Here is a 57,671-nt window from a genome sequence, read left to right as displayed (position 1 = left end):
GTATAACACACCAGATCTGGTAAGGGTCGCGAATGGCTTTGCTAACCTGGAAAAACATATTGAAAACTGTAAGAAATTCGGCCTGAATCCTGTTGTCGCCATTAACCATTTCCCGGCCGACAGCGATGCAGAAGTCAATTTTGTAATTGATAAATGTGCCAGCCTGGGCGTAAAAGCAGTAGTCTCCAGAGGCTTCTCTGAAGGAGGAGCCGGTACAGCCGCATTGGCAGAGGCCGTAGTTGCTTCTATCGAAGAAGGTAAGAATGCATATCGCAAATTGTATGACTGGAACCTGAGCATCGAAGAGAAGATCAATATCATTGCCAAAGAAATATACGGAGCGGCTGAGGTTGTGTTCAGCGCAGAGGCCAAAAACCAGATGAAGACATTCACGAAGTTAGGCTTTGATAAGTTTCCGGTATGTATGGCCAAGACCCAGAAGTCTTTCTCAGATGATGAAAAGAAAGTGGGCCGTCCGGAAGGCTTTGTGATTAACGTACGCACATTTGAAGTGGCTGCCGGCGCAGGTTTCATTATTCCTGTTATTGGCCAGATGATGCGTATGCCAGGCTTGCCTGAAGTGCCGGCATCTGCTGGTATGGATATCGATAACCATGGCATCATTACCGGTTTGTCTTAATATTTATTCATCAGCTCCATGGCTCATGCCATGGAGCTTTATTATAGTCTATGCGTTTTATAATTACGATCATTTTTGCTGCGGTTCTGTTGCAATCCTGTGCGGGTACAGCTACTGACCCGGTCCTGAAGCCTGCCGGTGATTTTCAGCAAGAGCTGAAGGTTTTCTGGGAGCAGGATAGTACCACACCATTGCATCCGGAAGAGAAGGCTGAATTCAAAGGCATTACCTTTTATCCTTTGAGTAAGGACTATATAGTCGATGCACGGTTTACACCAATCGACAGTGGTGCAACATTGGCGATGCCTACTTCTGCAAAGAAGACAAAATATTTTAAGGAATATGGTAAACTGGATTTTACACTGAAAGATACTGCTGTAAGTCTGATTATATACCAGGCCGATCCGCCACATGCACAAGATCCTGGTGGGCTATTTTTGCCGTTTACAGACAAGACCAGCGGACACACCTCCTATGGTGCCGGAAGATATATTGATCTATCGGTAAAAGATATCCGGAATGGTATATTGACTGTGGATTTTAACAAAGCATATAATCCTTATTGTGCATACAGTGCACATTATAATTGCCCTATCCCACCAGCCGCAAACCGTTTGCAGGTGTCTGTTTTAGCCGGCGTAAGTTACACACAGGGACAACACTAGTCCCTGTTTTATTTTGCCTGCTGTAAAGCCTCTTTATAGGTGCTGATGCAGCGCTCCTTTGCCGCTTTATGGTCTACCATGGGCTCCGTATAATTTCCTGTTCCGTATTCCGGCACCCATTTTTTGATATATTGTTTATCGGGATCAAATTTGTTCTGCTGTAACTCTGGATTGAATACCCGGAAATAAGGTGCAGCATCACAGCCGCAACCGGCGGCCCACTGCCAGTTTCCATTATTTGCAGCCAGTTCATAGTCCAGTAGTTTCTCTGCGAAGTATGCTTCGCCCCATCTCCAGTCAATCAACAGATCCTTAACCAGAAAACTGGCCACGATCATGCGTACACGGTTATGCATATGCCCTGTAGCATTTAGTTCACGCATACCTGCATCCACGATAGGGAAACCGGTATTACCCTGACACCATAGTGCAAACTCCTGCTCGTTATTGCGCCAGCGGATATGATCATATTGTGGCTTGAATGATTGATGAATAACCTGTGGGAAATGCCATAAAATAGACTGGAAAAATTCTCTCCAGATCAGTTCATTCAGAAAGGTTTCATTCAGAGGGATAATATGCCGGACCAGTTTGCGGACAGATAATGTTCCGAACCGGAGGTGTATGCCCAGTCGCGTTGTGCCGTTTTCAAGATAGGGTAAATCGCGTGTGAGGCTATATTCCCGGATCTGGGTTGCCTTTATATTTTTACCGGGCAAGGTTATTGATGTTTGCTCAAATCCGAGTGCTTCGAGACTTAAAGATTCCGGCTTTGAGTTCAGCTGAATCAATGATGCATAGTATGTTTCCGTAGGGTAGGAGTGGGTAAAGAAATCATTGAGTTTGGCCTTCCATACCTTGCTGTATGGAGTAAACACCGTGTATGGATGGCCGTCAGATTTGAGCACCTCTCGTGCAGAAAAGATGACCTGGTCTTTATATGCATGAAAGGATATACCGTTTTGTCCACACCATTGAGCAATGGCCTGATCCCGTTTACGGGCATAGGGCTCATAATCTTCATTGCAATAAATAGCTTCAATCTTATATTGCCGTGCCAGTGCAGCAAAAACTTCGGCTGGGCGGCCCTTAAACGTACGCAAGCCGGAACCCTGTGCTGCATATAATTCTCCCAGCTGCTCAACAGATTGGTGTATAAAACTTACCCGGGCATCCGTTTTGTCACCTAATTCGTCCAGTATATCTGTATCGTAAATAAATACCGGCATTACATTCTTTTGTTGCTTTAATGCGTAATACAGCCCTGCATTATCATCTGCTCTAAGGTCTCTCCGATGCCAGAATATACTGATCTGCTCCATATGTTCATTGCTTGAATAACACGAAATTAAGTCAGCATAGGGATAAAGAAAATTAATTCAGTAGTTTTGTTTCGGGCAATGTAAACCCACGATAATCTGATAATATCCAATATGAATAAGATACTACTTCTCCTTTCTGCGGCGGCTTGTACGCTTCTGGCCTGTAAACAGTCGGGCGATAAGGATAAAGGACAGTCACCGGCAGCAGAAGCTGCTTTCGACAATAAAGATTACCATACACAAAGCAATGCCGACAGTGTAAAGGGTACCCATTTGTTCCTGGATATTGAGGTGAGTTTTGATGCAAAAACGATCACGGGAAGTGCCCTCTGGGATATTGAAAATCCGTATAAAAAAGGCCAGATTATTTTTGATACAAAGGACCTGGTTATTGACAGTGTTTTCCTTGATGGTGTAACCAAAGCAGCATACACACTGGGTAAACCAGATTCTGTACTGGGCACTGCATTGAATGTAACCATTAAGCCAGAAAATAAGTCAGTTAAGATTTACTACCATACCACAGATAAAGCGACTGCGTTGCAATGGCTGGCGCCGGAGCAAACTTTCGGCAAGCAGCACCCATTCCTCTACACGCAATCGGAGAGTATACATGCCCGCACCTGGATACCGGTGCAGGATGGTCCTGGTGTACGTTATACCTACGATGCAAAAGTCACTGTTCCAAAGGGTTTAATGGCCCTGATGAGTGCAACCAATCCACAACAGAAAGCGGCAGATGGTGTCTATACATTCCATATGGATAAGCCGATACCAGCTTACCTGATGGCTCTGGCCGTTGGGGATATCGGATTTAAATCTATTGATGATCGTACAGGTATTTATGCCGAGCCGTCCATACTGGCCAAAGCGTATAACGAGTTTACAGATGTGGGTAAGATGGTGCATACAGCTGAAGAATTATATGGACCCTATCGTTGGGGAAGATACGATATACTGGTACTGCCTTCAGGCTTCCCGATCGGAGGGATGGAGAATCCTAAACTAACATTCTGTACCCCTACTATCCTGGCCGGAGATAAATCGCTGGTCAACCTGATTGCACATGAACTGGCACATAACTGGAGTGGTAATCTGGTGACCAATCATACCTGGAATGATTTCTGGCTGAACGAAGGATTTACCATGTATTTCGAGCGTCGTATTACAGAAGCCATGCAAGGTAAATCGTATACTGATATGCAATGGGAGCTGGGCTACCAGGACCTTGTGGCTACTATGGAAGATCTGAAAGATAAACCTGAAGATACACACCTGCGCCTGAACCTGAAAGGACGTAATCCTGATGACGGGCTTACCGACATTGCCTATGAAAAAGGAGCGCATTTGCTGAAGCTTATTGAACTGACCGTTGGCCGTGCAAAAATGGATACTTTCCTAACTCAGTATTTCAACGATAATGCGTTCAAGACAATGAATACAAAAGATTTTATTGAGTATCTGAACAAGCACCTTCTGGATCAGAATCCTGATTGGAAGATGAAGATAAATATCAATGAGTGGGTATATAGTGCTGGTATTCCGAAAAGCTGTCCGAGAGCAGATATGGAACGTTTCGCAAAAGTTGATTCTGTAGCGAAAAAGTTTACTACCGGTACTAAAGCTGCTGCTTTACCGGCTGCACAATGGAGTACTTATGAATGGATGCATTTCCTGCGCCAGATGGTCGCTTCAAACATCAATCTGGAGCAGATGAAAGACCTGGATCAGGTATATCATCTTACACAGACACAGAACAGTGAAAAGGCCGATCTCTGGTATCTCTTGTCTATAAAAACAAAGTATACACCTGCATACCCCGCAATGCGCTCTTTCCTTTATGTAACCGGCAGAGAGAAATTCTTGCAGCCCTTATATAAAGAGATGATGAAGACAGCGGAGGGCAAACAAATGGCTTCAGAAATCTATATCCTTGCCAGACCTAATTACCATCCGCTTACTCAAAAAGTAGTTGATGAGATTGTGAAGTAAATACCTGCTCCTTTTCTGCTATCTGCATCATTTCTTGAATTATATGAGCAGTAGAGCGGTTAAAGGAGTGATCATAAACTGTATCAGGAAGGTCCAGCCATTGGCGGACCTTTTCTGTGAAATGAAGGTCTATTTTACTTAGAGTAGGCACGCCCAGTTTGGCCAGTGCAGCAGCATTACATTGCTGTTCATATTGCCCGCCAATAGGAATAGCCAGTATCTTTTTGTTCAGGGCCATAGCCTCGGCAGGGGTTTCAAAACCGGCATTGGTAATGATTCCCTGGCAATGCGTAAGATTGAGGTTGAACAGTGCTTTATCTACGGGAAAGAAAGTGCAGTTTTGCTTCGTTGTGATGTAGGAAGTTTGCCGGGAGAACACATGGAAACTACAATCCTTTATCTGTGATAAATAGGGGAGCAGCATTTCATCTGAGCAGGAAGGAAGATACACACAGATAAAATCCTGTTTTGTCGGTTGTGCATTCCAGATTTCTGTTTTAATAACTGGTGGCAGAATGTACTGGTCATATGCTGTAAAATGCAGTCCCACTGAAACGGTTCCGCTTGCATAGTACTTTAAGATCGCTTCTCCCATGAAGTTCTTATGCCGGGGTCTTGGCGTCTTGGGCGAGGCAAAACTGGCCTGATGTCCGAAATGAACAGATGGTACGCGCTGCCATTTGCAAGCCAGAGAGGTAATGCTTTCAAAGTCGTTAATGATAAGGTCGTATTGCTTCAGTGGCAGCTCTTTTGCATACTTTAAAACGTGCAATGGATCTATATTCATGGCCGTTTTTAAGAAGTTTATTTTCCCTTTTGAAGTGTAATGTAAGCTAATGCCTTTACTACGCATTACAACAGGTAAATCCGCCTTTAGAGTTGCATTGCTGCCACTCAGAAAAACATCTACTTCTCCATATTGTGATAGTGCCGGAAGCATCTCCATTGCTCTGCTGATGTGTCCGTTGCCAGTGGCCTGTACCGCATAGAAAATCCTCATATTGCCGTCTTTGTGGAATGTATGTATTGGAGGATGTCCATTTCCAGGTTTACCTCGTATTTCTTGTACATTTTTTTTGATTTGGGAATATCTGCAAACTCACATTCTGTATACTGATACAGAGACCATTCATTGTTATTATATTCCAGTGCGGTGAGGTTTTCGATCCAGTCGCCGGAGTTCAGATAGGTAACAGAGCCGTCCTCCTGACTGATATTTTTAATCAAGGGCTGGTGTATATGGCCACAGATCACATAGTCGTACTTCTTTTCAATCGCGAGATCTGCGATGGTCTGTTCGAAATTGTGGATATAGGTAATCGCCTTTTTTACGCCGTTTTTTACCTTTTTGGATAGAGATACTTTGTTCTTGTGCATCAGCTTTAAGCAAAAGTTGATCGCACGGTTTAACAGTATGAGCAGGTCATATCCCTTTCCGCCCAGTTTGGCAATGATTTTAGCAGATCCTTTGGTGGTATTGTCAAATACATCGCCATGAAAGATCCACATCTTTTTGCCATCAATGTTCAATAGAAATTTATCGGTCAGTAAGATATTGCCGATTTCCATATCGGAGTATCTTCTCAGGATTTCATCATGATTACCGGTGATATATACCACACGCGTACCTTCCGAGACCTTTTTAAAGATTTCGTTGATGACTTCAAAGTGGCTTTGGGGAAAGTATCTTTTGCTGAACTGCCATCCGTCAATTATATCGCCGTTGAGGATTAGTATCTGAGGATTAATACTCCTCAGATAATTGAGTAATTCGGTGGCATGACATCCGTACGTACCCAGGTGTACATCACTAATAACCGCTACAGACAAGGATCTTGCCATAAGAATTGGTATAAAGGTTTATGCGAAGTAACCTTAAACCTATTACGGAAATGTTAGATACCTATTACACTATCATTACGCAATTGTTGCGAAATTATTAATGGGTCATTTAGGAGATGGGAAGGAATAATTTCTTTACAAGATTCGGGCGCAGGTATATAAATTCTCCTGGCTGCATACTGCCGATTTCCACGCTGCCTATGCTCTGACGGATCAGCCTTAATGTTGGCAGGCCTACGGCTGCGGTCATTTTGCGGACTTGCCGGTTTTTTCCTTCTGTAATGCTCAGTGCAATCCAGCTAGTAGGAATATTCTTACGGAAACGTATGGGAGGATTGCGTTCCGGAATAGCCTCCGGTTCGGTAATTACAGAAACTTTTGCCGGAGCTGTTTTATGTGGTTTGCCATTTACTGAAATAATTACGCCTTCAGTTAATTGTTGCAGCATCTCTTTCGAGGGGATGCCTTCAACCTGTACGTAGTACGTCTTCTGATGTGCTGCTGCGGGGCTCAGTAATTGCTGATTTATTTTTGTGTCGTTTGTAAGTAAGATCAAGCCTTCACTATCATAGTCGAGACGACCGACCGGATAAATATTTTTTTCAATGTCGCTGAAAAAATTTGCGAGTGTTTTTTTATCGCCCTCTGCAGAAAACTGAGATAAGACCTGAAAGGGTTTATAAAACAAAATGTAGGAAAAAGTTTTCATCATTGAAATGGCTAACCGTTGAAACGCTGTAGGGGCCTTTGTTTGAGCGGGATATAAAAATAAAAAGTTCAGCGTATGCTACACTGAACTTTTTTATAAAATGGGTTAGTAAGAACGAATTCTTGCACAATATTAAAAAGTAATTTTTACGTAGTGAAATTTTTTATTAAAAAATATACACATTTTTAAAAAAATGTGGAAAACCTTTGTCGTAAAGGGATTGGCAATAGATGTCATTTGTTACAATTTCATGCTTTGAAATGGAGATACTTTTCTGTTCAATAATTCGAATAAATTGAATGAAATGAAAGGAATGAGTATCATATAAAATATAGCAATGATGCCGTTCAGATTTGAAAAATTGTCTTATATTTACAAAATAAGCCCTACATTTACAAACCTTATTTTTTAAAAGTTCACGATTTTAAACTCTTTTATGAAGAAGTTGTATTTTATTACCTTGCTTTCGTGTCTTGGCGGTCTTACTGCGCAGGCTCAGGTTGGAGCAGGAGGATTCCCATTGTCCGCTAGTGTTAGAGACTATGTGACGATTGCTAATGAGCATGTAATATTGCAAAAACCGGATTATGAGCGTCTGGCTCTGGAAGATGCACAAGCTGCGAACGCGGTGAAAATGTACAGAGTTGGTACTACAATACCAGCTGATCTGGATTTTCAAAAAACCGGTAGCTGGACTTATCTGGCTGATGGTACCCGTATCTGGAAACTTTCTGTAGAGATTCCGGAAGCACAAGCGATCACTTTATATTACGATCAGTTCCACTTGCCAAAAGGAGTTAGATTGTTTGTAAGCAATGCAAACGGTCGCCAGATTTTGGGTGCATACACTGCAGACCATAATGTTGCTGATGGCAGATTCTCCAATGAACCTGTACAGGGTAGCGTTGTGAATATCGAAATGGATATTGATCCTAACGTAAATGTAAGCGATATTCAATACCGCATTAAAAATGCTGGTGCCTTATACAGAGGTCTGGATAATGATGTAACACAATACAGCAGTACCCAGATTGATCCTGTTAACCCACCGGTAATTGGCCAATCTGCTCAATGTCACGTAAATGCGATCTGTCCTGCTGCAAATGATTATGCTGATGAAAGAACAGGTGTAGCGAGAATCCTGATTTCTCCGGATGCTACATTCTCTGATATTGGTTTCTGTAGTGGTACACTGATCAACAATACACGTAACTACGGTACTACTTGTCGTCCTTTATTTATCACTGCATCACACTGTGATGGTGATAACCAAAGAACAAACGCACACTTCCAGTACTGGCAGTTCCGTTTTAATTTCAAATCAACAAACTGTGATGGTACTGGCTTACCTAATGCTACAACTGCACCTACATTAACCGGTGGTGCGAAATTTGTATCAAGAAGTAACTATCCTTCAATGGCTGGTAGCCCAGATCATCCGTCACTGGTACAGGATTTCCTGTTATTAGAACTGAACGATAACCTGTCTCCTGTTTCTAATGCGCACCTTGCGGGTTGGTCTAGAAAAGCTGGTTATTCTGTTGCAGAAATGGAAGATGAGTATAACTATTTCATAGGTATGCACCATCCTGGTGGTGACCTGATGAAATTATCAGCTGCTCTGGAAGTTGCCGGTAACGGTACCTTCAACCAGACTGCTGTTTCTAATACCCACTGGAACATTAATACATTGACGGGCGGTACTGCAGGAGGATCTTCAGGTTCTGGCTTATTCGATGTGTACGGTAGAATCATTGGTGTATTATCTGGTGGTCCGGACGCTGCGTGTAATTTAGATGGTAAGGACTTTGGTGTTTCTTCTCAGTATTCTAAAATTCCTGTAGGTTGGGAAAATCCTTTTGATCAAACTAACTTCCCTGCCTTTGCTGGTGCACAAAGCCGTCTGAAAGATGCTTTGGATCCAAGTGGCAGTAATGTAATGACTGTGGAAACAGTTCCAGTGAGCAACTGTACCAATGCTGTTGGTATCAGAGGCCTGGATCAAATGGATAATTCTGCTTTCCAGGTATATCCTAATCCAAGTGCTGATGGTAACATCACAATCCAGTTCAACTTTGCTACACCTAAAAATGCATCTATCGTAATTTATGATGTATTAGGAAAGGTGGTGAGCAAAACAAGTGTGAACCAAGTTACTAATAACAGCTACAAAATGGTAATTGACCATGCAGCAAACGGTGTTTACATGGTTAACGTGTTGGTAGACAATAGCCAACTGACTAAAAGAATTGTCATTAATAAGCAATAAGTTTTATAAAAAAAATACAAATTGTATTATTTTTTAGTTAATTTAGCGCAGCATTATTTTAAAGTGTTGTTACATTTTAGATAATGCTGTGTTAATATGTTATAGAAAATAAAAATTTAAATTTTTCAATAATCAAAAAGGGTATGAAGAAAATGCTACTCTCGTTTGCGGTGGTCTCAGCCATCACGCAAACAGCTTTCGCCCAGACGAAAGTAATTACAGGTACCGTTAAGGATAAAGACGGAGAAGCTATATCTGGCGCTGTAATCACAGTTAAAGGGACTGATATCTCAGCACTGAGTGATGATGATGGTAACTACAGTATCACTGCGCCAAACGATGCTAATACTTTAGTCTTTTCATCATTTGGTAATGAAAAGCAAGAAGTTAAAATCAAAGGTAATACTGTAAACTTTACTTTTGATTCCGGTTCTACAGAAACAGAAGAAGTTACAGTATATGGTGCCAAATTAGATTCAAGATCTTATGTAGGTGCGATCAGCACTGTAACTGCAAAAGAAATTGCTAAAAGACCGGTTACCAGTGTAGCTGCGGCTTTAGATGGTGCTGCTCCTGGTGTATTAGTTACCAGTGGTGGTGGCCAGCCTGGCTCTAACCCGGATATCATGGTACGTGGTATGGGTTCCCTGAGTGCGAGCAGTGCTCCGTTAATCGTATTGGATGGTGCTCCTTATTCCGGCGCATTAAATACAATTAACCCTGCAGATATTAAAGATATCGTTATCCTTAAAGATGCGACTACTAAAGCAGTATATGGTGCACGTGCGGCGAATGGTGTAATCCTGGTTACAACTAAACGTGGTGAAAAATCTGAGCGTCCAAGAATTAACTTTGATGCTTCTGTAGGTGCGTTACAACGTTTTATTCCTGCTTATAAAACTTTAGGCGTTAAGGATTATTATGAAACAGCCTGGAAAGGTTACTTAGATCAAGCAACTACTACTACAAGTTCTGAAGATTTCGTAGATTTCCTGGGTGGTTATAATGCATACAATGTTCCTAACAGCCAGCTGATGATTGACGGTAAAGTTAATCCTAATGCTAGCTTATTATGGACAGATAACTGGGAAAATGAACTGAAGCGTATCGGTGTTCGTCAGAACTATAACTTATCTGTTTCTAACGGAGATAACAAAAGTGATTATTACTTCTCTTTAGGTTATACAAGAGATCAGGGTATCGTTAAAAATTCTGATTATAGCCGTATTACAGCCTTATTGAATGTGAACTCAAGAATCAACAGCTGGTTGAAAACTGGTTTCAAAATTCAGACTGCTTACGAAGATCAGTTGTTCCACTTAGGTAGCGGTACTGCATATTCTAACCCGTTCTACGGTGCAATGACTATGGCTCCGATTTATCCTGTATATCGTTACGATGCTAATGGTAACAGAATGTATCAGGCAGATGGTACGCCTGTTTATGACTTCGGTTATAACACTACCGGTACAGCTCATGGCAATATTGAACAAAGACCATTTGGTTTAAATACCAATACTGTTGCCGCTTTAACGTATAATAAACCAAATACCCTTGCATTAAATGGTAATGGTGTAGGATACCTGGAGGCAAAAATCTACAGAGATCTGACTGCAAAAACGCAGTTCTCTGTAAACTATTATTCAGGTGATGAGTTAAACTATTATAACTCTGAATATGGTGATGCAGCAAATGTACTGGGTAGATCTATCAGACAGACTACAACAAACATTAACTACACATTCAACCAATTCTTAACCTGGAGACCACAGGCTAATAATTTAAACCAAAACGATTCTTCTGCTAACAGATTTTCATTAACTGTTGGTCACGAAGCGTATAACTGGAAAAACTCTTTCACGCAAATGCGTAGAACTGGTTTCTTTGCTCCAGGATTTACAGAAGGTGCTGCTGCTGCAGTAGGTGAAGGTTCTACTTCTCAAATCGATCGTCTGAGAATTGAAACATATTTCGCTCAGGCTGAGTATAGCTACAAAGGAAAATATTTCTTTAACGGTTCTGCAAGTAGAAATGGATCTTCTCGTTTCAGTCCTCAGTCTCGTTGGGGTAACTTCGGTGCTGCCGGTTTAGGCTGGATGATCTCTGATGAGTCATTTATGAGCGGCATGAAGGACAAACTGGATATGTTGAAACTTCGCTTTAGCTATGGTGTTACCGGTAACGATGCGATCAATGGATACTATGCATGGTTAGATCGTTTCGGTGCTTATCCGAATGCAGGTAACCCAGGTTTAATCTTTGCTAACTATGGTAATGATAAACTGAAATGGGAAGGCCAGGTTGAAATGGACTTAGGTATTGACCTCGCTACAAAACAAAACAGATTTACAGCTTCCCTGGATTTCTATAACAAAGGTTCTAACAACCTGTTATATGTTCAGCCATTAGCGCCATCTGTAGGTACATCTGGCTATTATGCGAACGTTGGTTCTATGAGAAACCGTGGTGTGGAACTGCAGGTATCTTATGACTGGGTACGTTCTAAGAAATTCAGCTGGAATACAAGATTAAACCTTGCGCATAACAGAAATACGATTACTCAGATCCAGGGTGAAGACTCTTTAATCGGTGGAATCGATATCTTAGCAAAAGGTCTGCCTGTAGGTTCTTATTTTACATATGAATATGCTGGTGTAAGTTCTACTGGTGTATCTCAATGGTACAAAGCAGATGGTTCAATTACTACTGATTATAATAGCCTGACTACTGCTGACAGAAAATTATTCAAATCTCCTTTCAGAGATTTAGAAGGTTCTATGTCTAACCAGATTGCTTACAAAAACTTTGATTTATCTTTCACATTTACATTCGGTCTGGGTGGTCAGAACTATGATGGTACTTATGCATCCCTGATGAGTGGTGGTGCTGAAGCTCGTGGTAATGCAATCCATGCAGATATGTTAAATGCCTGGAACAAAGCTGGTGATGAAAATAATGCAGATGTAGTTCCTAAATTCTCTTATGGTTCTGCAGGTACTAACGCTGCTTCTGCTTCAAGCCGCTTCCTGGTAACTAACAGTTTCCTGAAATTAAGAAATGTTAACCTGGGTTACACGTTCTCTCCGAAAATGTTGAATAATTCTTCTTTCAAGAGCGTGAGAATTTACTATGCGATGGATAATGTATTGAACTTCTCTGCTAGACGTGGTCTTGATGTACAATCTTCTTTCTTCGGAGCTACTAACTTTACATATTTCCCGTACAGAACTTATGTGATTGGCGTAAATGTTGGACTGTAATTCACTCAAATAATTTAATTTAAAATGAAAATCAATAAAATATTCGGGTTTGCGGGTTTATCTCTGGCATTAGCTTTAGGCGCAACCTCATGTAAGAAATCCTTCCTGGATACCAAACCTACCAACCAGGCGATCACACAAGATGTGTTCAAAAATGTTAGTGGTGCCCGTTCGGTAATTAATGGTATGACCAGAAGACTGTTTGATGCTGATGATCATGATCAGTTCAGCTTGCCTTCAATCAACATGACTTACGAGTTAATGTGTGAAGATATGGGCCTGTCTAATTACGGTTCAAACTGGTTCATCACTTCAGCTGTGCGTTGGAACGATGCTCGTGGTGGTAGTTCTTATCAATGGAGCATTTACTATGCTGTTATCAATAATGCTAACTTTATTCTGCAAAATATTGATGCTGCAACAGGTGAAGAAGAAGAGAAAAATGAAATCAAAGCACAAGCGTATGCATTTCGTGGCTGGGCTTACCTGCAGTTGATTCAATGTTACCAGTTCCCTTATCGCAGCATTGATGGTCAGTATGTTATAGCTAATGGTTCTTCAAGAACTGGTACTATAGGTGCTGCAACTCCTGCTCAGGCGTTAGGTGTGCCTATTTATACAGCTCCTACTAAAGTGGGTAATCCACGCGCTAGTATGAAAGATGTGATTGATCAGATCAATCGTGACATGGATTCTTCTATCGCAAACTTTGAGAAGCCAGGAACACCAGCTCGTCGTGATAAATCTCAGATCAATATCAATGTAGCTAAAGGTATCTATGCAAGAGCTGCATTATATCAACAAGACTGGACTAAAGCAGCTACTATGGCTCATGACGCACGTCAGACCTGGACACTGATGTCTGGTGCTGAATTGCTGAATGGTTTCAACCAGGTTTCGAACAGAGAATGGATCTGGGGTTTAGTGATCAATGCTGAGCAAAATGGTGTTTATGCGTCATTTATGTCTCATATGGATCCAGATCTGAAAGCTTATGCAACAGGTTCTCAAAAAATCGTTGGTAACTCCATATTTAATGGTGGTGGTACTATCGATACTTTCCTGAAAAGAATTCCGGATACAGATATCAGAAGACAATGGTGGTTATCTAATCCATCTGGTATCTATGCTCGTAGAACGCAGAAGAAATTCTATGCAAATTCTAAAACTAGCTTCATTGCGGATTATCCGATGATGAGAACTGCGGAAATGTACCTGATCGAAGCAGAAGCTATAGCACAACAGGGAGGTAATCTGGATAATGCTAAGGCTTTATTAGCTGAGTTTGTGGTTACTCGTGACCCTTCTTATGCAACTACTAACCTGGTAACTAAAAACTCTGTAGTACAGGAAATCTGGCGTCAAAGACGTATCGAGTTATGGGGTGAAGGCTTCAGATATTTCGATGCTAAGCGTCAAATGGCTAAGTTTGATGGTGGTGTGACTTCTTTAGCTGCTATCAACAGAGGTTCTTCTGGGTTTGTAGCTTCTATTATCGGTTCAGATAACATGGTAATTAACGCTACTGATGTTAAGATTAACTGGAGAATTCCTGGATCTGAATTAAATCAGAACCTGGGAGTTTATCAAAATCCATAATAAACTATTATACTTTAATAAAAAGGGCGCCGATACATCGGCGCCCTTTTTATTAAAGTATAATGAACGTTTAATTGGTGGAGAAGAGTTAATTGTGCTCATTTTAAGAGGATTAATGCATGCTTAGTCTTCTACCTTGTCTATACGGTTTCAAGGCTCCTAAATGTGCCAATTTGGCCTTTTTATGATACACGACAGAGGGTATGGCATCCGCATCAAATGTTTATAAGTGTATTTAAGTATCATACAGCATTTATCAGGCTTATAGTGCTGGCTTATTGCTATCAGGTTTACTGTTCTGTTTATGGCCGGACCAGAGTAAGGAAGTATAACACCCTCTTTAGCATTTAGGACTTGATTTTGACTACAAGGGGATCGCTTGCTATTCGTAGAATGCTATATATTGAGGCAAAGACTGTTCTATACTGAAGAAATAGGTGCTAGCTGGATTAATGTACGGCAAAAATGAGAATCATTCATAACTGACTACTAGATACAGAGCGTATCAAATAGCTATTAATAACACACATCGCAGACATTCCTTAATACTTTCTTTTAGACAGAAAAAGGGCGCTATTCTCAAAGAATAGCGCCCTTTTATATTAGCTTTTAATCAGCTTATTTGATAACGATTTTGCTAACAGCGTTTGTTTCGCCAGTAACGAACTCAACTGTATAAGTACCAGCAGCTAAACCAGAAATATCATATTTGAAGTTTCTTGCACCAGCAGTCTGACGACCGTAGTTGTTTGCGCGAACTGTTTTACCAGTGATATCTCTGATAGTTAATACAGCAGTAGTATTTACTTTGAAGTTATAATCAAAAGAGATTTCGCTTGTAGCTGGGTTAGGATATACTACTAAGTTTTCACGCTTAGTTTTAGCCAGCATATCTTTCAGACCTACACCACCGTTCCAGATTACTTTCTGAACGTACAGGTTGTTTTTAGGAACTGCATCGATGTTAGTTGGGTTATTTGCATCACCTAAGCCATAAATTCTCATGAAGAAACCATAAGCTTTACCAGTTACATAAGTATCGTGTGGTCTGCCTTTCAGAGACATTTTACCACTGTCAACCCACATATCCCAATCCATTAACATACCAATGCTGTCAACTGGTAAGTAAGAGAAACGACCAACAATGTTTGGAGATTCTACTGCAGCACTTAAAGTTAATTGGTTTAACCAGAAATACTTGTCAGCAAATGGTACGCCTTCTGCAGCAGCCTCGTCTTCTCTCAGGAAGCGGCTACCAGAATAAACGAAAATAACTTGGTCACCACTACCTAATGCATCTGGACCATTAGTGAACATACCATAAGTACCATAGATACTGTCAGCAGTTGCTCCGTTTGGTGCAGCATAGTCACCGTTACCAGTGAAAGTTTGACCAGCATTGATGCTGATGTTAGTTGTGTTTGTACGGTCAGCCGTATCGGTTAACGGGTTACCGGTTGTGTCGATGAATACGAATGCCTGCAAGTCGATGTCCTGCGCATAAGAACTGAAAGCGCTGATAGTCGCTAACGCTAGAGTAGATAATATTTTTTTCATGCTCTTAAAAAGTTTTTATTGAAGTTAAACAATTTTAATCCAAAGATAAAAAAAAATTAATAGAATGATATAATTTCAACAAAATATTTTCAATGTATTTTTTAAGGTTTACTTTTGCTTAAATTTTAATAATCATGAGTTTAGAAGCAAAAGTAATGGAAGAACTCAAAGCGGCTATGCGTGCTAAAGACGAAGTGGCTTTGCGTACCCTTAGAGCAATAAAGGCGGCAATATTGGTTGAACAAACAGCCAGTGGAGCGAAAGAATCTTTGAGCGAGGCAGATGAATTAAAGTTATTAACTAAAATGTCGAAACAGCGCAAGGATTCTCTGGATATTTTTACACAGCAAAACAGAACTGACCTTGCACAAAAGGAGCAGGAAGAGATTGAAATCATCAATAAGTTTCTGCCGGCGCAATTAAGTAACGAAGAGCTGGAAGCTGAGGTTAAAGCAATCATTGCTGAAGTAGGTGCAACCAGTGCTGCCGACTTAGGTAAAGTGATGGGAGCTGCCTCCAAAAAACTTGCTGGCCGTGCTGATGGCAAATTGATCTCCGAAACAGTAAAAAGACTTTTAGCGTAATATAATAATATATATAGCTCAGAAAGGATATAAAGATTCAAACCATCATTGGTTTGAATCTTTTGTTTTGTGGAACCCTTGTTTTCGTACTTTTGAATCTTTAAAATACCTGCATATTTATGCCCATTGATTTTATATACCTTGTACTTTTGGTATGGTTTATGATGAAAGGATATCGGAAAGGGCTGGTCTTTGCTGCCTTTTCGCTGGCCGCAGTCATCATTGCCATGCTGGGTGCCTTGAAATTTTCTCATAAATTATCCGCTTATTTATTTAATGAGCAATCGTCCTTAAGTCCATGGATACCGATGCTGTCTTATTTAGTCGTATTTATTGCAATAGTATTTATCATTAATATGATCGCACGAACGATAGATAAGGGCCTGAAAACAGTAAAGCTGGGCTGGGCCAATAAAATGGCCGGAGCCCTCGTGTATGGCATTATAGTGACCTTTGTCTGGAGCAGCGTATTGTGGCTGGCCGATAAAGTAAGCCTGATCAAACCGGAAACCAAAGCCGGATCGAAGACTTACGCCATAGTAGAACCCTTTGCTGCTAAAGGTTTTGATATCATTGGTAAAGTATTACCTTTTGTAAAAGAGAGCTATACCGAACTGGGCAGCATGTTTGATAAGGTAAATAATCATCTGCCGTAAATGTGGTTACTGATTGATAATTACGATTCTTTCTCGGATATCCTGGCGGATTATCTGAAGCAGGTGCATCAGAATGTGTGCATGATCCGTAATGATGAGTTGAGTTTGAGTGAAATCATTAAGCTGAACCCGGAGCGTATTATTTTATCACCTGGCCCCAAAGATCCGGAGCATGCAGGGATGACCATGTCTGTGATTGATTATTTTCATGATAAAATCCCTATCCTGGGCGTATGTCTCGGTCATCAGGCGCTGGCACAATATTTCGGCTGCAAGGTCACCAAAGCGCCTTTTCCAGTGCATGGGAAGACGAGTCAGATAAAACATAATGGACAGCATATATTTTCCGGACTATCAAACCCCTTAAAGGTGATGCGTTACCACTCTTTACAGGCAACAGGGATGGAAGACAATCCAGACCTGCAAATCCTTGCCACAACTGATGAGGGCGTTATTATGGCCTTCCGTCATAAGAAGTACTCCTGTACCGGTGTACAGTTTCATCCGGAGTCGGTTCTGACCGAGTCGGGATTAAATATATTGAAGAACTGGGCAAATACTTAAATATAAAGCCGCCACAATTAGTTAAATTTGCCATCATATTTTAATAAAATCAGTGAAGTCGTCATATGAGTGAAATGCAAAGCAACTACGATGAGAGTAGTATTAAATCCCTTGACTGGAAAGAACACATACGCCTCCGCCCCGGTATGTATATCGGTAAGCTTGGTGATGGTAGCAGTATGGATGACGGGATCTACATTCTGCTGAAAGAAGTTGTAGATAACTGTATTGATGAGTATACCATGGGATTTGGTAAGCAAGTCAATATCACTATCCAGGAAGGAGTGATTACCGTAAGAGACTTTGGTCGCGGTATCCCTTTGGGCAAGCTGGTAGATGTAGTGAGTAAGATCAATACCGGTGCAAAATACGATAGCAAGGCCTTCCAGAAATCGGTGGGTCTGAATGGTGTGGGTACCAAAGCCGTGAATGCGTTGAGTTCTTCCTTTTCTGTTACCGCTTATCGTGAGGGAAAATGCAAAACAGCCACGTTTGCAAAAGGAGAATTGCTGGAAGAAGGTAAAGAAACAAAAACGGAAGAAGCGAATGGTACTGAAGTGACATTTACACCGGACAATACGGTGTTTAAGAACTATCACTTCATTATGGATTATGTACAGAACCAGATATGGAATTATTGTTACCTGAACGCCGGTTTAGCAATATACCTGAATGGGAAAAAATACGTTTCCAAAAATGGTCTGCTGGATCTGTTACAGAATAAGACTAATGAAGATGATCTGCGCTATCCGATCGTTCACCTGAAAGGAGAAGATATTGAAGTTGCTATATCACATACCGGAAGTTATGGAGAAGACATCGTTTCCTTTGTAAACGGGCAGCATACAACCCAGGGTGGTACCCATCAGCAGGCATTCAGAGAGGCTTATGTAAAGACCGTAAGAGACTTCTTCAAAAAGGACTATGATGCTTCTGATGTACGCCAGACGATCTGTGCTGCAGTTGCGGTAAAGGTGCAGGAACCGGTATTTGAAAGTCAGACCAAAACGAAACTGGGCTCCCTTACTATAGCGCCCGATGGTCCGTCCATGAAGAGCTTTGTACTGGACTTTCTCTCTAAAGCACTGGATGATTATCTGCATAAAAATGTGGCTGTAGCAGATGCACTGAAGAAAAGAATCGAACAGAGTGAGCGCGAGCGTAAAGAACTTTCAGGTATCCGTAAGATCGCGAATGAGAGAGCGAAAAAAGCCAATCTGCACAATAAGAAATTAAGAGATTGCCGCGTGCACCTTAATGAAGAGGTGAGTGGAAAGAATAAAGAAGCATTGCAGGAAAAGCAACTGACATCTACTATTTTCATTACCGAGGGAGACTCTGCGAGCGGATCTATCACCAAAAGCCGTGATGTAGAATCTCAGGCCGTATTCAGTTTGAGAGGTAAGCCGCTGAACAGTTTTGGCCTTACCAAAAAAGTGGTATATGAGAATGAAGAATTCAACCTGCTGCAACATGCACTGAATATTGAAGACGGTATGGATGGCCTGCGATACAACAACATTGTAATTGCAACCGATGCCGATGTCGATGGGATGCACATTCGTTTGCTGATCATGACATTCTTCCTGCAGTTCTTCCCCGACCTGGTACGTAATGGTCACATCTACATACTGGAGACACCATTATTCCGTGTGCGCAATAAGAAAGAAACCATCTATTGCTACTCAGAAGAAGAGAAGCAGAAAGCAGTGTATAAACTGGGAGGGAAACCAGAGATTACCCGATTCAAAGGATTGGGAGAGATCTCTCCGGACGAGTTCGGTAATTTTATCGGGGACGATATGCGTAAAGATCCCGTATTGATCTCCAAAGATGCACCGATACAGAAACTGCTGGAATACTATATGGGTAATAACACACCACAGCGTCAGAAATTTATTATTGACAACCTGGTTGTAGAAAAAGAAATGATAATGGGTGAAGAAGAGACTGTTAAGGAAGAAGAGATTGCCTAACTAATTAAGATAAAGTAAAAACATAAAGAGGGGATGTTTTCAGACATCCCCTCTTGCATTATGAATTGATGGGTAGTAAATTAATGTTTCATGATTTTGTGATGCAGTTGCAATCCTTCACCATTGATATGGAGCAAGTAAATGCCAGCAGGAATATATGGCACCGGAATGCGTAGCTGATGTCCACTGATGATGCCTTTATACACAATATTACCAAGAACATCGGTCAGGGTAACATTCAAGGGAGCTCCGGTTTGGCTCAGGTCTATGATCAACTCATGTTGCACCGGATTAGGATAAATACGCAAACCGAATTTTGCCATTATATCCTGAACACTATTAGTAGACTGGTTTGTAATCATGATCTCTACAGAATCTTTCAGTGCTGCATTGATTACCGATACCGCCCTTGCATATACCGTACCATTACCCTGAGCGGTGACCAGGCCTGTAGCGGATATGGCAGCAGAGCCGGTTCCCGGAACAATGCTCCAGGTCACATCCTGGTTACTGGTATTAACCGGAGCAAAAGCAACAACAGCCTGTAAAGTGCCAGCAAGCGTATTTATAGTAGCTGGAGCATTATTTGCTATAGATACCTGTAATCCTGTTGGACTGATCAGTTGATTACTGATATTGATTTCAATAGAATCTTTAATGCCGTTATTCGCTGAAGATACCGCTTTCGCATACACGGTGCCATTCGTCTGAGCAGTAACCAAACCGGTAGCAGATATAGTGGCCGTACCGGTACCTGGTACAATGCTCCAGCTTACATTCTGATTAGTCGTGTTGGCAGGAGTGATTGTTGCAATAGCCTGTAATGTGCCCGCATTTGTGTTGATGATCGCCGGTACATTGTTCTGTGTACTTACCGCCAATCCGGTAATATTAACCGTCTGGTTCGTAATATTGATCAGTAAAGAATCCATTTTAGCAGGATCTGCTACAGATACCGCTTTCGCATATACCATACCGTTTGATTGGGCAGTAACCAGTCCCGTTGTACTAATGGTAGCCGCACCATTCACGGGTACTATACTCCAGTTTACAGCCTGATTTATGCTGGATTGGTATACCATAGCAGTTGTCTGCAAAGTGCCGGCATTAGTGCTGATGCTTGCTGCAACACCGTTTTGAGTAGTTACCACTACACTGTCTACAGAAGCACCTGGACTATATTTCTTAACCGTTACCAGGCCGCCATTTACACCGGTACTTTCACAGAAAGCTACAACGGGTGTGCCATTGTCCAGGATCAGGGAATTGTAATTGCCCAATGTTGCAGAAGCTGCTCCCAGAGACACCCATGTGTTGTTGTTCAGCGTATACACCAGCGTTTTATCAGTAGGATTATTCTCCCGGAAAGCTACCGTTGGTACGCCAGCTGCAGTTACTGCAATAGATATATGCTCTACAGCATTAGCAGAAAATAATTGGTTACCTAAGCTGGTCCAGTTGCCTGCGGTATACTTGTACACCGCAATTTTACTGGCATCAGTAGATAATGCGCGATAAGCCATATACAGATTGTTGCTGCCATCTATCGCCAGTGATACCGTAAACTGATTAGAGCTTCCGCCAGAAGTAAAACTGCTGTTGCCGACCAGCTGCCAGGCATCGGAACTGCTCGCGTTAATATGGTTTTTGTATACAGAGTATGCAGTACCGATCTGCACGGCAACATAAACCGTATCATTACTGCCAACCACCATAGCGTGGTTTACCTGATTGCCGGTTACAATAGGGGATGCTCCTACATCTGTCCAGGTACTGCCATTGTATTTCCTGGCCCGCATACCGGAAGCATTATAAGTCACTACAGGATAGTTTGTGGACGGAATGATTTTAAGATTCTGATAGTTGACAACAGCACCGGAAATGGCAACACCTGCATCTGTCCAGGTATTGGTGACAGGACTGAATTTCTTAACAGACATGTTACTACTGTTTGATCCATCCTGAAAACTGTAATAGACTTCTCCGTTGGCATTTACACCAAGTGCATTATATGTGGCAAAACCAGGTGTAACGCCCTGTCCGCCCAGAAAGCTCCAGGAAGTACCATTATACTTCTGAACGGAACCCTGGCTTACACCACCGGCATAATATGATACATAATAGTTGCCGGCATTATCTTTTACAAGATTGGTATAAGATCCGTTTACAGTAGTTAGTGTAGCGCCGCCTACCATATTCCATTGTTGTGCAGTGGCCGGTATAGCCAGGCTTGCTAATGCAGCTCCTGTAAGTAAGATCTGTTTTTTTAGTGATGAATTAAGCGTAAATTTTCTGAACATAAATGATTGTTTGTGGATAAACTTTTAATACGGTTACTCCCCGAACGGGAACGAAATTTCGCCGCAAAGTTATCTTCACCATACTTGCTTCATGTTTGAAAAACGGAATTTTAAAGTGTCATTTTAGAAATATTTATAATGACAATACATTTGATATACAGTAAGTTATAGGTCGTTTATGGCTATCAATAAACAGGTCCGCGATGCTATGCATCGCGGACCTGTTTATATGCAGATAAAATCAACGTTGTATTACAAGCTTCCTGTTCTGCCACCATCCACAGGGATGCTTACCCCTGTAAGATATGCAGCAGCCGGAGAACATAAATAAGCTGCAAGTGAAGCAATCTCTTCCGGTTGACCGAAGCGCTTCATCGGTATCTCTTCAATCATTTCCTGTGCCGCCGCATCCTTATCTATGCCGGTTTTGCTGGCTTTATTATCGATAATGTTGCTCAGGCGTGCAGTTGCAGTTGCACCCGGTAATACGTTGTTTACGGTAATACCAAACGGAGCCAGTTCATTGCTCATTGTTTTAGCCCAGGAAGCTACAGCACCACGAATCGTATTGGATACACCCAGGTTTTTCAAAGGTATTTTTACAGAAGTAGAAATCACATTTACAATACGGCCGTATCCGTCTTTTTTCATCGAAGGAATCACAGCCTGAGTCAGTAACTGATTACAGATAAGATGTTGCTGAAAAGTGTCCAGGAAGGCCTCTGGCTGCGCATCTACAATCGGTCCGGCAGCAGGTCCGCCACTATTATTGATCAGGATATGCACAGGCTTTCCGGCCACATATTCCTGAGCAGTAGCCGCTACTTTCCGGAAATCGCTATAGTCCGCAACAAGGTATTCATGTACCTGTCCTTTACTTGTATCTAATGTCGCAACAGCTGTTTTAAGGCTGTCTTCATTACGGGCAATAAGGGTACAACTCGCACCCAGTAAAGATAATTCTTTCGCAATGGCTAATCCTATGCCTTGGGTACTGCCGCCAACAAGCGCTCTTTTATTTGTCAGATCTAAATTCATGATAATTGTTTTTTATCCCTGAGGGTATAATAATGCGTTTAATTTACCGACCAGTTCTTTTAATAATTCACTGTCGTCTTTGTTTGAGATATTGATGCCTACTGCTTTTAAAGCAAATTCATTCAGCAGGGCAATGAATTTATGTATTGTCGTAACGGAAAACATCCGGGAGTATGAACGGTAATAATACAATGCACGACTCTCCGGGTTATTATAATCATCGGGCACAGAATAGCAGCGATAGGTGCGGTCTGCAAATGTATAGAATGTCGCCATCAACGCAGGCAGAGGGGCACTTTTGGGATTAGCCACAAAATAAGTAAGCATACGGCTTATGCGTACTTTGTCATTAGTGAAAATCATTTTGGGCAGATCCATATAATTATACTCCCGGCTGATGCCCACATAGCGCTCTATCATTTCTGCGGTAAGCTCGGCCATATTCGGCTCATTGATCTTTACCTTCTCCAGTTCATTCGTTATTTTCTGCAGGTCATTGCCCAGGTATCCGGCCAGCATTTCTGCCAGTTCCGCAGATACCTTATATTGTTGCATGGCACCGTATTGCTGTATCCATGCAGGTATATCATCTTCGGCCAGCCTGTTGCTTTTGAAAATAACGGCTTTCTCCTTCAGTGGCTTTACCCATTTGTCTTTACTGTTTGTCTCCTTACCGCGATAATCGATTACCAGTATAGTACTGGCAGACGGTTGCTCGAAATAGGGAATCAGTTGATCGGGCTGGCGCAGCTGGGCAGCCTCCCTTAAGATCACTATAGTATGTTCTGCAAACATCGGGAAGCGGCTACAGGCATTGACTACCTCACTCCATTCGCTGTCCTTACCATACAGGGTAATCAGGTTAAAATCTTTCTGATCTGCATCCAGGATCTGGTTATCAAAATAATCCAGCAGCAGATCTATATAATACGGCTCTTCTCCTTCCAGTAAATAAATATTCTTGTATTGACGAGATTTCAATACCGCCATCAGCCGGTTGAATTCTCCTAAAGTATCTACTTTCTCTTTCGTTGCCTTAGCCATTTTGTTATAACTGTTTGATCATTTTTACATGTGGAATGCCAACTTCTGTAAACTGTGCTCCTATTGCTTCGTAGCCCAGTTTTTCATAAAACGGAAGGGCAGATATACGGGCATGTAATTCGAATGTTTTGTACTGTTTGCTTCTGGCAAATTCTTCTGCAAACCGAATCAGTGCTGCACCTATTCCTTTGCCTTGCTCATCTTCTGAAACCGCCATCTGGCGCAACTTGCCTTTCTGAACCGCAACCGGTGCCAGTAGCAGGCAACCTTTTATGGCTTCATTTTCTTTATAGATAAATATATGCTCATCTATTTCGCGGCTCAGGTCTTCATCATAAAGATTCATGCCCAGCGGTGCACGCAATACTTTTTGTCTTAATACCAGTACTTTTAAATAATCAGGATGCTGACTCCTGATGACGTGCAGTGCTGCAGGATTCATACTTCTAATAATTGTTTTTGGGTAATGACTCCAGGATATTCAGATAGCTTTCATAACGGGAAATGCTGATATCGGCTCCCAAAGACTCTTTCACCGCACAGTCCGGCTCGTTTATATGCAGACAGTTGTTGAACCTGCAATCCGGCATCTTGGCCCTCATCTCAGGAAAGTACTGTGCCAGTTCGTATTGGTCAATATCCACAATCCCGAATTCTTTTACGCCCGGTGTGTCGATAATTTTACCCCCGTTGCTCAGCTCAAACATTTCTGCAAAAGTAGTTGTGTGCTGTCCCTTACCACTCCAGTCAGAAACCTCCTGAACCCTTAAGTCCAGATTAGGCAGGAGCGCATTGATAAGCGTACTCTTACCCACACCGGAGTGGCCGCTGATCAGAGTGGTCTTGCTTGCAAGGTGATCTTTCAGCGTTTGCACACTTGTGGGGTCAGTAGCCTGAATGGTAAATGTAGGATAACCGATCGCTTCGTATAATTGTTTTCTTTCCTCCCATTCGGCAACATATTCTCCCTCTATCAGATCGGCTTTATTAAACACGATGGTAGCGGGAATATGATATGCTTCTGCCGTAATCAGGAAGCGGTCCAGGAAACCGTTAGAGGTGCGCGGGCTATGAATCGTAGCCACTACAATAGCTTCGTCTATATTCGACGCAACAATATGTTTATGGTGGCGGTTATGCGGCGAAGTGCGGACCATATAATTGTGCCGCTGACCGATTTTTGTAATGATTGCGGTACTATCCTGCTCGCTTTCCGGTTGCAGGGTAACCTGGTCACCCACAGCAATCGGATTGGTAGATTTGATGCTTTTATCTATTTTGAATTTACCCCGGGCGCGTGCAATCCACACCTTTCCCGTATCATCTATGGCGGTATAAAAACTTCCTGTCGACTTATATATGATCGCTTCCAATAAGATTAGTTGAGTTTTTTACGCTTTAATGAAAATAAGGTCAGCTGCCAGAATACAGCAGTTATACTCAGGAAATAGATTACATCTTTAGTATTGATTACGCCGCGGTTGATCGAATTGTAATGTGCATCCATGCCCACCAGCTGAATATAATAATCTGCACCGCCGGAGAATACCGGCAGACGGCTTATGGCTTCAAATCCACTATAGAGCAGCCAGCACAGAATCAGTGCCAGCAGGAAACCCACGATCTGGTTATCTGTAAGTGTAGAACAGAATATACCTATAGAAACAAATGAGGCAATCAGCAGTAATAAACCGATATAAGCTCCGGTAATTGCGCCGAAATCCAGCGTAGCATTTTCGATAGCTAACCAGTTAATCGCAAATACATAGATCAGCGTTGGAATCAGGGCAATAACCACAAGGGTAAACGATGCCCAGAACTTACCACCCACAATCTGGTGTAAGGTTAGCGGCTTGGTCGAAAGCCATTCAATAGTGCCCCCTTTAAATTCATCTGCAAACGAGCGCATGGTTATGGCCGGTATCAGGAATAACATTAACCAGGGTGTAATAGTAAAGAATTGCTCCATACTGGCATAGCCGTAATCCAGGAAATTGCTGTCGGGTAGCACCCATAAAAATAAACCCAGCACCACCAGGAATACCAGTAAGACCACATAACCCACCACGGAGCTGAGAAAAGAGCTCAGCTCTTTAAAATAAATACTTTTCATGCATTGAATATCTGTCACAAAAATATAAAAACAAAAGGGGATTACCATCCGGTAATCCCCATAGTTTCATTGATATGTATTTTTTTAGAATCTGAAACCGATATGGAAGCTGAATTGTCCCATTACATTCAGACCGTGATTGTACATTACGTTATTGGTAACATCCTTCTCCTGATCGATGTAGGCAGGTCCCACACCCAGTTCCAGCCCGATGTTTACTTTCGGAGACAGGTTAAATTGGAGGTAGTTGTTCACCATAATACCTGCTTGCAGCGTATTGGCATTTACATACTGATAGCTTTGGTTTATATCATATCGATAGCCATTGTTTGTGCCGAACGACGTAAAAACAGAAGCACCCAGTGCATAAGTTACCTTGCGCTGACCGCCCGGATAGAATTTAATACCAGGGTTGAACATGAAAGTAGTGTTCATGTCGTTGTTATAGTCGCCATTATTATTAAAGCCCAGGGAGAACGGTATATTCAATCCTATTTTGCCATCTTTATCCAGGATACGCTCATAAGACGCTCCCAGACCCACGCCTCCGTTAAAAGCGGTAAGCGGCATAATGCGGATAATATTAGGACCATAACTGTTTTGCTGAGCAGTAGCTGCCCCGGTTGCCATAACCAGTACGAGCAGTGCTGTAAGTAATTTCTTGAACATTGTTTTTAGTATTTATAATTAAATTAGAAACGGAAACCCATATGGAAGCCGAACTGTGCGCTAAAACCGATACCCTCATTATTAGTGTAATTAGCGGTTTTGTACTGATTGATGTAGCTTGGGCCTACACCTAACTCCAGGCCCAGGTTAAATTTCGGCGTAATGTTGAAGTGAACATAGTTATTAATCATGATGCCGGCTTTAAGATAATCTGCTTTATCTGCAGGACCGCCATAATAATAATCGTCTTCACCCATCATAGTAAATAAAGATGCACCCAGGGCATAAGTTACTCTTCTCTGCCCGGCAGGATAGAATTTAACACCAGGGTTCAAGAACATGGAATAATTGGTATTGTTGTTATAGCCAGGTCCGTTGTAATAACCGCTGTTCGTATTTATGCCTAAGTATATAGGGATATTGACGCTTATTTTACCATCCTTGTCCAGGATGCGCTCATAGGCAAAACCAATGCCTACAGAATTATCAAAAACCGTTACTGGCGTGAAGCGTACAATATTCGGGCCATACAGTGGTCTGGCAGAGGCTTGTTGCACAGGTGGTCTGGCAGACAGGGAGGTGGTGCTACATAAGGCAACAGCACTCAATAGTGTAAGGGCGATTTTTTTAGACATAGATAGCTCGTTTAACGGTGAAAAAATACTTAAATCTGGAATATGCAATTATAGCTCTTTTTGTATAGACGTAAAAAACAAGGTACGTCTTAGGGCAAAGATAGAAATAATGATACGGATCAGAAACGAAAGCCTACCTGGAAACCTAATTTAATAAAAGAAGCAGTCTCCAGTGATTGTTCCTGCTGGAAGGCAACTCTGCGTTTATTAATCGGGCTGATACCGATGGCCAGCTCCATCCCAATATTGAATAAAGGCGTGCAATTGAAATGAAGATAATTGTTGATCATCATTCCGAACTTCCTGTAGGTAGCGATCTCTGTACGACCCATACCCATGTACGTGCTGGCATCGCCATAGGCGGCAAAAACAGACGGTCCCAGCGCATAGTTCAGTCTTGTCTGGCCAAAAGGGTAAAATTTTACACCAGGGTTCCATAGGTATGAATAGTTATTAATAATAATGCCATTAGATCCGAATTCATCTGTTTGTACATTCAGTCCGTAATAGAATGGTATGCAGATTCCGATGCGTTGTTGCCTGCCCAGGATATACTCATAAGACATACCTATGGACCAGTGTCCGTTGTATTCATTAAACGTCTGACCAAATCCTGATAGCGGTGTCAGGCGTATAATATTGGAGCCGTAACTGGTTTGCTGTGCTGTCGCAGATGTAGAGAGAACGCAGAGCAGGATTGATAAGATCTTACTATTCATGTCGCTGATTTTTGCAAAGATCAAAAAATGAAATCCGATATGAAATACTACATAGTTGTAAAGGTCAATTCATGTATATTGTATTTATTTCCTAAATATAAGACGTAAAAAAAGCAAAATCCAGTATAGTACAGGGAAAAATATTTTTCTGCTGTACTATACTGGACTGAACATCCAGCTGTTTTGCTGATTTAATATGCGCCCAGGCAGCGCTTATACATGGCTACCGTATTCTGTAAGCCCAGATACAAAGCATCGCTCACCAGTGCATGGCCGATTGATACTTCCAGCAGGCCGGGAATATGCTGTGCAAAATAAGTAAGGTTATGCAGGTCCAGGTCATGGCCGGCATTCAGGCCCAGTGATACTTCCTGCGCGGCTTTTGCAGCAGCTATATAAGCTGCTATGGCCGATTCTTTATCTTTAGGAAAATAGGCTGCATAAGCCTCTGTATACAGTTCTATACGATCTGTACCACAATCTTTTGCCGCCTTTACCATATCCACCACCGGGTCTACAAATACCGATACGCGGATGCCTTGCTGCTTAAATACCGGTATGATCTCCTGTAAAAAAGCCTGTTCCTTAATAGTATCCCAGCCGTGATTTGAGGTAAGCTGGTTAGTCGCATCTGGCACTAGGGTTACCTGTGCCGGTTTATTGTCCAGTACCAGCTGCACAAATTTATCTTCCTTAGGATTGCCTTCAATGTTAAACTCCGTGCTGATCGCCTGCTTCAACTCATACACATCTGCATAGCGGATATGACGCTCATCCGGGCGCGGATGTACTGTAATGCCATCTGCTCCAAAACGCTCACAATCCAGGGCTACCTGCAACAGGTTAGGATTACTGCCACCTCGGCTGTTACGCAGGGTGGCAATTTTATTTACGTTTACCGATAATTTGGTCTGGTTCATAGTCTAGAAGAAGTTGGTCATGTATGGGTAACGGATGCTGTACAGTTCTTTTACCTTGTGTAATAAAGTCTCCCGAAGGCGTTCGATATTAGACAGTTCTGTAGCAGAAATAAACAAAGCATTACCATGCGTCAGGTTATCCCAGCGGCGGTACAATTGTTTCAGCAAGTCCTCTTTTACCTCTTCTGTCAGGAATTCATCAAAGGTTTCTCTGATGTACTGGTCCATTTTATTAAAGATCAGTACGATCGGTTTATCAAATGCACCAATTTCCTGCAGGGTTTTGTCCACAACACCAATCTGGTCTTCATATTTAGGATGTGATACATCCACCACATGTAACAGGATATCCGCCTCTCTAACCTCATCCAGTGTAGATTTAAAACTTTCTACCAGATGGTGCGGCAGCTTACGGATAAATCCAACCGTATCGCTCAGCAGGAAAGGAGTCTGTTCAAACACCACCTTACGGGTAGTGGTTTCCAGTGTGGCAAACAGTTTATTTTCGGCAAATACATCCGATTTGCTCAATACCGTCATCAGCGTACTCTTACCCACATTAGTATATCCAACCAGCGCTACGCGGATAAAGGTTCCTCTTTGCTGGCGCTGGGTCTGAGATTGTTTGTCAATCTCCTGAAGGCGTTTGCGCAGTAAGTTGATCTTATCCTTTACCAGACGGCGGTCAGTCTCGATCTCCGTTTCACCGGGACCACGGGAACCGATACCCCCTCCCTGGCGTTCCAGGTGACTCCACATCCCTCTCAGGCGTGGCAGGATGTATTGGTACTGCGCCAGTTCCACCTGTGTTTTGGCCTGTGCCGTTTTGGCTCTGCGGGCAAAAATATCCAGGATCAGATCCGAGCGGTCAATTACCTTAACCCCTACTTCTTTCTGTACATTACTGATTTGTGAGCCGGTCAGTTCATCATCGAATATAACCAGGCCGATATTTTTCATTTTTACATAAGCCGCAACTTCTTCCAGCTTACCTTTCCCGATAAACGTGCGGCTATCAGGGTGTGGCAATTTCTGTACAAATTTCCTCATGGTCTTTGCACCGGCAGTCTCTGCCAGGAAAGCCAGCTCATCCAGGTATTCCATTACCTGTCGCTCATTCTGATCCTTTTGGATCAATCCCACCAGTACAGCGTCCACTTCCTGGTCCAGGATATTCTTATTCTCTATCAAATCCTAATCGTTTTTAATATATAGCAAAATTAGCGCTTATTCCCTAAGCGCTCAAAAAAACTCTTTATTGTGTATTATGAGAGGTGTTGTGCAGATCTGTATTCTCTGCGTACGATGGCCAGTATCACCACAGCAGTCACACATATGGTGCTGAGCATAGCCGTTATGGGTCTGACAAAAGGGATCAAACCTTCATACAGACCATAGACCAGCAGCCCATAAAAGAGAAACTTCATCAGCAAATTGGTTATTGGTACAATCCTGTGTATGGGTTGTTGTAAAATGCGGGTCATTTTATATAGGTAAAAACCGGCTTGTATGTAAGTGCCCAATACAAAGCTTAGCGCAATACCTGGAAGGCCCATAAAGAGGTATAAAGGATAGACCAGTGCCAGTGTAGCACCTATATCCAGCAGTACACCTGTATTAATAATATCTCCCCGTTCATGTTTCTGGAAAATAATCGTGTAATTGAACATCCTCAACGGAATGACGAAAAGTGAAGCCAGGAATATGGGGATCGACGGAATGTATTTATTCGAAAAATAAGTGACGATAAACTCATACCTGAAAAACACAAAAAAGAAAAAAATCGGGAAGGCAAAGTTGGACAATATCCTGGCCAGGTTGCGCATAATGCTTGTTTGCATTACGGTATCTCCTTTATCATATTTCGAAAACTGCATCAGTGAAGCACTCGATACTGCTGAGAAAATAATGGGTAATAGAGGGATGGGCGTAGACCCGTTATTATAAATAGCAGCTGTAGACTCGTTCAGCAAAATAGAAACCACAAACTTATCTATATAGACCATCAGTATCTGCGTCATGTCGAATAGGTACAGGTGCAGCCATAATTTCTGGTAATTAGTTTCGGCAGGCACCTCTTCTGCTTGTGGTGCAGCATTACGCTCGTACAGGAAAAACCCACTGACCAGCAACTTTACGGCAAACAGGATGCAGAGGCTGCTGAATAAACTGGCAGCATCAAATGAGGGAGCGTGCAGCTGGCGGTAATGTAACCATAGAAAGGCAAGCAGGTACAATAAATTAATCCAGAATATCTGCCGGAATTTCCGGAATATGATCAATGCAGATTCTGTGATGATACACAGTGTATTCAACAGCATAAATGCTATTGATATAAGGGCAGGATATCCCGATCGGGCCTGCACACCGGCAAAGGCGATGCTGGCTACCAGCATAAATAAGGCCAGTGCAATATATTGACCTCTTTTGATCCGCCGCAAGAGCAGGATCAGTTTGTCTTTGGAATAAGTAAAGATAAAAGCCGCAATACCCAGCCCTGCAAAAGCATTAAAGGCGTAGAAGCGGTTCCAGTAATTGGTATAGCGCCCGTAATCTGTAGTAGACAGGCTGTGCGAGAAAGCATAAGCGATCATTATCATCGCCAGGGTGCTGAGCAGCCTTATGGAAAAGATGATAAAGGAATCTTTGTAAATGATCTTATTTAGGGTTTTCTCTTGCAAATGCTAAACACTTTTCTTTGTCGAGGGACTTGATTATACGGGCAGGATTACCCGCAATGACACAATAGCCTTCAGTAAAACTTTTGGTGACAACAGCTCCTGCACCTACGATTGTAAATTCGCCAAGTTGTACACCAGGCAATACAACAACCTGACTGCCGATCCAGCTGTATGCACCTATCCTGATCGGCTCTGCCGGTATAGAAACACTATTATCAACAGCATCATGGTTGGCAGAGATCAGACTTACATTCGGCCCCAGATTGGTATAGCTGCCTATTTCTATACCATTGGCCGCATTGATATAATTATTCGGAGAGTCTCCTGGATAAGTATCCTTACCCACCGTAATGCGCTCTCCGTTATGAATAGTACTGGTAAAGTGCACCGGCCATCGGGCCGAAGCATTCTGCCGGAGCACCTTACGAAATACAAAATCGGTAAGATAAAAGCTGAAGGGCGTACCCTCACGCCAGCCGAAAAGTTTACGGATCAGCCGTTTCATACCGGGTTTATTTTTTCAATAAAGAAATACCTACACAATTGCCTGCTTTGGTTTGCTGTGAAAATACAAGCATATATACGCCGTTTGAATGAGCTGTAAACTGTTTGCTCACAACCGTCATCTGGTCATTACCTACGGTTTTACCCTTTTCCTTCACTACCTCTTTTATCTGTTCATCCACCACAGTTACCTGATATTTGGATGCATGTGCGCCCACAACATAGTTGATCTGGTAAGTCTCACCCTGTTTTACTTCGAACTTAAACGGAACCATCGCTTTGCTCGGAACATTTTCGGAACTGAAGTACATCAGCTTGTATTGTTTGCTTTCCCATTCTTTATCGATAGAAACCAGTTTGCCATGCACTTTGGCATCGGAGCAGGCCGGTTGTTTTGGGGCCGCAGACTGCTGTGCCACGGCGGCAACGGTACCAAAGCAAATCATCATCAGGAGGCTCAATATTTTTTGCATAGTAATTTTCATTTTTAATACAGCGAAAATACTGAAATTTGCCATACAGATTCACATAATCCATGGGCGGTATATATATTCACATTCCTTTTTGTAAGCAAGCCTGCAACTATTGCAACTTCCACTTTTCTACTTCACTGAAATATAAAGAAGACGTGGTGAGCGCAATCTGCCGGGAACTGGTGCTGCGCAAGGACTACCTGGCCGGTGCAGCTGTAGAAACGGTATATTTTGGTGGTGGCACACCATCCCTTCTTTCAGAAAAGGAATTAGCGCTGATATGGGAAACAATTTACCGGAATTATACCCTTGACCTTAAGGAATGTACGCTGGAGGCTAATCCGGACGATGTGAATGATACCTTTTTGTCCGGCTTACGGCATACTCCTATCAATAGACTGAGTATGGGCGTTCAGTCCTTCGAAGAGTCCGATCTGCGTTTTATGCAGAGAGCCCATACGGCCGGAGAAGCAGAATCTGCCATCAAAAGGGCACAGGATGCAGGGTACAGCAATCTAACGATTGACCTTATTTATGGTACACCGGGCCTAAGCAATGCCCTCTGGATGGAGAATATGCAGAAAGCCGTACGTTTTGGTATACCACATGTATCGGCCTACGCATTGACAGTAGAGGAGCATACTTTGCTGGCGCACCAGGTAGGCAAAGGAAAAGTGCCTGCACCAATGACAGAACAGGCGGCACAACAGTTTGAGCTGATGACGGCATTTCTTACCGCTGCCGGATTTGACCATTATGAAATTTCCAATTTCGCTTTACCCGGGCAGTATGCAGTACATAATACCAATTACTGGAAGGGCGTGTCATATCTTGGAATAGGTCCGTCTGCCCACTCTTTCGACCAGGTAAGCCGTCAGTGGAATGTAGCCAATAATGCCCTGTATATAAAAGGCATTGAAGCAGGGATCATGAATGTAGAACGGGAAGTATTGTCTGTAGCCGATCAGCTCAATGAGTATATCTTAACCGCATTACGCACCATGTGGGGTATAGACCGGCAGTATGTAACCAAACGTTTTGGTACAGATTATCTGAAAGATCTGGAAGAGAAAATAGAACCCTTCCTGGGTGATCGTGTGCAGCAAAAAGGCGAACAGTATATCCTGACTGCTGCCGGAAAACTGTTCGCCGATGGCATTGCTGCCGATTTATTTTTTGATTAAGTACTTTATCGTATCAGGGTAGTATCCAGGCCTTCCGGTGTACCTACTTCCAGTTGTACGCTGGAGTCTGCGGGAGCAGCGGCCGGAGCCTCTGTTTTCTTATCTACTACAGGGCTGTCCATTTTATTCCATTCTACCTGCCATTTACCATCAACTTTTATGAGGTTGATCTTCTGTTCGATATCACTGTCTGAGGTCGTATAATAGTACGTCGCACGATCGCCTTTCTCCTCGCCTTTACCCATCACTACCAGGATGTTTTTAGCCTCCTGTGCAGATGCATCCGGAAGATTACCGGCAAACTGGCTGATGGTTTCCAGTTGTGTACGGCTGGTTGCTGTAGCCAGAGACATAGCCGTTTTGTAGTCGCGGTGATGAAAAGCATTGGCAAAGCGTTCTGCTACATCTTTAGAAGAATCTTTTCTGCAGCCACCCAGAAACAGGAAGAGACTACATAATAAACCCAGAATATATTTGTTCATAATAATGCGTAATTGTCAGCAAAGGTAATAAAATTGCCTTTATTTCACCTGCAGGTAATGTACTGCGCTTACCAGCGTGCTACGAATGATATTATCTACCGCCCAGTATTGCCTGCCCAGCGTATCTGTAGGCTGCAGGTGGGCTTCCGGAATACTCCACTGTATGGACTTTGCCACCATTTCAGTGCAATACATGCGATCATCACTCTTCAGGTCAAATTGCATATCGAAGGGAATCTGCAGGCGATATAAACTATCTGTAGTATGTAAGAGCTTTGCACGTTCTTGCCGGCTTATATGCAGGTGGGCATAGCCGATGGCAAGGTTATCTTCAGGATTCCAGTAATGCATGAGCGGCTCTTTTTTAATAGCCTGGTCAGGAGCAGACTCGCTGCCTATACTATGGTATACCCACCAGGCACCCGATTCGGAAAATACAATACCACAATGTGAAAACCGTTTATCCTTAAGGTTGAGTTGCCGCAGCATATTGCTGGTCACATCATTGCCCGCACGCAATACAATGTCTCCCTCTTCCAGGCCGGAAAGCAGCGCAGACAAGGAATCTGCAGGAATGTAATTGGGCTTATGCGCACGTCCATTACTTTTTTGACCACAGCTGTGCAACAGCAGGGTCAGGCAAATTAATAAACAGAAACATACTCCTTTTCGGATCATGCTGCAAAACTAGTAAGTTATTGTTGAAATCGGCAACGGGCTGATTTGTAGAAAAATGACGTTCTTTGTGTTTGAAAATAAACAGCAGATATGTCTTTAGGCCGATTACACCTCATACCCGTACCCCTTGCAGAACAAGCAACAGATACCATACCGGAAGCAGTAAAGCAGCAGGCATGTCGCCTGAAATACTATTTTGTAGAACAGGTACGCACCGCGAGAAGGTGGCTTAAGGCATATGATAAAGAGGTGGTGATTGATGAGATCACTTTTGCAGAAGTAAACAAGCAACATACCACAGACAAGGCATTACTGCGTCAATGGCTTAAAGCGGGTTATGATGTAGGTGTGATGAGCGAGGCCGGATGCCCTGCTGTGGCCGATCCCGGTAGTGAGCTCGTAGCCTGTGCGCAGGAATTAGGTGCAGTAGTCATTCCCTATACAGGGCCAAGTTCTATTTTACTGGCATTGATGGGTTCTGGTTTTAATGGGCAGGGATTCCGCTTCCTGGGTTACTTACCGGTCAAGGAGCCCATGCGTGGTAAAGCATTAAAAGAGCTGGAGCAGATCGCCCAGCAAAAACAGGAAACACAGATCTTTATTGAAACTCCGTATCGTAATAACCAGTTACTGGAAGAGGCCCTGAAAGCCCTGCATCCGCAAAAAACGAAATTATGTATTGCGGTAGACATCACGGCAGAGACGGCTTCTGTAAAAACACTCACGATAGGTGAATGGAGCAAACAAAAACCGGATCTGCATAAGCGTCCTACAATCTTTCTCGTTCATCCTGCTTAATCGTAGGTAATCGTTACATCGCCGTTTATCGGAAATCCCATACAGGTAAGCGTGAGCCCGTTTTCCAGGTCTTTATGGGTCAGTACTTCATTATACTGAATCCATACTTCACCTTTTACAATTCGGGCAGTGCAGGTACCGCATTGTCCGGAGCGGCAGCTATGCGGGAGGTGCAGACCGGCATTTAAACCGGCATCCAGTATGCTATCCGGATACTGTACGGTTACGGTCGTGTCGGTATCTTTAAAGTGAATATGCACCATATGGGCTTCTTTATCTTCTGGAGCAATGATCATCTCTTCGCTCATTGTTTCAAAGTACTCCATAAAGAACTGAGCCGGTACCATACCCTCTGTAAATAAAGTAATCTTCACTGTATCCATATATTCTATTGGTCCGCAGGTATAGGCCAGTATATGGGGCCAGTCGGCTTTTTTATGCCGGGCAATCAGTTCCTGCAACCAGAAGCCGCTCAGCCTTGCCTTAAGCAGGTTTTTATTATTGCTGAAAATAAATTCGATCTCCAGTCGTTCCGGAAACTGTTGTTGCAGCTCCTGCAGGGTATGGTAGAAGATAGTCTGTTGCGGACTGCTGTTGCTGTAGGACAGGAAAATATGGATGTGCGGCTGATGCAGCAGTATTGATTTGATCAAAGAAAAGACAGGCGTGATGCCGCTTCCGGCAGCAAATAAGAGTACCTGTTGTACCTCAGAAAGATCATCCGGTAAAACAAACTTTCCGGCGATGTTGATGACGTTGAGCTCATCACCCTCTTTGTAATGATCATAAAACAGGCGGGAAATATTGCCATTCTCCATTGCCTTAACGGTAAATGCCATTCCTTCCTCCGGAATAGAAGAAAAAGAATAAGAGCGGTACTCCGTATTGTTTTTAGCCGGAAATGCCAGGTGTAAGAACTGGCCCGGCTTATAGACCGGCTGCTGTCCCCCCACAGGCTTGATAAAAAAAGTTTTGGCCTGATTGGTCTCTGTCTGTACGCGTTCAATAATGAAGTTGCGGCTATCTCCCATTCGTCTGTACTTTGTGCAATTGTAAAATTACTGATTCTTCTTTAACTGTTTCTGTCCGGCTGCCTTATCATTATAATTTGTCTGATACAACACTTACATTTGCAACAGATTAAGAAATAATATGAAAAAATTACTATGCTTATGTTTAGGCCTGCTGGCCGCAACGGCTCATGCACAGTCTGACAGTGCCATTGTAAAAAAGATCAGTGATGAGATTTTATTGCGTGGTGAGGCCTATGAAAACTTAAGGGTCTTGTGTAAAACTATAGGACATAGACTGAGCGGCAGCCCGCAGCAGGACAAGGCTATTGCTTGGGGCCAGGCATTGCTGGAGCGTTCCGGTGCTGATAAGGTCTGGCTGCAGCCGGTAACGGTACCCAAATGGATACGGGGCGAAGAATCGCTGAAAGTAAAGTATGAAGGTAAGTGGCAAACGATTCCTATGCTGTCCCTGGGTAATTCTGAAGGTACAGAAGGTAAGGTCTTAACTGCCGAGATCGTTTGCTTCAATAATATGGAAGAGCTGAATGCTGCACCGGAAGCTAAGGTGAAAGGAAAGATCGTGTTTATGAACTATGCCTTCCGCCAGGAATTTGTAAAAACCTTTGACGGATATTCCGATATTGCTTCGTATCGTTTTAACGGGGCCAATGTTGCTTCACGTAAAGGTGCTGCCGGTTTAATTATACGATCATTGTCGACCGGCCTGGAAGATGTGCCGCATACCGGTTCTATGAGATATGATGATGATGTGCGCAAGATACCTGCTATTGCGATTGGAAACAGCACCGCAGATGCACTGGCTAAATGGTGTAAGGCGGGTAAGGCAGAAGCAGCATTACAATCAACCTGTGGCATGAAAGGTACTGCCCTGTCTTATAACGTGATTGGTGAATTGCAGGGTCAGAAAGAGGGCTTTATTGTTGTGGGTGGTCACCTTGATTCATGGGATGTAGGCGAGGGGGCACAGGACGATGGTGCCGGTTGTGTGCAGTCGATAGAAGTGCTACGTACATTTAAACAACTGGGCCTGCAGCCAAAGCATACCATTCGTGTGGTATTATATGCCAATGAAGAAAACGGTGCCCGTGGTGGGGTAACCTATGCTGATAGCGCTAAAGCCCGTAAGGAGAAACATGTTTTTGCATTAGAGAGTGATGAGGGTGGTTATACACCACGCGGATTCAGTCTGAAGGTATCTGCTGCTGATCGCGATAAGATCCGTAACTGGAAATCGATTTTTATGCCATTAGGTGTATATGATTTTGAAGAAGAAGGCGGTGGTGTAGACATTGGGCCTTTAGGAAAAACCGGTTGCCGCCTGGCTGGATTACAGCCTGATTCGCAACGTTATTTCGATATGCACCACAGCCGCAGAGATGTGTTTGAGGATGTCAATAAAAGAGAGTTGCATCTCGGTGCTGTAGCCATGACCAGCTTTATCTACATGGCAGATCAGTACTTCGATTAGATGTCAATTATTATAAAAAGGAATGGGTTGCAGCATATGCTGCAACCCATTCCTTTTTGCTTTTGAGAAATTATTTCTTACCGAACATTCCTTTCAGCATATCCAGGGGACTTCCTCCCAGCATGCTGGCAATAGAACCCATATCAAATTTGCCGGCAATCATATCATCCACTTTATCCTGAAACATCGGCGGTACTTTTGATTTTACAAAAGCGACCATAACCTCAGTTGCTTTGGCAGCCTGCTCTTCAGTCAGGTTAGCTTTCTCCACTAATTCTTTTATTAATTGTTCCATTACTTATATTTTTAAGATTGTTTTTTACTACGAATGATTTTATAAACACGTATCGCACTCATCAGTGCTACTACAAATACGATAAGACCAATAAGGCCATAGATCCAGCTCATGCTATCCTTTACCGATACCAGGAATACGATCACGACCAGGAAAATAGTCGCCACTTCATTCCATATCCTTAACTGCATAGAGCTGTGCTTATATATACCCTGCATCTGCTGTTTAAAAATACCATGCAGAAAGAAGAAATAGATGTAGAGTGCTAGGACGAAGCCCAGCTTAACCCAGAGCCATGAAGGCACCGAACTGAAGTAGCCGAAACGATACATTGTTAAGGGACCGAAAATGGCCGTCAGTACTGCAGAGGGAATGGTAATGCCGCGCCACAGACGCTTCATCATGACCTGAAACTGCTGGGTCAATACAGCTTTGCTTTCTGCGGAAAGATCATCTCTGCCCTGTGCCTCGGTATTGTAGATAAACAGGCGTGGCATGTAAAATATGCCCGCAAACCAGGTAACTACAAAGATGATATGTAAAGCCTTTATATAAAGCATAAAATGCGGACTCTTTAAGAGTAAAATGTTTTTTCGAATGATGCATACTCACCCTGTCCCAGGATATTGCGGCGTATAAAGGCGATGATGAAACCACTGCCATAGCCTACGAGTTGCATCCAGCTCACACCCATAGCCAGCCATCCTATACGTACACTTTTGGTACTGCGTGTGGCATCCAGGAATACGATCACAAAAAACAATACTAAAGGCAGTAACAAATAGGGGCACCATATGGCACCGATAAGACAGGCCAGAAATCCGAGGGTAAATATAGCCGGTAAGGTATGTACCAGTTTCAGCGTACCCGGATGTCTTTTCTGCAGGTTGATGCGGGCAATGCCGGAGTTGTGTACCTGTTTGAAAAACTGTTTGAAGGTGCTGCGTCTTTTATGGTATACAAATGCTTCCCTGATCAGTCTTGTTTTGAATCCATTGGACAGGATACGGATACTCATATCAATATCTTCGCCAAAACGGATTTTAGCAAAGCCCCCGGTACGCTCGAATACTTCTTTGGAGTAACCCATATTAAAGCTCCTGGGAAAAAATTTATCCATTTTCTCCCCGCCACCACGAATGCCACCTGTTGTAATAATAGATGTCATGGAGTAATTGATGGCTTTCTGAAAATCTGTAAAATCTTCATGGGCCGCATCCGGACCGCCAAATGCATCTACATACTGATTGTTTAAAGAATCCAGCACAGCCTTGATATAGTCTGGTGGAATGACGCAATCAGAATCCAGGAATACGAGGTAATTACCTTTTGCTCTCTCCGCTCCATAGTTACGGCTCTGACCCGGGCCGGAGTTAGGCTTATTGTAATAGCTGACATCCAGCACAGGGGCATACTTGGCCACCACGTCATTACAAGGCACAGAAGAGCCATCTTCCACAATAAGCACTTCGAAATGCTTATTGCTCTGATGGCTCAGGCTGTTTAATAATTCTTCTACCTCTTGAGGCCTGTTGTATACAGGTACAATTAAGGATAAGGATATGTCCATTTATTAATGTCTTTTTAGGCCGGTACCTTAGAACGCTGCGTTCTTAGGTGTACGCGGGAAAGGAATTACGTCACGGATGTTGGTCATACCGGTGATGAACAATACCATACGCTCGAAGCCCAGTCCGAAACCGGCATGCGGTGCCGTACCAAAGCGGCGGCTGTCCAGGTACCAGTACATTTCTTCGGTAGGGATGTCCATCTCTTCCATGCGTTTTTCCAACAGTTCCAGGCGCTCTTCACGCTGAGACCCGCCGACGATTTCGCCAATACCAGGTGCCAGGATATCCATAGCAGCAACGGTTTTGCCATCATCATTCTGGCGCATATAGAAGGCCTTGATATCTTTAGGGTAATCGGTAACAATAACCGGTTTTTTAAAGTGTTTTTCTACCAGGAAGCGCTCATGCTCACTCTGCAGGTCTATACCCCAGGAAACATCATATTTGAATTGCTTCTTCTGGTATGGTTTTGATTGCAGCAGGATGTCGATTGCCTCTGTATACGTAATGCGCTCAAATTGATTATTGATGACGAAGTTCAGCTTCTCCAGCAGGCTCATTTCACTGCGCTCATTTGCCGGTTTCTGCTTTTCTTCATTTGCCAGTCTTTCTTCCAGGAACTGCAGATCATCCATATTGTGCTCCAGCACATATCTGATGATATATTGAATGAATTCCTCAGCCAGGTTCATATTATCCTTCAGGTCATTGAACGCAACCTCAGGTTCTACCATCCAGAACTCAGCCAGGTGGCGTGTAGTATTAGAGTTTTCTGCACGGAACGTAGGGCCGAAAGTATATACTTCACCGAATGACATCGCTGCCAGTTCCGCTTCCAGCTGACCACTTACGGTCAGGTTGGTGCTTTTACCAAAGAAGTCTTCTGTAAAGTCGATTTCACCATTCTCCAGTCGCGGAGGATTGTCAAACGGCAGTGTTGTTACACGGAACATCTCACCTGCGCCTTCGGCATCAGAAGCCGTTACGATAGGGGTATGCAGGTATACAAAACCTTTATCATTAAAAAATTTATGGATAGCATAAGCAATGCTGTGGCGTACGCGGAACACCGCACCGAATACATTGGTACGGAAACGCAGATGCGCAATTTCTCTCAGGTATTCCAGGCTAGGTCTGTTCTTGGCCTGTAATGGAAACTCTTCCGGATTACAGGTACCTAAAACTTCAAAATTTTCCGCAACGATCTCTACACGCTGTCCTTTACCCTGTGAAGCGATAACCTTACCGTTAATATTCATGGACGCACCGGTCTGAATATTTTTCAGTACGGCTTCATCAGCCTGCTCCGGATTGATCACGATCTGGATATTATGAATAGTAGATCCGTCATTCAGCGCAATAAACTGGTTATTGCGGAAAGAGCGTACCCATCCTTTAATGTTTACCGTATAATCTAATGATTCGCTGTTTAAAATGTCTTTAATTTTCGTTCTCACGATTGCGGAAATTTTATATATAAAATAAATGTGGGGCAAAGGTACACAATACCCCGCTAATTGTTACTTCATCAGTTCTCTGATCGCAACGGAAGCAACAGCGCCGCCAAATGCTGCCGGTACATATGAGATCGTACCGTAGAATGACTTCTTAAAGTTACTGCCATCTGTCATCATCAGTGATTCCTCTATCGGCATTTCATCTGAAAAAACAACCGTAACGCCTTTTCCGTTTACACCGTATTTGCGCATTCTTTTGCGCACTTTCATGGCAAAGGGGCAGTTGTATGTTTTAGACAATTCTGTCACCTTCAGTCGGGTAGGATCTACCTTTCCGCCAGCACCCATAGAACTTACAAACCGGATATTACGGTTATGGGCTATACGCATAAAGGTCGTTTTCGGCGTAAAGCTGTCAATAGCGTCGATCACATAGTCCGGATTAGTATCCAGCAGTTCCTCAACACGCTCAGGAGTAATAAATTCTTTTACAACGATCAGCTCCAGTTCGGGGTTGATCGCCTTCAGGCGTTCCGCCATAATATCGGCTTTCGACACACCATGATTGGTGGCCAGGGCCGGCAGCTGGCGGTTACGATTGGTCGGGTCTACCACATCACCATCAATAATGGTCATCTTGCCCACACCAGCACGGCATATGAATTCAGCAGCATAAGAACCTACACCACCAAGACCTACTACCATAACATGGCTGTTCACCAGCTTATCTAAAGCCTCTTCCCCAATAAGTAAGGTCGTTCTCGACAACCAACTTTTATCCTGCATACCTATAAAATATTTTGATAATTTTTTTCCAGCTGCAAAATAAGCGCATCTAACGGAAAATTGAGCAATTCTGCCGCTCTTTTATATACATCTTCGATAGAAATGTCCGTTTTGTCATCTGTTTCCAGGAAAATGCGCTCCGGTGGCACCTGCTTCAGGATGTCACCATAGCCCTCCCGGAACAGGCTATGTCCGAAGGAAAGATAGTAACCCTTGCTCAGCAGCATTTGTGCCGTTTCTATAGATTTATTAAAACCATGAAAGACCACTGGTACTTTGGCGGCCTGTAGTGCCGCCATACATTCGGCATAGGCCTTTACGCAATGAATAATCAATGGTTTGTTCAGCCGGTTGGCCAGCCCTATCTGCAATTGAAAATACTGCTGTTGCCGCTCCCAGGGAGTGCCGGAGACTTTATCCAGCCCGCATTCTCCAATAGCCATTACATGTGAGTATGTTGCATACTGCTGCAGCACTTCCCAGCCTCGCTCTGCCTGTTCCAGATACCATGGGTGCAGACCCAGACTGCAGGAAGACAGATCCAGGCATTGAGGAAAGTTTTCGTACAGGCTGACGACCTCTTCCTCCAGGGGATGAACAATATGGGTATGAATGTTGCGCATGCAATACAAAATTACTGATTACCCGGCTCAAATTAAAAAACTCATCATAGTGGTTTGATCTGGTACGCTGCGTGTCACGACCTTCGGTACCACAATCCGACGCTCGTGGCTACAAACAAAGCCGGCTTCCTGTGCAGGAAGCCGGCTTTTAATATTCATATCACAATTTAAAATTTCACTTATTTCTTACCGAACATACCCATGATATCGTCCAGCATATTGCCGTCCTTGTTTTTATCCAGGAAGCCGGATACCATGTCTATCAGTCCGCCTTTGGAGCCTTGCCCGCCGCCGGTTAAGCCACCGATCAGGTCACCCAGACCGCCGGAGTTCGATACATTATTCTGTTGTTTCTGTTTGCTCAGGTAGCCCATTACAATAGGTGCCAGCATAGCTACAATCGGTCCGATCTTAGCCAGGCTGATGCCAGAAGACTGTGCCACACCATTGTTCACTTCAGAAACCTGGTTGCCGAAGATATGTCCCAGGATACCATTGCCGTCCTGTTCAGCGGCATCGCTGTTTCCAAAAAATCCCTGGATATTATCCAGTATACTACCGTCATGTTTGTTATCCAATGCCTGGCTCAGTGCAGCGGCACCTTCCGGGGTTTGTGAGTTGCGACCCAGACCACCCAGGATCATAGGAATGGCGGATTGCACTGCAGCGCCTGCCTGTTGCTGATCCAGACCAAATCGTTCAGATACCTGCGATACGATTTGTTGGCCGGTAGCACTGTTTAATAATTCAGAGATGTTCATAATGTACTGTTTTTATGTGTGCACTAATTTACTGCATTTATATCATTCGAACAGCGCTGGAATCATTAATTACAATTAATTAACTAAGCTAGTCTTTATTGTAGCTCAGATCCTTAACCAGTACCTCCGGTAATTGCGGTAACGCATTTCTAGGCATCAGGAAGGAGCTGATCTCTGCAATCTCTTTGAAGATAATATGACTCTCTGCAGCAGATTTCAGGTAAGCGGCACCAGAGCTGCCTCCTGTACCAACACGCTTACCGATTGCACGTTGTACCATATGAATATGACGGTAACGCCACATCGATAATTGCTCATCTATTTCCAGTAAACGATCCAGCAGTTCAAACGGCAGGTGTAGCATAGGATAATCTCTGTACAGCATAATGAACAGTGCATTTTTCATAGCCAGCTGACTCAGGCGGCGACCTTCCGGATAACGCTCTGGCTGGATGAACAGCTGATCAAATACTTCCAGGTTAGCTTGCTCATTAGGAGATAGTCCAGATGCATATTGCGCACGGTAAATATCCCAGAATGTATGCTCAGACCAGTACTTATCCTGGTTGGCAAAAGGCATGCGCTCCAGCCAGCCATTCAGCAATACGATCAGAGATACTTCATGCTCTGCATCTTTTACTCTTTTGATATCACCCTCGTTCAGTTGAGACAGGTAATATTCATGACCGAAACGGTTTACATATTCCAGTCCCAGCAGGGCTTCGATAATTTTAAATTGTATGCTCTGGAAGCCGGAAGCCGGACGCAGCAGGTCTCTGAAATCCAGGAAGTCCAGTGGAGTCATGGTCTCCAGTACAGAGATTTGTGCCACGAGAATCTCCATTATTTTGATCACCCTTTTGAGGCGGGATACGGCATTGAAAATATCGGAAGAGTTGTCCGGTACATTCGGTTGTTTGAAGATCTCTCTTACAATATTGACCTCGTGCAGGATTTGCTTGAACCAGAGTTCATATGCCTGGTGAATGATAATAAACAGCATTTCATCATCTGCCTTTATGCCTTCTTTTGCACTTTCCGGAAACTGTGCATTCAGGATTTTATCCAGTTGCAGATATTCGCTGTAATATACCGGTGGTCTCTGTTTTGTATCCATTTTCTTTATTGTTGTACTTCGTTTTTTACGGTTTGTCGTTTATGTTTTTAACCTAAATATTTTCCTACGATCGGTATTCTGCGACCAATGCCAAAGGATTTGGATGATACCCTGATGATAGGGCAGAATTGGTTGCGCTTATATTCATTCCGGTTGATCATGGTAATAACCCTTTTAACCAATGCAGGATCATAACCCTGACTGGTAATGTTCTGCGGGCTCTGACGGCGTTCTACATACTGGTAGATAATGCTGTCGAGTACCTGGTAGTCCGGCAGACTATCGCTGTCCTTTTGTCCCGGGCGCAGCTCTGCAGAAGGGGCTTTAGTAATGATATGTTCCGGTATGATCTCTTCGTTGCGATTGATGTATCGCGCCAGGGCATATACCTGCATTTTGTATACATCTCCCAGTACCGCCAGTCCGCCGGCCATGTCACCGTATAAGGTGCCGTAACCGGTAGCCAGTTCACTTTTGTTAGAAGTGTTGAGTAATATGTAATTAAATTTATTGGCCAGTGCCATCACCATCGTACCACGGGTACGGGCCTGTATATTTTCCTCTGCTACGTCAAATGGTCTGTCACCAAAAACGGGTTTCAGCGCAGCTTCAAAGGTGTCAAATACCGGCTTGATCGGGATGATGTCATAACGGTTGTTCAGGTTTTCAGACAGCTGTACCGCATCATCTACCGAATGGCCTGTAGAAAATTGCGAAGGCATCAGCAGCGCATGTACCTTATCTGGTCCCAGTGCCTCACAGGCCAGTGCCAGTGTTACTGCACTGTCAATACCACCAGAGCTGGCTACAACAGCCTGGCTAAAGCCCATCTTTTCAAAATACTGGCGTATGCCCATAACCAGGGCACTATGAATGCGATCTATATTCAGTTCACTTTCATAGGTAACCGGGTTCAATGGAGCAGAAGGCAGTGTTTCCGCACTTTGCTGCACCGGCAGCTCCAGGCTGTTGTCTTCTTCATTCCAGATTACAGCATCTAAAGCCTCTTCGAAATAGGGTAATGTTTTGAGGATATTGCCGGAGGCATCCGCAATGATCGATCCGCCGTCAAAGACGATCTCGGTTTGAGAGCCAACCGTATTGCAATAGAGCATTGGCAGCTGGTACTTTTTACAGTTCTCTTTAACCACCCAAAGCCTGTCTTCTGCATGTGTATAATCGAACGGAGAAGCACTGAGGTTGATCATGATATCTGGTTGCTGTTCGATCAGTTTATCCATAGGGGAGAAACGATACATCAGATCAGCTTCCATATCCCATATATCTTCACAAATAGTTACCGCCAGACGCTTGCCTTTGAACGAAACGATATTCCAGTCAAAGGACGGTTCGAAGTAGCGGTATTCATCAAAAATATCATAATTGGGCAGCAAGGTTTTGTTGATCACCTGCTGCACCTTGCCTTCGTAAATAAAGTATGCACTATTGAACAGGTCTTTCCCTTGTGGTACCGGGTTGCGGCTGGGCGCACCTACCAGTACTGCAATATCCCGCGCAGCGGCGCAGATACGGTCAATACTATTTTTGCAGGCATCGATAAAATCTTCGAACTCCAGGAAATCGCGCGGAGGGTAGCCACAGATAGCCAGTTCGGGGAAGACGATAAGCTCACCACCTGCAGCTGCAGCCTGTTCTATGGCTTGCAGTATCCTGGAAGTGTTGTGCTCAAAGTCACCGATAATATAGTTTTGTTGGGCCAGAAATATCTTCATCAGATAAAAAATCAGCTATAAAATTAATGAAAGAAAAGATAGCCTACGAGAATAGCTGTAATTAAACCGATTCCGTCGGCCAGCAAACCGCATAGCAAAGCATAGCGGGTATCTTTTACATTGATACTGCCGAAGTACACGGCGAGTACATAAAATGTGGTCTCAGTTGAGCCTTGTATAATAGAGGCAATCTTTCCGGGGAAAGAGTTTACACCATGTTCCTTAAGTACATCAACCATCAAACCACGGGCACCGCCACCACTTAATGGCTTCATGAAAGCCACCGGAAGTGCCGGTACAAAATCTGTATTTAATCCCATTGCAGCTACTACAAAAGCAATGCCATTCACCAGGTAGTCCATACAGCCAGAGCTGCGGAATACGCTGATCGCGGCCAGCATGGCCACCAGGTACGGGATGATTTTGATGGCCGTAGTAAAGCCTTCTTTGGCCCCCTCGATAAACAGATCGTATACATTGAGTTTTTTGCGCAGACCAGCTATCAGGAACAGCATAATGATCGTAAGGATCACCCCACTACCGATAAGGCCCACATATTTGCTCATCGTCTCAGCAGGAAACTGGCGTAACCATGCGGCCAGCCCGAATATAGCACCGCCAAAGCCCAGGATAAAAATAATGACCGGCCATTTAAAAATATTGATGCGCTGAAAAGCAGATGTGATCAGTATGCCCGCCGTAAAGGCTACAAATGTTGAAATAAGAATAGGTAAGAAAATGTCAGCAGCATTAAAGTTGGCTATATGCTGTTCTATCGCCATCGACTGGCGAATGGCAATGACCGATGAGGGGATCAGGGTAATACCTGCGGTATTCAGCACCAGGAACATGATCTGGGCATCGCTCGCTTTTTCTTTCTGGGGGTTCAGCTCCTGCAAATCATTCATGGCTTTTAACCCGAGCGGAGTCGCGGCATTGTCCAGTCCCAGCATATTGGCCGAGAAGTTCATGGCAATGTTGCCATAGGCCGGATGTCCTTTAGGTACTCCACGGAAAAGGGTTTTGAAAAACGGCTGTACGCCACGGGCAAAAACATTTACCACACCTGCATGCTCACCGATCTTCATAATACCCAGCCAGAGGGCCATCATACCGGTAAGACCGATAGATATTTCGAAGCCGGTCTTGGCACTGTCAAATAAGTTGGTGACCATGGTGGAAAAAATATCCATCTGGCCCAGAAATGCCACCTTATATAATGCAACGATAAAACCGATGAGGAAAAAACCTATCCAGACATAATTTAATACCATACCGAAAAATATGTGACGAAAATAAACTATTTAAGGATAAGGATTTTGATTTTTTGCTTTTCCTGCCCTTTATTTCGGGCTACAGCAACTCACCTTTTGCTCCCTGATTTCCGGACTCAGGTAAGGAATGCCCAGGTTCAGACCCCGAAGGACGAGCAGCAGCCCCATAAAGCCTGCCAGATAAGGTCCTGCACGACGAATTTTGTTGCGCAGATTGAGACTGATCATACTGCCCAGGTAACCGATACCTGCCATGGCCGGTAATGTACCTGCACCGAAGGCCGCCATAAATGTAGCTGCCTGTTGATGACTGCCCAATGCAAATGCTGCGGTAAGGGCCATATAGACCATGCCACAGGGCAATAAACCATTGAGCAGCCCAATTAAGAAAAGGGTATAGCTTTTTTTATGAGCATATAATCGGCCCAGGGCTTGCAGCACATTTTTCTGCCAGGGTAATTGTATGGCTTTTCTAACTTTTTTTCTTCCTGACAACAAGCTGTAGAGCAGGTAGCCGATCATCACAGAACCCAATATTACCGATATTTTTTGCTGCCAGCCAAAGAATGAAAATTGTGTGCTGATCAGGCCCAGCAGCCAACCCAGTATAGCATAGGTACTGATGCGTCCGAGATTGTAAAGGAGTATACCCATCCATCGCCTCCATCCGCTGAGGTGCTGTACCGGAAGTGATAAGGCTAGTGGTCCACACATACCAATACAGTGAAAACTGCCCAGGAAGCCCATTGCCAATGCGGAAAATAAAATTGCGGTGTACATATCGCTATAGTTTGGTAAACGGAACATCTGTACTGTAAGCCCTGTCATTCATGCTCCACTCCACCTGTACAGAATAGGTGCCTTTGTCGATCTTGCCTGCGGCGATCACCTGCAAGCCCTGTGCATCCATAGTGATGGGAATAATGCGATCCTGTTTGCCACTAGCTGGATTGTAGAAATAGATATGGCCTTTTATATGTTCTTTCAGGCATTCCTGCGGAAAGGATACCACGATTGCATCCTGTGCATCCATATATTCAATAGCCACTTTGCGGGATAGGGTATTGGCTGCGGTACGTGCGTCTATCTTTTTTTGAAATTGCAATTCCTCTGCATAATAATTGTCTGTAACCAGTTCTGCAGACATTTGCTGTGAGCGGTACACCATGAAGATAATTCCTGAAGCCCCCAGGATAAAAACGAAGGTGAGTATAGTACCCCAATTCCAGAAGCCGTATGGCTTTTTTGTTTTGACTTGGTATTCCATGATTTTATTTTTTGATTTGGTTGAATAAATTGTTCAGGACATTGGTCCGAGGAAAGTGGTGTGTAAGTACATGACCAGCTTCCCGTTTTCGTATACACCGATCTTTAGCTTCTCCTTCCGGTTGCGGATTTCTGTACGAGGTAGTACGATAAAGAAATTAGTACTGCCCTGACTTTCCGGGCGCATACCGATCTGCTCCTTGCCCACCATCTGTATATATCCTTTCCGGTCTTCCAGCTTCAGACTAAGATCGAAACGGTCAAATGTTTTGTTGATAAATTTGGCATTATACAGGTTTGAAATGCTGTCTGTACCGCGCTCTTGAAATAACATGCCTGCCGAACGGATGATATTTCCATCTACGTTTTTACTCTTTGCGAGCAGCACTGTAATGCCGATCATGATAATGGCCAGAATGCTGGTATATACTTTTAGCTTTAAGGTGAAAACACTTTTTTTGCCTTCTGCAATATTGCTTTCAGATGCATAACGGATCAGGCCGGTATCCCGTTTTATGTTTACCATCATAGCATCGCAGGCATCAATACAGGCGGTGCAATTAATACACTCCAGCTGTGTCCCATTACGGATGTCAATACCAGTAGGACATACCCGCACACATTGCAGACAGTCAATGCAATCACCTGCATCGCCCTGCACTTTACGGAATTTGGCACGGGGCTCTCCTCTTTTATAATCGTAGGCCACTACTATAGAATCCTTATCGAGCAGTACACTTTGTAGTCTTCCGTAGGGGCAGATGTTCGTACATACCAGTTCGCGCATGTAGGCAAATACTCCGTAGAATACCCCGGTAAATAATAGTATGGCCATGAAGCCGCCGACATGCTGCATTACCGGTTCGCTCATGATTTTAAGCAAGGATTTTGTGCCTATGATGTAGGCCAGAAAAGTATTTGCGATCAGGAAGGATAGTGCAATGAGGAGACTTTGTTTGAGGACTCTTTTGATAATTTTTTTAGTGGTCCAGGGTTGTTTTTTCAAGATGCGCTGCTGCGCGGCGTCTCCGTCAATTGCATATTCGATACGGCGGAACAGGGTTTCCATGAATATGGTTTGCGGACAGATCCATCCGCAGAAAATACGGCCGTAGGCCATGGTAAACAGGGCAATCGAAAGGATGGCTGCAACCATGATGAGCCCGAAAATGAAAAAATCCTGGGGCCAGAATATGGTGCCGAAAATAATGAACTTACCTTCCGGAATATTGAATTGTAATAGCGGATGTCCATGAATATGTATGAGCGGAAGACCGAAGAACAATGCGTAATACAGGTAACTCAGGTAATAGCGTGCAGTGGTGAATTTTCCTTTTGGTTTTGAAGGATAGATCCACTTACGTTTGCCTTTTTCGTCTATGGTTGATAGCTCGTCTCTGAAAGAGTGTTCACTCTCTTTAATAAATGCCATGTTGTAAAATTTTAAGGAAACATGGATGAAGGATTTGCAGGACTTTCTGAAAAAATAGAGGCCGTCTTGAAGAATCAGGACAGCCTTTTTTTCAACTCAAAACAAAAAAACTTACTGTACTGATGTACTGTCCGCTGCAGTAGCTGTCCCATGAGCGGCTGTAGCTTGTGTACTGTTTTCTTTGCTTTCCTCTATATACAACTCTCCTTGCGAAGCTTTTGGTGTCGCGGGTTTGGTACCATGCAGTGTTTTAATATAGCTGGCAATTTGCTGGATCTGTCTTGGCGAGTAATCATCTTTCCAGGATTTCATTCCCTTATCCTGAACGCCGACTGTAATGGTGCGGAAGATGTCTTTGATACCACCACCATGCAGCCAGTAGTCATCTGTGAGGTTTGGTCCTACACTACCACCGCCATCTGCTCCGTGGCAGGCTGCACATACCTGTACAAATACTGCTTTTCCGGCTTCAATATCTGTTGCCTCAGTTAATACCGTTACTGTATTTTCATCTACATTATTGGCTGCAGAAGCGAGATAGGCAAGCTTTGCTGCTTCTCCTTTCTGTACCTCAATCGCATATTCTTCCAACTGGTTCGGAGCCGTTTTCGCAATGTCATAGCGGTAGAAGTATATGACCCCTACAATGACGGAGAGGGCAAAGCCGGCTACCCACCAGGGTGGTGTAGGATTGTCCAGCTCCTCAATGCCATCATAACTATGCCCCCAGTTGGCCTCGGCTTCTGAGGCAGCATCCAATGATTTGGTGGCATTCATTTTTTCCCACCAGCTGATCCCTTTTTCTTTCTTATACTCTTTTTTGCGCTCCAGGCCAACCAGGAAGCGGGTTACAGAAAGCAGGACAACAATGACCACTACTTCCAGGATAAATACACCAAAAAGCGTATAGAACAATGTAGGGTTCATGCCTCCTATCAGCTCCACAGCTTTGGGTGCCGCTTCGGCAGCCTCATCGGCTGTCTGTGCAAAGGCATTCAGGCCGGAGAACAGGAGGAGTGGTATTAATATTGCCGTCAGTGTACTACTATTGCTTTTGCGTTTTTCGGCCTGCCGTTTAGCCTTGTAAAACTCCAGGGAGTTCAGTACAATACGGCTCAGGAAAATAATAACGAAGAGCAGTACGATCAGTATAGTGACCATGATGATGGCTACAGGATTGGCCAGGGCTGCCCATGGACTCTCCGGACCTGCACTTGCTGTAGCAGGAGTTGGGTCTGCGGCCCACAATATATTAGGGGCTGTAAGGGCGATTAGTGATAATATTTTTCTCATCAGCTATGTGGATTAATGATATTTTATTCCTGTCCGTCTTCCAGGGGAATATTCTTGATGTGATCGATGGTTTTTTTACTCTTGCTGAAAATCAGGATCGATGCGAGAACGAAAATGAGCATGAACAAGATCAGTGTAAACAATGGATACGCACTGATGCCTTCGATTGAGGTCAGATAATTTCTGAATTTCATAAACCTTGGTTTGTGTATGATTAATTCGGTACGGCCATATTCAGGCTGTCCCTGTTATCTTTTTTGATGTCTGTACCCATGCGTTGCAGATAAGCGATCAGGGCTACGATCTCATCAGTTGTTTGTACTTTTATTTTATCCTTCGCCAGGCTTTCTTTGATCTGCATTGCCTGCTTTTCCAGATCGTCATTTGCGATAGCATCATATCCTTTAGGGTATGGAACACCCAGCCTGGTCATCGCATTGATGATATCCGGTGTTTTGGTTTTGTCGATACGATCTGTGAACAGCCATGGGTAAGCCGGCATGATAGAACCTGCAGTCATCATTTCCGGTTCCAGCATATGATTGTAATGCCAGCTGTCCGGGTATTTTCCACCGATACGGGCCAGATCCGGTCCGGTGCGTTTAGAGCCCCATTGATACGGATGATCATACACAAATTCACCTGCTTTAGAATAATCTCCGTAACGTGCTACTTCATGACGGAAGGGGCGTATCATCTGGGAGTGACAGGTATAACAGCCTTCACGGATATAAATGTTACGGCCGTGTAACTCAAGCGGGGTATAGGGTTTCACAGAAGTGATTGATGGAATATTTGATTTGACCAGGAATGTTGGTACCATCTCTACAATACCACCGATAGCGACTGCGATCAGGGCTAATACCAGCATTTGCACAGGGCGGCGCTCGATCCAGTTGTGCCAGTGTTCTTTGGCCACCTTAGGCATCACTTTTGGTAATGGTGCGGCAAAGGCTTCTTCTTCAGCAAGGAAGTTTCCTTTCTTAGCCGTTTTGACGATGTTGTATATCAGCAGGAATATTCCGGAAACATAGAGCAGACCACCGAATCCCCTTAAGGCATACATCGGTACAATTTTGGTTACTGTTTCGATGAACTGATATTTCAGTGTTCCTTCCGGTGTAAACTGCTTCCACATCATGTACTGTGTCAGTGCAGCCCAGTACATAGGTACTACATACAGGATGATGCCGAGGGTGCCGATAAGGAAGTGGGTATTGGCCAGTTTTTTAGAAAATAATTCTGTGCGGTATAATCTCGGAAACAGCCAATAGATGGCGCCGAAGGCCAGGAATCCGTTCCAGCCCAGCGCACCAACGTGTACGTGTGCAATGGTCCAGTCTGTATAGTGACTGATGGCATTAACGCTTTTCAGAGACAACATAGGCCCCTCGAATGTAGCCATGCCATAACAGGTAAGTGCTACCACAAAGAACTTCAGAACAGGCTCGTCACGCACCTTATCCCATGCGCCGCGCAGGGTCAGCAAACCGTTGAGCATACCACCCCATGAGGGTGCAATAAGCATGATGGAAAATACAGTACCTAAAGACTGTGCCCAGCCGGGTAATGCGGTATTGAGCAGGTGGTGTGGCCCAGCCCAGATATAAATGAAGATAAGCGACCAGAAGTGGATAATAGACCAGCGGTAAGAATATACAGGTCTGCCGGCTGCTTTAGGCACGAAGTAATACATCAGACCGAGGAATGGAGTAGTCAGGAAGAAGGCTACCGCATTATGTCCGTACCACCATTGTACCAGGCCGTCCTGTACACCAGCATACCAGCTATAGCTATGCATACCGGAATAGGGCAGTGCAAATGAGTTTACAATATGCAGCATAGCCACAGCTACCCAGGTGCCGATATAGAACCAGATAGCCACATACAGGTGGCGCTCTCTTCTTTTCAGGATCGTACCAAACATATTGATACCGAAGACTACCCATATGAGTGTGATGGCAATATCCAGCGGCCATTCCAGCTCGGCGTATTCTTTACCTTGTGTAAAGCCCATCCAGAGGCTTAATGCGCCGAAAAGAATAATCAGTTGCCAGCCCCAGAAGTGGATTTTGCTGAGTTTGTCGCTGAACATACGCGCTTTCAGCAGGCGTTGCAGGGAGTAGTAAACCCCCATGTATATAATGTTGCCGACGAAGGCAAAGATGACAGCATTGGTATGCACAGGGCGCATACGTCCAAAGGTGATCGGGGCCCAGCCCAGATTCCAGGATGGGAAGGCCAGTTCAAATGCAATGTAAACTCCTGCGAGCATGCCGATCACACCCCAGAAAATGGCTGCAACACCAAACATTTTCACCGTCTTGTTATCATAGTAGAATTTCTCTACCTGCATGCCGGAAGTGTTTTGTACTATAGCTTCGTTATTCATATTGGTTAATTGTATAGACGATTTGTAAGAATGCTTATTGGACGTTTCCGGGCTGGTTATCGTCGAAGAATATTTTATGTGCAGGAGAGTAGTCATCTTCCATCTGACCTGATTTTACAGACCAGATAAATGCCATGAGAAAACCGATGCTCACGCATAAGCTCAATCCCAGTAAAATGATGATGACGCTCATTGTCTTAAAATTTATACAAAATTATTCCCGGCTACCCGACTATTCTATGACAATACTCATAGCGGAATATGACTTTTATCATACTTTGATTAATGCCTATTTCAGGCCCAGCTTTTTACTGCGGATTTTACTGACGATATAGGTCAGCAAAATGATACTGAGGGTACTGCAGGGCATCAATATAGCGGCCGCAATAGGAGATAGTCTGGCCTGTACCGCCAGGATTAAACCAACGGTATTGTAGAGGAACGAAAAACTGAAACACAGGATAATGATCAGCCTGCTGCTCTTGCTCATCAGGATCAGTTTGTCCAGTATATGCAACTGCGCGCCTTTCAGAATAGCATCTCCTGCCGGAGTAAAGGAGTTGGTATCTTCTGCAATACAAATGCCAACATTACTTTGCCTGAGGGCACCGGCATCATTTAGTCCGTCTCCGATCATAGCCACCGTTTTACCCTGCTGTTGCAGTTGCTGCACATAAGCCAGTTTATCATGTGGTTGCTGCTGGAAGTGCAGGCTTACATCCGGTCCGGCTACCTGTTGCAGCAGTTTGGCCTGGTGCGGCATATCACCGGAAAGCATAGAGATACGCAGCAACTTTTGTAAGCGGTGCAGCAGGCCTTCTATTCCTTTTCTTAAGCCCTGTGTCAAGACAAAATATCCTTTATCCTCTTCATCAATAGTGATCAGCAGTATGGTGCCTTTTTGTGCAATGTGCTCTGCACTTCTTTGCATAAATCCTGCAGTGCCGATCCGGATTTCTTTTCCATTAACGGTACCACTTACGCCTAGTCCCGGATATTCATGAAAGCCGAAGACTTCGTATAAATGATCGTGGTTAAGGATAGCCCTTACCGGACGGCTCATGGCATGTGTTGTGGGGTGAGTGAGCGAGGCAATGAGCTGCTGTTCTTCAATTGTCAGTTCGGGCCCGTAATGGGTAGCTGAAATCTGCTCTGCCGCAGTCAGGGTACCGGTTTTATCAAACACCAGGTGGTTTAATTTTCCCAGTGGTTCGATTACATGTGCATTGCGCAGGTATAATCCGTTTCGGCCCAATATGCGCAGGATATAGCCCCTTGTAAAGGTAGAGGTCAGCAGCAGTGCACAGGGACAGGCGATGATGAGTATGGCAGTGACAGAAGGCCATATTTTGGCAGGATCATGTGCCCACCAGTATAGCCCGGTGATAAGTGCAATTGCCAGTACGATCCAGGTAAAATTTGTGGCGAGTTTATGTACGAAAGACTGCGTTTCATGTGCTTTTATCGCTGCATCATCCTGCTGGTGTTCTTTGTTCCATAAACCGGTAAGGTAGCTCTGGGCCACTTCTTTGACCGTGAGCAGTTCTATATCAGCACCCAGCTGTTTTCCTCCTGCATAGATGATCTCTCCCGTTTCCGGCAGTACGGGAACGGATTCCCCGGTCACGAAACTATAATCAATCTGGGCTTTTCCCCTGACGAGGATACCATCGGCAGGTACCAGTTCGTTGTTATGTATTTTCAGCGTATCACCGGCCTTTATATCCGGTAATGGACGTGCAATTGTCTGGCCGTCTTTTACTACTGTTGCAGCTATAGGAAAGTAATCGGTATAATCACGCTCAAAGCTTAGTGCGCCGTAGGTTTTGTCCTGTACTACACGACCAATGAGCATGAAGAAGACGATGCCGGAAAGGGAATCGAAATAACCGGCTCCCTGTTGAAAAAGGACATCGACTACACTACGCCCGAAGGTGGCTACAATGGCTATGGCAACGGGGAAGTCGATATTGATGTGCTTATGTTTTAAACCTTTCCAGGCAGAGGCCAGGAATATGGAGGAACAATAGAAAAATACAGGCAGTGCCAGCAGAAGATTAAGATAGCGGAAGATACTGCCCAGGTAAGCTTCCTGTTGTACATCTTCAGAGAAGTATTCGGGGAAACTCATCAGCATAATATTGCCGAAACAAAATCCGGCAACACCCAGGCGGTAGACCAGTCTGCGATTAACTTTCGGCTTTTCCTGTTTCATTTGCTGCAGGCTGAGATGAGGTTCGTAGCCCAGTTCTGTAAGCAGCTCTACCAAAGCCCGCAGGGGGAGTTGCTTTTCATTGAAAATAATACTGGCTTCTTTTTTAAGGAAGTTGATGTCGGTACGGATTACACCAGGATGAATCCGGTATAACTGCTCCAGGAGATACATACAGCTACTGCAGTGTATGTAGGGAATGTAAAACGTTACGTGGGTCTCGGCCTCGTTTTTGAACCGGATGAGCGCCTGCCGGATAGACTGATCTTCCAGGAACGCAAATTTATCTTTCCGGATGACTTCTCTCCGGTTAATACCTGCATGTTCGTTCAGGTTGTAATAATTGCAGAGGCCATTCTCCTGCAATAGGGTGTATACGGTCTGGCAACCGCTACAGCAAAATACTTTATCATCATACAGGATGCTGTTGTTGGGACAATCTTCTCCGCAGTGATAGCAAACAGTAGCCGTAGCCGTCTGTAATACAGTTTCGTTCACCATGTTGTTTTGTTTGAGTTGAAGTAGGACAGGTGAGGTCTTAAGGGACTGGCTTGCTGTAGAGGAGTATCTGTATCAGATACTCCCAGTCCAGCAGTTGTATATTGGTTTGCAACAGGTCGTACCTCATTATCTGGTACAGTGTTTCATTCTGGTGATGTACGTCATGCACACTATGAAACTTTATCTTATCATATAATTGTTTCAGCTTTTCATGTTTGACGGTGAGCAGATGTGGGTTCAGGATCGTATTGGCCCGGTACCTGGACTGTGTATGATCCTGATCCTGGAAGTACGGAAGTATGAGTTTCTCTTCCCATAGCATCAGCTGTTCGCAGGATTCCTTGAACTGCAGAAATATAAAGGGAAGTGCTGTCTCCAGGTCATCATTGCGGTCCGTATCAAAATCCTGATGCACATAATGTGCTTCCATCCGCCTGATTGCTTTACGCATATTCTCATAGCATCTCCGCACGATAAACTGGCACAATTCTTTCTTGGAAAAAGAATTGAAGTTGATAAAAGAAATGCTCATATACCGGCTTCGTTTGAATACAAAATTAGCCGGCACAAATGCAAAAGGGGC

At 43.7% G+C, this 57,671-nt stretch carries 54 protein-coding genes (1 of these 54 running past the window's edge); 13 read left to right on the top strand and 41 right to left on the bottom strand.

The annotated features are described in order from the left end of the window. Both FTD44_RS06105 and FTD44_RS06100 read left to right on the top strand, forming a co-directional pair. On the top strand, positions 1 to 640 hold the 3' portion of the coding sequence (locus FTD44_RS06105; RefSeq protein WP_222165631.1) for a formate--tetrahydrofolate ligase. 1,031 nt of this gene lie to the left of the window's left edge; only the last 640 of its 1,671 coding nucleotides appear in the window; its start codon lies off the left edge, out of view; its stop codon occupies positions 638 to 640. 50 nt (positions 641 to 690) lie between these two features. Continuing rightward, positions 691 to 1,305, top strand: coding sequence for a DUF1684 domain-containing protein (locus tag FTD44_RS06100; protein WP_222165630.1), 615 nt, complete (start codon positions 691 to 693; stop codon positions 1,303 to 1,305). 8 nt (positions 1,306 to 1,313) lie between these two features. On the opposite strand, the gene FTD44_RS06095 is transcribed toward FTD44_RS06100, so the two are convergent. Continuing rightward, positions 1,314 to 2,627 (bottom strand): cryptochrome/photolyase family protein, encoded by a 1,314-nt coding sequence (locus tag FTD44_RS06095; RefSeq protein ID WP_222165629.1) that lies wholly within the window; start codon positions 2,625 to 2,627, stop codon positions 1,314 to 1,316. A gap of 111 nt (positions 2,628 to 2,738) precedes the next feature. Between FTD44_RS06095 and FTD44_RS06090 the strand changes: the two genes are divergently transcribed. Continuing rightward, positions 2,739 to 4,619, top strand: coding sequence for a M1 family metallopeptidase (locus FTD44_RS06090; protein ID WP_222165628.1), 1,881 nt, complete (start codon positions 2,739 to 2,741; stop codon positions 4,617 to 4,619). Here the strand turns inward: FTD44_RS06090 and FTD44_RS06085 are convergent. The 3 genes from FTD44_RS06085 to FTD44_RS06075 all read right to left on the bottom strand — a co-directional run bounded on the left by FTD44_RS06085 (position 4,585) and on the right by FTD44_RS06075 (position 7,173). Beyond that, positions 4,585 to 5,619 (bottom strand): glycosyltransferase family protein, encoded by a 1,035-nt coding sequence (locus FTD44_RS06085; protein ID WP_222165627.1) that lies wholly within the window; start codon positions 5,617 to 5,619, stop codon positions 4,585 to 4,587. The genes FTD44_RS06090 and FTD44_RS06085 overlap by 35 nt on opposite strands. Further along, a complete protein-coding gene (locus FTD44_RS06080) occupies positions 5,616 to 6,461 on the bottom strand; it encodes a UDP-2,3-diacylglucosamine diphosphatase (protein WP_129020163.1) in 846 nt (281 codons plus the stop codon). The genes FTD44_RS06085 and FTD44_RS06080 overlap by 4 nt, the downstream gene beginning before the upstream one ends. A gap of 109 nt (positions 6,462 to 6,570) precedes the next feature. Beyond that, a complete protein-coding gene (locus FTD44_RS06075) occupies positions 6,571 to 7,173 on the bottom strand; it encodes a pseudouridine synthase (RefSeq protein WP_246625359.1) in 603 nt (200 codons plus the stop codon). Between the two features lie 433 nt (positions 7,174 to 7,606). Between FTD44_RS06075 and FTD44_RS06070 the strand changes: the two genes are divergently transcribed. From FTD44_RS06070 to FTD44_RS06060, 3 genes are all read left to right on the top strand, one after another. Next, a complete protein-coding gene (locus FTD44_RS06070; protein ID WP_222165626.1) occupies positions 7,607 to 9,439 on the top strand; it encodes a T9SS type A sorting domain-containing protein in 1,833 nt (610 codons plus the stop codon). A 143-nt stretch (positions 9,440 to 9,582) separates the two neighbouring features. After that, positions 9,583 to 12,699: a SusC/RagA family TonB-linked outer membrane protein gene (locus FTD44_RS06065; RefSeq protein WP_222165625.1), complete on the top strand. Its 3,117-nt coding sequence runs from the start codon at positions 9,583 to 9,585 to the stop codon at positions 12,697 to 12,699. A 24-nt stretch (positions 12,700 to 12,723) separates the two neighbouring features. Continuing rightward, entirely contained in the window at positions 12,724 to 14,298 is a 1,575-nt protein-coding gene (locus FTD44_RS06060) for a RagB/SusD family nutrient uptake outer membrane protein (protein WP_222165624.1), read from the top strand. Positions 14,299 to 14,916: 618 nt separating this feature from the next. On the opposite strand, the gene FTD44_RS06055 is transcribed toward FTD44_RS06060, so the two are convergent. After that, entirely contained in the window at positions 14,917 to 15,783 is an 867-nt protein-coding gene (locus tag FTD44_RS06055; protein ID WP_222165623.1) for a T9SS type A sorting domain-containing protein, read from the bottom strand. A 206-nt stretch (positions 15,784 to 15,989) separates the two neighbouring features. On the opposite strand from FTD44_RS06055, the gene FTD44_RS06050 reads away from it, so the two are divergent. The 4 genes from FTD44_RS06050 to FTD44_RS06035 all read left to right on the top strand — a co-directional run bounded on the left by FTD44_RS06050 (position 15,990) and on the right by FTD44_RS06035 (position 19,635). Then, positions 15,990 to 16,439 carry a GatB/YqeY domain-containing protein gene (locus FTD44_RS06050; RefSeq protein WP_222165622.1) on the top strand — a complete coding sequence of 150 codons (450 nt, stop codon included), beginning with the start codon at positions 15,990 to 15,992 and terminating at the stop codon, positions 16,437 to 16,439. 119 nt (positions 16,440 to 16,558) lie between these two features. Next, positions 16,559 to 17,095: a CvpA family protein gene (locus FTD44_RS06045; protein WP_262901661.1), complete on the top strand. Its 537-nt coding sequence runs from the start codon at positions 16,559 to 16,561 to the stop codon at positions 17,093 to 17,095. Further along, positions 17,096 to 17,659: an anthranilate synthase component II gene (locus FTD44_RS06040; protein WP_222165620.1), complete on the top strand. Its 564-nt coding sequence runs from the start codon at positions 17,096 to 17,098 to the stop codon at positions 17,657 to 17,659. A gap of 65 nt (positions 17,660 to 17,724) precedes the next feature. Further along, positions 17,725 to 19,635 (top strand): DNA topoisomerase IV subunit B, encoded by a 1,911-nt coding sequence (locus FTD44_RS06035; RefSeq protein WP_246625358.1) that lies wholly within the window; start codon positions 17,725 to 17,727, stop codon positions 19,633 to 19,635. An 80-nt stretch (positions 19,636 to 19,715) separates the two neighbouring features. On the opposite strand, the gene FTD44_RS06030 is transcribed toward FTD44_RS06035, so the two are convergent. From FTD44_RS06030 to FTD44_RS05965, 14 genes are all read right to left on the bottom strand, one after another. After that, complete coding sequence (locus FTD44_RS06030) at positions 19,716 to 21,935, bottom strand: T9SS type A sorting domain-containing protein (protein WP_222165619.1); 2,220 nt, start codon at positions 21,933 to 21,935, stop codon at positions 19,716 to 19,718. 252 nt (positions 21,936 to 22,187) lie between these two features. Further along, positions 22,188 to 22,973 carry an SDR family oxidoreductase gene (locus FTD44_RS06025; RefSeq protein ID WP_222165618.1) on the bottom strand — a complete coding sequence of 262 codons (786 nt, stop codon included), beginning with the start codon at positions 22,971 to 22,973 and terminating at the stop codon, positions 22,188 to 22,190. A 12-nt stretch (positions 22,974 to 22,985) separates the two neighbouring features. Further along, the gene (gene holA / locus FTD44_RS06020) at positions 22,986 to 24,017 is read right to left on the bottom strand and encodes a DNA polymerase III subunit delta (protein WP_222165617.1); all 1,032 of its coding nucleotides are present in this window, start codon (positions 24,015 to 24,017) and stop codon (positions 22,986 to 22,988) included. A 4-nt stretch (positions 24,018 to 24,021) separates the two neighbouring features. After that, complete coding sequence (locus tag FTD44_RS06015; RefSeq protein ID WP_222165616.1) at positions 24,022 to 24,459, bottom strand: GNAT family N-acetyltransferase; 438 nt, start codon at positions 24,457 to 24,459, stop codon at positions 24,022 to 24,024. A gap of 4 nt (positions 24,460 to 24,463) precedes the next feature. After that, positions 24,464 to 25,390, bottom strand: coding sequence for a ribosome small subunit-dependent GTPase A (gene rsgA / locus FTD44_RS06010; RefSeq protein ID WP_222165615.1), 927 nt, complete (start codon positions 25,388 to 25,390; stop codon positions 24,464 to 24,466). Positions 25,391 to 25,395: 5 nt separating this feature from the next. After that, complete coding sequence (gene gldF / locus FTD44_RS06005) at positions 25,396 to 26,130, bottom strand: gliding motility-associated ABC transporter permease subunit GldF (protein WP_222165614.1); 735 nt, start codon at positions 26,128 to 26,130, stop codon at positions 25,396 to 25,398. Between the two features lie 84 nt (positions 26,131 to 26,214). Next, on the bottom strand, positions 26,215 to 26,799 hold the full coding sequence (locus FTD44_RS06000) for a hypothetical protein (protein WP_222165613.1): 585 nt from the start codon (positions 26,797 to 26,799) through the stop codon (positions 26,215 to 26,217). A 23-nt stretch (positions 26,800 to 26,822) separates the two neighbouring features. Next, a complete protein-coding gene (locus FTD44_RS05995) occupies positions 26,823 to 27,434 on the bottom strand; it encodes a hypothetical protein (RefSeq protein WP_222165612.1) in 612 nt (203 codons plus the stop codon). Between the two features lie 119 nt (positions 27,435 to 27,553). Then, positions 27,554 to 28,153, bottom strand: coding sequence for a hypothetical protein (locus FTD44_RS05990; protein WP_222165611.1), 600 nt, complete (start codon positions 28,151 to 28,153; stop codon positions 27,554 to 27,556). Between the two features lie 191 nt (positions 28,154 to 28,344). After that, the gene (locus FTD44_RS05985; RefSeq protein ID WP_222165610.1) at positions 28,345 to 29,073 is read right to left on the bottom strand and encodes a pyridoxine 5'-phosphate synthase; all 729 of its coding nucleotides are present in this window, start codon (positions 29,071 to 29,073) and stop codon (positions 28,345 to 28,347) included. A 3-nt stretch (positions 29,074 to 29,076) separates the two neighbouring features. After that, positions 29,077 to 30,264 carry a GTPase HflX gene (gene hflX / locus FTD44_RS05980; RefSeq protein ID WP_129020144.1) on the bottom strand — a complete coding sequence of 396 codons (1,188 nt, stop codon included), beginning with the start codon at positions 30,262 to 30,264 and terminating at the stop codon, positions 29,077 to 29,079. A gap of 74 nt (positions 30,265 to 30,338) precedes the next feature. Continuing rightward, the gene (locus tag FTD44_RS05975; protein ID WP_222165609.1) at positions 30,339 to 31,754 is read right to left on the bottom strand and encodes a lipopolysaccharide biosynthesis protein; all 1,416 of its coding nucleotides are present in this window, start codon (positions 31,752 to 31,754) and stop codon (positions 30,339 to 30,341) included. Next, entirely contained in the window at positions 31,732 to 32,259 is a 528-nt protein-coding gene (locus FTD44_RS05970) for an acyltransferase (RefSeq protein WP_129020142.1), read from the bottom strand. Before FTD44_RS05970 ends, FTD44_RS05975 begins: the two co-directional genes overlap by 23 nt. Before the next feature lie 7 nt (positions 32,260 to 32,266). Continuing rightward, positions 32,267 to 32,731, bottom strand: coding sequence for an emp24/gp25L/p24 family protein (locus FTD44_RS05965; RefSeq protein ID WP_222165608.1), 465 nt, complete (start codon positions 32,729 to 32,731; stop codon positions 32,267 to 32,269). A 62-nt stretch (positions 32,732 to 32,793) separates the two neighbouring features. Here FTD44_RS05965 and hemW point away from each other — a divergent pair, with 62 nt between their 5' ends. Continuing rightward, positions 32,794 to 33,915 (top strand): radical SAM family heme chaperone HemW, encoded by a 1,122-nt coding sequence (gene hemW, locus FTD44_RS05960; protein ID WP_222165607.1) that lies wholly within the window; start codon positions 32,794 to 32,796, stop codon positions 33,913 to 33,915. Between the two features lie 5 nt (positions 33,916 to 33,920). On the opposite strand, the gene FTD44_RS05955 is transcribed toward hemW, so the two are convergent. Together FTD44_RS05955 and FTD44_RS05950 are read right to left on the bottom strand one after the other, a co-directional pair. Further along, positions 33,921 to 34,397, bottom strand: a complete 477-nt coding sequence (locus tag FTD44_RS05955) for a nuclear transport factor 2 family protein (RefSeq protein WP_222165606.1) — start codon at positions 34,395 to 34,397, stop codon at positions 33,921 to 33,923. A 39-nt stretch (positions 34,398 to 34,436) separates the two neighbouring features. Beyond that, on the bottom strand, positions 34,437 to 35,075 hold the full coding sequence (locus FTD44_RS05950; protein ID WP_222165605.1) for a YiiX/YebB-like N1pC/P60 family cysteine hydrolase: 639 nt from the start codon (positions 35,073 to 35,075) through the stop codon (positions 34,437 to 34,439). Between the two features lie 90 nt (positions 35,076 to 35,165). Between FTD44_RS05950 and FTD44_RS05945 the strand changes: the two genes are divergently transcribed. Continuing rightward, complete coding sequence (locus FTD44_RS05945; RefSeq protein WP_222165604.1) at positions 35,166 to 35,873, top strand: SAM-dependent methyltransferase; 708 nt, start codon at positions 35,166 to 35,168, stop codon at positions 35,871 to 35,873. On the opposite strand, the gene FTD44_RS05940 is transcribed toward FTD44_RS05945, so the two are convergent. Then, a complete protein-coding gene (locus FTD44_RS05940) occupies positions 35,870 to 36,904 on the bottom strand; it encodes a flavin reductase family protein (RefSeq protein WP_222165603.1) in 1,035 nt (344 codons plus the stop codon). The two genes, FTD44_RS05945 and FTD44_RS05940, sit on opposite strands and share 4 nt — an antisense overlap. Before the next feature lie 121 nt (positions 36,905 to 37,025). On the opposite strand from FTD44_RS05940, the gene FTD44_RS05935 reads away from it, so the two are divergent. Beyond that, positions 37,026 to 38,375 (top strand): M20/M25/M40 family metallo-hydrolase, encoded by a 1,350-nt coding sequence (locus FTD44_RS05935; protein WP_222165602.1) that lies wholly within the window; start codon positions 37,026 to 37,028, stop codon positions 38,373 to 38,375. Positions 38,376 to 38,445: 70 nt separating this feature from the next. Here FTD44_RS05935 and FTD44_RS05930 read toward each other — a convergent pair whose 3' ends face one another. From FTD44_RS05930 to FTD44_RS05840, 19 genes are all read right to left on the bottom strand, one after another. Then, positions 38,446 to 38,670 carry a hypothetical protein gene (locus tag FTD44_RS05930; protein ID WP_222165601.1) on the bottom strand — a complete coding sequence of 75 codons (225 nt, stop codon included), beginning with the start codon at positions 38,668 to 38,670 and terminating at the stop codon, positions 38,446 to 38,448. Positions 38,671 to 38,681: 11 nt separating this feature from the next. After that, complete coding sequence (locus FTD44_RS05925) at positions 38,682 to 39,230, bottom strand: CopD family protein (protein WP_222165600.1); 549 nt, start codon at positions 39,228 to 39,230, stop codon at positions 38,682 to 38,684. Positions 39,231 to 39,244: 14 nt separating this feature from the next. Next, entirely contained in the window at positions 39,245 to 40,240 is a 996-nt protein-coding gene (locus tag FTD44_RS05920; RefSeq protein WP_222165599.1) for a glycosyltransferase, read from the bottom strand. A 27-nt stretch (positions 40,241 to 40,267) separates the two neighbouring features. Then, positions 40,268 to 41,698, bottom strand: a complete 1,431-nt coding sequence (asnS, locus tag FTD44_RS05915) for an asparagine--tRNA ligase (protein WP_317125590.1) — start codon at positions 41,696 to 41,698, stop codon at positions 40,268 to 40,270. Positions 41,699 to 41,761: 63 nt separating this feature from the next. After that, complete coding sequence (locus FTD44_RS05910) at positions 41,762 to 42,484, bottom strand: tRNA threonylcarbamoyladenosine dehydratase (protein ID WP_129020132.1); 723 nt, start codon at positions 42,482 to 42,484, stop codon at positions 41,762 to 41,764. A 2-nt stretch (positions 42,485 to 42,486) separates the two neighbouring features. Beyond that, complete coding sequence (locus tag FTD44_RS05905) at positions 42,487 to 43,107, bottom strand: TatD family hydrolase (protein ID WP_222165598.1); 621 nt, start codon at positions 43,105 to 43,107, stop codon at positions 42,487 to 42,489. 179 nt (positions 43,108 to 43,286) lie between these two features. Next, the gene (locus FTD44_RS05900) at positions 43,287 to 43,868 is read right to left on the bottom strand and encodes a DUF937 domain-containing protein (RefSeq protein ID WP_161971210.1); all 582 of its coding nucleotides are present in this window, start codon (positions 43,866 to 43,868) and stop codon (positions 43,287 to 43,289) included. Between the two features lie 88 nt (positions 43,869 to 43,956). Then, positions 43,957 to 44,985 carry a tryptophan 2,3-dioxygenase family protein gene (locus FTD44_RS05895; RefSeq protein WP_222165597.1) on the bottom strand — a complete coding sequence of 343 codons (1,029 nt, stop codon included), beginning with the start codon at positions 44,983 to 44,985 and terminating at the stop codon, positions 43,957 to 43,959. Between the two features lie 47 nt (positions 44,986 to 45,032). Beyond that, positions 45,033 to 46,718, bottom strand: coding sequence for an NAD+ synthase (locus FTD44_RS05890; RefSeq protein ID WP_222165596.1), 1,686 nt, complete (start codon positions 46,716 to 46,718; stop codon positions 45,033 to 45,035). Positions 46,719 to 46,741: 23 nt separating this feature from the next. Next, positions 46,742 to 47,992, bottom strand: a complete 1,251-nt coding sequence (locus tag FTD44_RS05885; protein WP_222165595.1) for a nucleoside recognition domain-containing protein — start codon at positions 47,990 to 47,992, stop codon at positions 46,742 to 46,744. A gap of 69 nt (positions 47,993 to 48,061) precedes the next feature. After that, positions 48,062 to 48,772, bottom strand: coding sequence for a sulfite exporter TauE/SafE family protein (locus tag FTD44_RS05880; RefSeq protein WP_222165594.1), 711 nt, complete (start codon positions 48,770 to 48,772; stop codon positions 48,062 to 48,064). A gap of 4 nt (positions 48,773 to 48,776) precedes the next feature. Then, positions 48,777 to 49,259 carry a FixH family protein gene (locus tag FTD44_RS05875; protein ID WP_222165593.1) on the bottom strand — a complete coding sequence of 161 codons (483 nt, stop codon included), beginning with the start codon at positions 49,257 to 49,259 and terminating at the stop codon, positions 48,777 to 48,779. A gap of 33 nt (positions 49,260 to 49,292) precedes the next feature. Then, the gene (ccoG, locus tag FTD44_RS05870; RefSeq protein ID WP_222165592.1) at positions 49,293 to 50,690 is read right to left on the bottom strand and encodes a cytochrome c oxidase accessory protein CcoG; all 1,398 of its coding nucleotides are present in this window, start codon (positions 50,688 to 50,690) and stop codon (positions 49,293 to 49,295) included. Between the two features lie 111 nt (positions 50,691 to 50,801). After that, a complete protein-coding gene (locus FTD44_RS05865; RefSeq protein WP_222165591.1) occupies positions 50,802 to 51,983 on the bottom strand; it encodes a cbb3-type cytochrome c oxidase N-terminal domain-containing protein in 1,182 nt (393 codons plus the stop codon). 23 nt (positions 51,984 to 52,006) lie between these two features. Continuing rightward, a complete protein-coding gene (locus tag FTD44_RS05860; RefSeq protein WP_129020121.1) occupies positions 52,007 to 52,177 on the bottom strand; it encodes a cbb3-type cytochrome c oxidase subunit 3 in 171 nt (56 codons plus the stop codon). Positions 52,178 to 52,197: 20 nt separating this feature from the next. Further along, positions 52,198 to 54,375, bottom strand: a complete 2,178-nt coding sequence (gene ccoN / locus FTD44_RS05855) for a cytochrome-c oxidase, cbb3-type subunit I (RefSeq protein WP_246625356.1) — start codon at positions 54,373 to 54,375, stop codon at positions 52,198 to 52,200. Positions 54,376 to 54,409: 34 nt separating this feature from the next. After that, the gene (gene ccoS, locus FTD44_RS05850; RefSeq protein ID WP_222165590.1) at positions 54,410 to 54,568 is read right to left on the bottom strand and encodes a cbb3-type cytochrome oxidase assembly protein CcoS; all 159 of its coding nucleotides are present in this window, start codon (positions 54,566 to 54,568) and stop codon (positions 54,410 to 54,412) included. A gap of 96 nt (positions 54,569 to 54,664) precedes the next feature. Then, positions 54,665 to 57,088: a heavy metal translocating P-type ATPase gene (locus FTD44_RS05845; protein WP_222165589.1), complete on the bottom strand. Its 2,424-nt coding sequence runs from the start codon at positions 57,086 to 57,088 to the stop codon at positions 54,665 to 54,667. Positions 57,089 to 57,125: 37 nt separating this feature from the next. After that, positions 57,126 to 57,620, bottom strand: a complete 495-nt coding sequence (locus FTD44_RS05840; protein WP_222165588.1) for a hypothetical protein — start codon at positions 57,618 to 57,620, stop codon at positions 57,126 to 57,128. Positions 57,621 to 57,671 lie beyond the last annotated feature (51 nt).

Source organism: Edaphocola aurantiacus (assembly GCF_019797745.1).
Lineage (GTDB): Bacteria > Bacteroidota > Bacteroidia > Chitinophagales > Chitinophagaceae > Edaphocola > Edaphocola aurantiacus.
This window is presented reverse-complemented; position numbering and strand designations above follow the sequence as displayed.

What these genes read in the sequence shown, in the direction of transcription:
- FTD44_RS06100 (WP_222165630.1), top strand. Translation starts at nt 691, where the DNA reads ATGCGTTTTATAATTACGATCATTTTTGCTGCGGTTCTGTTGCAATCC.
- FTD44_RS06095 (WP_222165629.1), bottom strand. Translation starts at nt 2,627, where the DNA reads ATGGAGCAGATCAGTATATTCTGGCATCGGAGAGACCTTAGAGCAGAT.
- FTD44_RS06090 (WP_222165628.1), top strand. Translation starts at nt 2,739, where the DNA reads ATGAATAAGATACTACTTCTCCTTTCTGCGGCGGCTTGTACGCTTCTG.
- FTD44_RS06085 (WP_222165627.1), bottom strand. Translation starts at nt 5,619, where the DNA reads ATGAGGATTTTCTATGCGGTACAGGCCACTGGCAACGGACACATCAGC.
- FTD44_RS06080 (WP_129020163.1), bottom strand. Translation starts at nt 6,461, where the DNA reads ATGGCAAGATCCTTGTCTGTAGCGGTTATTAGTGATGTACACCTGGGT.
- FTD44_RS06075 (WP_246625359.1), bottom strand. Translation starts at nt 7,173, where the DNA reads ATGATGAAAACTTTTTCCTACATTTTGTTTTATAAACCCTTTCAGGTC.
- FTD44_RS06070 (WP_222165626.1), top strand. Translation starts at nt 7,607, where the DNA reads ATGAAGAAGTTGTATTTTATTACCTTGCTTTCGTGTCTTGGCGGTCTT.
- FTD44_RS06065 (WP_222165625.1), top strand. Translation starts at nt 9,583, where the DNA reads ATGAAGAAAATGCTACTCTCGTTTGCGGTGGTCTCAGCCATCACGCAA.
- FTD44_RS06060 (WP_222165624.1), top strand. Translation starts at nt 12,724, where the DNA reads ATGAAAATCAATAAAATATTCGGGTTTGCGGGTTTATCTCTGGCATTA.
- FTD44_RS06050 (WP_222165622.1), top strand. Translation starts at nt 15,990, where the DNA reads ATGAGTTTAGAAGCAAAAGTAATGGAAGAACTCAAAGCGGCTATGCGT.
- FTD44_RS06045 (WP_262901661.1), top strand. Translation starts at nt 16,559, where the DNA reads ATGCCCATTGATTTTATATACCTTGTACTTTTGGTATGGTTTATGATG.
- FTD44_RS06040 (WP_222165620.1), top strand. Translation starts at nt 17,096, where the DNA reads ATGTGGTTACTGATTGATAATTACGATTCTTTCTCGGATATCCTGGCG.
- FTD44_RS06035 (WP_246625358.1), top strand. Translation starts at nt 17,725, where the DNA reads ATGAGTGAAATGCAAAGCAACTACGATGAGAGTAGTATTAAATCCCTT.
- FTD44_RS06030 (WP_222165619.1), bottom strand. Translation starts at nt 21,935, where the DNA reads ATGTTCAGAAAATTTACGCTTAATTCATCACTAAAAAAACAGATCTTA.
- FTD44_RS06025 (WP_222165618.1), bottom strand. Translation starts at nt 22,973, where the DNA reads ATGAATTTAGATCTGACAAATAAAAGAGCGCTTGTTGGCGGCAGTACC.
- holA (WP_222165617.1), bottom strand. Translation starts at nt 24,017, where the DNA reads ATGGCTAAGGCAACGAAAGAGAAAGTAGATACTTTAGGAGAATTCAAC.
- FTD44_RS06015 (WP_222165616.1), bottom strand. Translation starts at nt 24,459, where the DNA reads ATGAATCCTGCAGCACTGCACGTCATCAGGAGTCAGCATCCTGATTAT.
- gldF (WP_222165614.1), bottom strand. Translation starts at nt 26,130, where the DNA reads ATGAAAAGTATTTATTTTAAAGAGCTGAGCTCTTTTCTCAGCTCCGTG.
- FTD44_RS06000 (WP_222165613.1), bottom strand. Translation starts at nt 26,799, where the DNA reads ATGTTCAAGAAATTACTTACAGCACTGCTCGTACTGGTTATGGCAACC.
- FTD44_RS05995 (WP_222165612.1), bottom strand. Translation starts at nt 27,434, where the DNA reads ATGTCTAAAAAAATCGCCCTTACACTATTGAGTGCTGTTGCCTTATGT.
- FTD44_RS05990 (WP_222165611.1), bottom strand. Translation starts at nt 28,153, where the DNA reads ATGAATAGTAAGATCTTATCAATCCTGCTCTGCGTTCTCTCTACATCT.
- FTD44_RS05985 (WP_222165610.1), bottom strand. Translation starts at nt 29,073, where the DNA reads ATGAACCAGACCAAATTATCGGTAAACGTAAATAAAATTGCCACCCTG.
- FTD44_RS05970 (WP_129020142.1), bottom strand. Translation starts at nt 32,259, where the DNA reads ATGAAACGGCTGATCCGTAAACTTTTCGGCTGGCGTGAGGGTACGCCC.
- FTD44_RS05965 (WP_222165608.1), bottom strand. Translation starts at nt 32,731, where the DNA reads ATGCAAAAAATATTGAGCCTCCTGATGATGATTTGCTTTGGTACCGTT.
- hemW (WP_222165607.1), top strand. Translation starts at nt 32,794, where the DNA reads ATGGGCGGTATATATATTCACATTCCTTTTTGTAAGCAAGCCTGCAAC.
- FTD44_RS05955 (WP_222165606.1), bottom strand. Translation starts at nt 34,397, where the DNA reads ATGAACAAATATATTCTGGGTTTATTATGTAGTCTCTTCCTGTTTCTG.
- FTD44_RS05950 (WP_222165605.1), bottom strand. Translation starts at nt 35,075, where the DNA reads ATGATCCGAAAAGGAGTATGTTTCTGTTTATTAATTTGCCTGACCCTG.
- FTD44_RS05945 (WP_222165604.1), top strand. Translation starts at nt 35,166, where the DNA reads ATGTCTTTAGGCCGATTACACCTCATACCCGTACCCCTTGCAGAACAA.
- FTD44_RS05940 (WP_222165603.1), bottom strand. Translation starts at nt 36,904, where the DNA reads ATGGGAGATAGCCGCAACTTCATTATTGAACGCGTACAGACAGAGACC.
- FTD44_RS05935 (WP_222165602.1), top strand. Translation starts at nt 37,026, where the DNA reads ATGAAAAAATTACTATGCTTATGTTTAGGCCTGCTGGCCGCAACGGCT.
- FTD44_RS05930 (WP_222165601.1), bottom strand. Translation starts at nt 38,670, where the DNA reads ATGGAACAATTAATAAAAGAATTAGTGGAGAAAGCTAACCTGACTGAA.
- FTD44_RS05925 (WP_222165600.1), bottom strand. Translation starts at nt 39,230, where the DNA reads ATGCTTTATATAAAGGCTTTACATATCATCTTTGTAGTTACCTGGTTT.
- FTD44_RS05920 (WP_222165599.1), bottom strand. Translation starts at nt 40,240, where the DNA reads ATGGACATATCCTTATCCTTAATTGTACCTGTATACAACAGGCCTCAA.
- FTD44_RS05910 (WP_129020132.1), bottom strand. Translation starts at nt 42,484, where the DNA reads ATGCAGGATAAAAGTTGGTTGTCGAGAACGACCTTACTTATTGGGGAA.
- FTD44_RS05905 (WP_222165598.1), bottom strand. Translation starts at nt 43,107, where the DNA reads ATGCGCAACATTCATACCCATATTGTTCATCCCCTGGAGGAAGAGGTC.
- FTD44_RS05900 (WP_161971210.1), bottom strand. Translation starts at nt 43,868, where the DNA reads ATGAACATCTCTGAATTATTAAACAGTGCTACCGGCCAACAAATCGTA.
- FTD44_RS05895 (WP_222165597.1), bottom strand. Translation starts at nt 44,985, where the DNA reads ATGGATACAAAACAGAGACCACCGGTATATTACAGCGAATATCTGCAA.
- FTD44_RS05890 (WP_222165596.1), bottom strand. Translation starts at nt 46,718, where the DNA reads ATGAAGATATTTCTGGCCCAACAAAACTATATTATCGGTGACTTTGAG.
- FTD44_RS05885 (WP_222165595.1), bottom strand. Translation starts at nt 47,992, where the DNA reads ATGGTATTAAATTATGTCTGGATAGGTTTTTTCCTCATCGGTTTTATC.
- FTD44_RS05880 (WP_222165594.1), bottom strand. Translation starts at nt 48,772, where the DNA reads ATGTACACCGCAATTTTATTTTCCGCATTGGCAATGGGCTTCCTGGGC.
- FTD44_RS05875 (WP_222165593.1), bottom strand. Translation starts at nt 49,259, where the DNA reads ATGGAATACCAAGTCAAAACAAAAAAGCCATACGGCTTCTGGAATTGG.
- ccoG (WP_222165592.1), bottom strand. Translation starts at nt 50,690, where the DNA reads ATGGCATTTATTAAAGAGAGTGAACACTCTTTCAGAGACGAGCTATCA.
- FTD44_RS05865 (WP_222165591.1), bottom strand. Translation starts at nt 51,983, where the DNA reads ATGAGAAAAATATTATCACTAATCGCCCTTACAGCCCCTAATATATTG.
- FTD44_RS05860 (WP_129020121.1), bottom strand. Translation starts at nt 52,177, where the DNA reads ATGAAATTCAGAAATTATCTGACCTCAATCGAAGGCATCAGTGCGTAT.
- ccoN (WP_246625356.1), bottom strand. Translation starts at nt 54,375, where the DNA reads ATGAATAACGAAGCTATAGTACAAAACACTTCCGGCATGCAGGTAGAG.
- ccoS (WP_222165590.1), bottom strand. Translation starts at nt 54,568, where the DNA reads ATGAGCGTCATCATCATTTTACTGGGATTGAGCTTATGCGTGAGCATC.
- FTD44_RS05845 (WP_222165589.1), bottom strand. Translation starts at nt 57,088, where the DNA reads ATGGTGAACGAAACTGTATTACAGACGGCTACGGCTACTGTTTGCTAT.
- FTD44_RS05840 (WP_222165588.1), bottom strand. Translation starts at nt 57,620, where the DNA reads ATGAGCATTTCTTTTATCAACTTCAATTCTTTTTCCAAGAAAGAATTG.